Origin of the sequence: Amycolatopsis minnesotensis (assembly GCF_039529815.1) — a bacterium.
GTDB lineage: Bacteria > Actinomycetota > Actinomycetes > Mycobacteriales > Pseudonocardiaceae > Amycolatopsis > Amycolatopsis minnesotensis.
In genome coordinates this window covers 56641-112082 of sequence record NZ_BAAANN010000013.1, presented here as the reverse complement: position 1 = coordinate 112082, position 55442 = coordinate 56641, and the positions used below count along the sequence as shown (strand labels likewise).

Here is a 55442-nt window from a genome sequence, read left to right as displayed (position 1 = left end):
GACTGATGCTGGTCGTGCGCGGCGCGATCGTCGCGTGGACCGGTGTGCAGTGGGCACTCAACGCCGCTATGGCCGCCAACCCGATTACTTTGGTGGTCGTCGCGATCGGCGCCCTCGTCGCGGCATTCGTATGGCTGTGGAATTCCAGCGCCGGTTTCCGCGACTTCTGGATCAGCATATGGGACAAAATCACCGGCGCGATCTCATGGGCCTGGGAAAAAATCATCAAGCCCGTGCTCGACTGGTTCGGCAACCGAATTGACGACATCAAATTCGGTTTCGAAAACATGGGAGCAGTCACCGAAAACATCTTCAACAAGATCGTCAACTTCATCAAGAAGCCGATTCAGGTAGTGATCGATGTTATCTGGAACAACGGCTTGCGGAAGGTGTACAACGCTGCCGCGGACCTCATTCCCGGCATGGATGAGCTGCCGGAACTCAAGCTTGCCCGAGGTGGGGTGATCCCCGGGTACGCGCCAGGCAAAGACACCGTGCCCGCGCTGCTGTCCCCCGGGGAAGCCGTGCTCGTGCCGGAGCTGGTGCGCGCGATCGGCCCGAGCACGATCCTCGCCGCCAATGCCGCAGCCATGAGCGGCCGTGGTTTCTCCCGGGGCGGACTGGTGGGCCGGTTCGCCGATGGTGGGATCGTCGGCACCCCAGCGGGTCCTGGCGCCGCAGCGGCGACGACCGCCGCCACACCGGACCCATCGGCGTCCACAGTGGCCACCGAGGCGTTGACCGTCGCCTCGGCGGCGCTCGCCGACACCGTGAACACGGTCCTGGTGCCCGCGCTGGTGATCCTCGAACAGCACACTGGGGTCCTGCTGCCGGCGGCGCACACGCAGCTCGGGGTGAGCCTGGCCGCCCTGCAACTGAACACGATGACCGTGTGGACGGCCATCACCGGCCACATTGGCGTGAGCGCCAACACGATCACCGCACGGCAGTGGCAGCTTCAGGCCGACCTCGCCGCCTCGTGGGCGTTCGTCGCGGGTTCGGTGTGGGCGTCGGTGAACTCCCAGAACGGCGCGCTGGGCGCGCTGGGCAACGGCCTCGCCGCGCTGCGCGCCGCCGTCGCGTTCACTGCTGGGTGGGTGCGGGACCGGTTCGCCGAGATGCAGGGCTACGCCGGGAACCCCGTGCGGTGGATTCTGCAATGGCCGCTGAACGCGGGCCTGGTGGCCGCCTGGAACAAGCTGAACGCGGATTTCTCCCTCAACCACGCGGTCGCTCCCGTGGTGATCCCCTTCGCCTCCGGTGGGCCTGTGCCCGGCGCGGGCAACACGGACAAGGTTCCCGCGCTGCTGACTCCCGGGGAGTACGTGCTTCCCAAGCGGGTCGTGCAGACGTGGGGCGTCGGGAACATCCGTGCCGCGCACCTGGCGGCGCTGGGCGGGTCCTTCCCCGGGCTCGAAGGTCTGCTCGGGGCTGACATCCAGCGGGCGCAGGTCGTGCCCGGCTACCAGTCCGGCGGGCTGGTGACGGACACGGGGTCGGCGATGGACGCCGCGATCGGCCGGGTTGTCGCGTTTGGCCGGTCGATGCAGGGGCGTCCCTACGTGTGGGGTGGTTCCTCGACGGCCGGGACGGACTGCTCGGGCTGGCAAGCCATGCTCAAGCGGGCCGCGTTGGATCAGCAGCCCTACGCCCGGCGGGAATGGGCGACCGCGAGCGTGAACCCGGGCAGCCCGCCGCCGGGGTTCGTCGACGGGATCAACGGCACGTTCGCGATCGGGGTGTCCCACGGTCACACCGCCGGGACCGTCGCCGGGATCAACGCCGAGTCCGGCGGCGCACACGGCTATGTCGCTTTCGGACCGCCGTCGACCGGGGCGGACGACTCGCAGTTCCCCATGAAGTTCCACATCGCCGAACTCGGCGGCCAGTTCGTCTCTGGTGGTGGCGGGTTCGATCCGGCGGCCCTTGTGGACAGCGCGCTCGCTGACACCTACCGCATGGTCGAGGACGCGACCCGGTTCTTCCCCGGCAACATCGCCGCCCGGCACGGTCAGGGCATTACCCGCCAGGCCGTCGACGGCGCGAAGCGCTATGCCATCGGCAAGTTGTCCGAGCTGTACGCCAGCACCGCAGGCGCCGCCGGGTCACCGGAGGTCGTGGCCGCCGTGCGGGCCGTGGCGACCCGCTACGGCTGGGGCTCCGGGCCGCAATGGGACGCGCTGTCATGGCTGATCTCGCACGAGTCCGGTTGGAACCCGGGCGCGAAGAACCCGCACTCCAGCGCCCGCGGGCTGTTCCAGCAGATGGAGTCCGTGCACGGCGCGGTCGCGCCGAACGCAGCCGGGCAGGCCGAGTGGGGCTTGGGCTACATCGCCAGCCGCTACCGGGACCCGCTGGGAGCCAAGGGGTTCTGGGAGGGCCACCACTGGTACGACCAGGGTGGCTGGCTCCAGCCCGGGTTCACCCCGGTCTACAACGGCACCGGCAAGCCCGAGCTGGTGTTGCCGCACGACACCGCGCAGTCGGTGATCGGCGCCCTGCACGGGGATTCCGAGCCCGTACGGCTCGTGGGGGAGCTGTCCATTTCCGGCGACGGTCTGACCGCGTTCGTGGACGGCCGGATCGACCGAAGCGACCACGCCACCGGAACCGCCATCGCGCGCGGTGTCCGGATCTAGGAGGGCGCATCAGTGAGCTACGAATACCGATCCACAGTGGACTACTTCTTCGGGACGCTGCTCAACGCGGCGGCCATCAGCGACACCGACCTGTCGGCGGCCGCGTTCACCGCACTCGACGCCGACTTCAGCTCGGGCACGCCCGGGAAGTACCTGCCGCTGGAACTGCACGACCCGTCACAGGGCATTTTCGAGGTCGTGTGGGTGGTTGGGCACGCCGCCGGGTCCCAGACCGTCACCGTGATCCGGGGCCGGGAGGGCACCCCGCCACGCGCGTGGAACGCCGGAACCCAGGTGGTGTGCGCCCCGACGGCCGGGCGGGACGCGCTCGCGGCGCTCGCCTCGACCGCGCTGCCCGCCGATGCGCACATCGGTCACCGTGTCGCGCGCACGAACAAGGCCGATGTCGTAGAACGCGGCGCGGGGGTGTGGGGGCCGAGCACGGGTGTGGCCGTCGCCTCGGACGTGGGGCCTCGGCGCAACGGCGGGTCCGCTCCGGACGGGTCGGTGATCCTGATGCGGGGCGGGCACCGCACGGGCACCACGGGCGCCAACGGCATCATCACCATTTCCCACCCCGTGGCGTTTCCCAACGCGACGATTGCCACCACGGTCTCCATCGTCAGTACCGGGGTTCCGGCGGTCATCACGATCGCGGCCGAGACCGCGAGCACGATTTCGGTGGCGTTCTACGCGATCAGCACCGGCGCGAACGTCGGTTCCGGGGTCGCGGTGTCGTTCCAGTACCTCTCGATCGGGTACTGATGTCCTGGGCGCGCGCCACCTACACCCGCACCCCGTTCGCCGCCGGGGCCGGTACCGAGTCGGCTGGCCTGCCGGGGCAGCAGGAGTTGCCGCCCCCGATCCCGGGCGGCACCGCGAAGTGGACCTACACGCCGAACCCGCCGCTGGGGTGGGCGCGACGGAGCTGGGCCGGGGGCGCTTACCCGCTGACCTACCCCGGCGGGGGTGTGTCGATCCGGCCCGTGCCGGAGTCGGGCGTCATGCAGGTGACTGCCTGGTGGCCCGACGCGACAGTCCTCCAGGTCATCCGGGAGCACCCCGACGGGACACTGTGGCCGGTCCGTGGCGGGAACCCGCTTTTCGTCACCAAGCCGACCCGCCGCAACTATGCGCTCAACCCGAGCCTCGAGGCCGGGCTGCACGGCTACGTTGCCGACGCCGGAAACCCCAGCCTTGCGCGGGTGACCGGGGGCTCGGCGGCCCGGGGTCAGGCGTATCTGGCCGCGACCGTCGCGGCGGCCGGGCCGGTCGGTATCACCGTGCCCACGTCGTTGCCGTCCACTCCGGACGTCACGATCGGCGTGGATCTGCGGTTTTCCGCCCGCCCCAGCGCCGTCACGGTCCAGATCACCTGGACCGACATCGCCGGGGTACCGCTGCCCGCCTCGACGGCCACGCTAACCACTGACCAGATCAACCAGAGCGTCGACCAGTTCGCCCGCCAAGTCGTCAAGCTGTCCACTCCGGCCAGCGCGGTCACCCCCACCATGAAGGTGATCGCCTCGGGGATGCCCGCGGGCGGGGTCATGGCCCTCGACGGGATCACCGTCGAGCGCTACAGCACCTCCGGGTCCTTCTTCGACGGCGCGACCTACGGCGGAACCTGGCTCGGCCCGGCCGGTTTGTCGGCGTCCATTTTGGCTCCGCTGCTCACCTTCTCCGACGGCGAAGCCCCCCTCGACATCCCGCTGCGGTACCGGGTGGTGAACCCGGCCTCCACCGGCGGCACGATGACCAGCCAGCTCGCCACCCTGCTCAGCGGCGGCCGGACCTGGCTGACCCACCCGTCGCGCTCGGACCGCCCCCTCGTGGTCCAGGTCGGCGCGGTCCCGAAACGCACCCGGGAAGCCCCGCGCGGCGTGTTCTACCCGCTCGGCGCCACACACCCGATCATCGTGTCCTCATCCCAGCGCCGCGCCCCGACCGGGGAACTGTCCCTCGGCGCGCTGTCGTTCGCCGAGCGGGACGAGCTGCTGGCCATCTTCGCCGACCTCCAGCCCGTCTACCTACGGCCGCCCGCGGAGTTCGGGTACGGCACCGGCATGTGGCTGGCCCTCGGCGACCTCGACGAGGACCCCGGCGACCGGCGCGCCTACCAGGGCACCCGGATCCTGACCGCCCCGTTCCACGAGGTGGCGGCCCCCAGCGAACTCGCGGTGTAGGGGGCGGCATGTGGCCTCTGTCCACTCGGGCTCAAGTCGCCCTCGCCCAGTCGCACTCGATGAGAGCCCGCGCCGTCGTGACCAGCGCCGCATACGGAGTGCTGGAAGTGCCGATCTCCGGCGGTTCGGTCGAGATCGACGCCACCAGCAAAGCCCGCCGCTCGGCGACCCTGCAAGCCGATCCGCGCTGGTGGCCCCGCTCCCCGAAGGACCTGCTCTCGCCGTACGGCTCGGTGTGCCAGGTGGACTACGGCATCGTCCTTCCCGGCGGGGGCACCGAGTGGGTGCCGCTCATGATCGGCTATCTCGACGAAACCTCCCGCGAACGGCCGGTCACCAGCTCCGGGCACATCGCGGTCAAGCTCGTCGACGCGGCTGTGCACGTGGCCGAAGACCGACTCGACGTCCCGGCCCAGACCATCACCAACGCGACCACGGTCTCCGAGATCGCGCGCCTGGTCAGGGAAACCCTGGGTGGCTGGGTCGAGCTGCGCGACCTGACCGGTTCCAGCGCGATCGCCGCGGTCATCGTCATCGAGCGCGAGCGCTGGGACGCGGTGGAGAAACTCGCCGACTCCTTGGGCGGCGAAGCGTTCTTCGACCCTGTGGGCCGCCTGGTCGTGCGGCCACAACCGACACTGAACCAGAACCCGGTCTGGACCGTGCGCACCGGCAACGGCGGAAACCTGCTATCGGTCAAGGACAAGCTCTCCCGGGAGCAGGTCTACAACCGCGTCGTCGCCAGTGGCCAGCGCACCGACGGCGTGCCCGCCGTGTACGCGACCGCGACCGACACGACGAGCCCGGCCTACTACGGCGGCCCGTTCGGCAAGAAGCCCCGCTTCTACACCTCCGAGTTGCTGACCACGGTCGCGCAGTGCCAGACGACCGCGGACTCCCTTCTCCAGCGGGTGCGCGGAATCGCCACACAGGTCGAGGTCGAGCTGCTGGTCAACCCGGCCCTGGACGCCGGGGACGTCATCACCGTCGCGGACCCCGAGGCGGGGGAGACCCGCCACATCATCGACAAGCTGTCGATCCCGCTGGCCCCGGACGCAACGCAGTCCATCACCACCCGCTCGGACGAGATGCCGGCGGAAACCTGAAAGCGAGGCGGGGGAGTGCGCATCGCCGAGGCCATTGCCCGCGTCGTGGACCAGGCGCTCGCCGCGCGCAGGAAAGTCGGCACCGTCACCGGAGTCTCCGGGAACCGGGTCATCGTGTCCGTCCAAGGTGGATCACTGACACTGCCGCGCCTGGCCAGCTACACCCCGACCACCGGGGACATCGTGCACATCGACGCCAGCGTGCCCGGGGCATGGCTGGTGCTCGGCAGATCCGCATAGGAAGGAGCCACCGTGGCTCAGACCCTCGCCGACAGCGCCGAACTCGCTACCTTCCCCCCGTTCACCCGGCGCGTGCAGGCCGCCGTGTCCATCGCGGCCAAGGACGTCGGCGCCGAGGTCGACGACCCCACCAACCCCAGCCGAACGCAACTCCGGCGCGCGCTGGCGACCAACGTGTTCGCCAACCCCAACGACTACGGCCTCCGCTTCGCCTGGGCCGTCGCCACCAACCCCGTAATCACGCTGTCCAGCAGCGACGGCGATATCCAGTTCACGGTGAACAGCGTGTGGGACACCATCGCGGGCGCACCCCCGCGCCCGGAATAGCTGCCCGCCGAACCCCGGGGCGACTGGCGCTTGTGTCCGTCCACGATGGCCGAGCCTGCTTGCTCACAGGGTGAACGGAGGCGCGGCCGTGTACCTGACAGCCGAGCCCCCAGCCTCGACCGGTCCACCGTGGCTGGTAATCACCCTGGCGTGCTCGGCCGGGCTGGCCACGCTGATCACTGCGGTCATGCCGATGATCACGGAGAAGGTCAAGCAGCGCGCAGCCAAGCCACCCGAACCAGCCAGCCCCACCCCACCCACGCCCGTGGAACGCGCGGACCGAGCCCTCGACCTCGTCGAACAAGCCATGACGGACCTGCGGGTACAGCTGACCGCCTGCCAACGCGAAACCGTGCGCCTGCGCCGACTCCTGGACCGACGCGACCGGCCACCGTCCACACGCGATCGGGGGTTCGCATGAGCGACGACGACCCCGCCAGCATCCCAGACTCGCTCAGCGAGATCCGGCGCGGAATGCACGCCGCCGTCGAAGAAGCCCCGCGCCAAGCCCGAGAAGTCGCCCGGCACGAGATCCGCCGCTGGTGGGTATGGGCGATCCTTGGAGTGTTCCTCGTGGCATTGGTCGTCGGGTCTGCCGCCGGCATTGGCGTCCTCCAGCTCTACGGGCGGCAGGCATCCACGGACGCGGCCGTGGACGAGCTGCGCCGCCAGGCCGAAACGTCCAAGACCAGCGGGGATGCCGCGAACGGCGAGCTGCTGCGCCGAGGCCAGGCCCCTGTGCCGATCCCGCAACCAGGCACGGGGGACGACTCCCAAGTGCTCGTCGCCTCGGCCGCCGCGCGCGTTCTGGCATCCATGCCCACCACCCGGCCCAGCGCCGAGCAGCTCGGCCAGGCCGTCGCCGCCTACATCACCCGGAACCCGGTCGGGCCGACACCACAGCAGATCTCCACTGGCATCGCCGCCTACCTGGCCACCAGCCCGCCACCGTCCGGACAGGCCGGACCCACCGGCCCCAGTGGACAACCCGGGACACCAGGCGGACCAGGGCAACCAGGACAGGCGGGTCAGCCCGGCGAGCCCGGTCCGGAAGGCGCCGCCGGGCAACCAGGGCCGCCCGGCCCCGCAGGACCCCCGGGTGAAACGCCCACGGCCCAGCAGATCCAGGACGCCTTCGCCGCCTACCTCAAGGACAACCCGGCCGCCCTCTGCCCCCAGGGCGGCGTCTTCACCCAACTGCGGGTCCTCACCGCAGACGGCGGCACGGCCGACACCTGGCAGTGCGTCCTCACCACCTCGCCGCCCAGCCCGCCGTCCACCAGCTCGGCGCCACCGGGCAACTGACCCACCGGAGGAATCCATGACCTGGCGCGTAGCCCGTGCCCTCGACACCCTGCTCAGCCAGCTCAACGCCCGAGCTCCAGCACGCTCGAAAGCCTCGGACGGATCGATCGGCGACGCCGCACACGCCACACGCGACAGCGATCACAATCCTTGGTATGGGCCGGGAATCGTCACCGCACGGGACTTCACCCACGACCCCGCGCACGGGCTTGACGGCCACTGGCTCGCCGACGCCCTGGTCAAGTCCCGCGACCCGCGCATCAAGTACGTCATCTGGAACCACAGGATCATCGACAGCCGAGCCCAGTACGGCGCGTGGCAGTGGAAGCCCTACTCCGGCATCAACCCCCACACCAAGCATGTCCACCTCAGCGTCATGGCCAACCCCAGCGCCGACGACCCCCGCACCTGGAACCTCGGCGCCAACCCGACGGAGGACGAGTTGAGCAAGACCGCAACCGAACAGGTCAACGAGATCTACAACAGCCTCTCGAAGACCTTCACGCAGGCCGGAGTGGAATACGGCGACCTCATGGTCCGCCTCGCCCGCCTGTTCCCGCCCATCGACGAGAAGGCCATCGCTGTGCGCAAGGGACACAGCGCGGGGACGCTGACCAACGCCTCGCACTCGGCTTGGGAAGGCGCGATGTTCGACCTGCTGCCCCGGGTCCAGGCCATAGAGAAGGCGCAGTCCGAACAGGACAAGAAGCTCGACAAGATCCTCAGCGCCCTCGACGGTCCATCCACGACGACCTGACATCGCACCGAAACCCGCGTGGACACGCGAAATCCCCCAGGTTCCTGGCACATACAGCCGGGAATCTGGGGGCGATTTCTCGTACGCGGCTAGCGGTCTCTACGCACGGATTCAGGACCTGCCTGGATTTCAAGCACCGTGGCGGCCGCAATCAAATTGTAGTTGTGATTGCCGTCTTCCCTGATTGCCACATCGCGAAGAAACTCGGCGATCTCCGGAACGGCCTTCAACGCTTCCGGCGACAGTCGTGGGGCAGCCTCTTTCGCTTCGGGCAACGACGGTAGAGGTTTGACAGGCTTGCGCGGCCCACTTGACAGCCGAATGCACTTCTTGCAGGTAACTTCGTCCTCGTCGGTGTCCCTGTATGCGGAAGACTTTCCGCGCTCAAAGTCCTCCATCAGATAAGCTCGCGGCTTATCCTCTAGACACAGCGGCGTACGTAAACCCTCGTACTCGCTCTGCAATGCACAGTCGGGCGCATGCACTCTCCCGCCGTCATGTTTAATAAGGTTCGGAAATATTTTCATTGATTGGCGGGCCTTCCGCGTCGGCAGTTGCCGCAATCAACATCCTTGTCCGTGGCCCTGTAAATCTCGCGTTTCCCCACAAGGGACCGTGCCACCTGGATGTCTTGTTCTGGTGCGCAGTCGGGCACCAGGATAGATGGGTGCCTTTTCCATAAGGCCACTCTTGGGGCGTGAACCTTACCGCGGCTGTCCTTTCTCGTCAGCTCGACATTGGGTGCGTTATCTGGCTGTTTCATTTCCTGCAATGTCTTTCTGGGGTTTGTCACTAGAACCCCTTGGCCTTACACTTCTTACACGTGACGGGCTGGTCCGTGAAGCCGTAGGTGGACCGTTCTTCTGTTCCACCGAATTTTGCCTCCGCCTCCATGGCCATCCCCGCGCATCCCGGTACAGGCTTCTTGTGCTTGGCGAAGAACTCTTCGTTCGATCCGTGGACCGTTGAATTGCGTTTCGGCTTCTTGTTTCTTCTCGTGTCTCGCAGGAAGACGTTACGTTCGCTCACCACGCGCTCCCAGCAGCCAGCACGGCGTGCTGCACGGCATCGGAACTGGGCAACCGCAGCGGACGCTTCGGCGGCTGCCTCCACTCCGCTTTCACAGACCGGTTGACTCGCGTGGGCGGCAGAGGCACCCAGCTCGCCCCGAAGTGCCATCGGCCCAGCGATGATGGCAGCTCCGGTGCCAGCTCGGGTTTCGGCCGGTCGGTCAGGATGATGTACCGGGCGTTCGACAACGAGATGATCGGCCCGACCAGACACGAGGAAAGGTTCCCCGTGATCATGGCCGCGAACAGTTCGCTCGATACCTCTATCGCATCGACTCCGTGTCCGCAGCTCAACAGCACTCCGTAGGGTGCGTGGGACCACCAGGCTTCCACTTCGGTTGTGGTCGTGATGGGCTTTCGCCACCAATTGGGGACGAACGGTGCCAGCCCCGGCAGGTCAGGGAACTCCACGTTGGTCTTGCTCGCAGAGGCTTGGGGAAACTGCCGGTAGGTTCCCGGCGTGATTGTCCATCCACGTTGGACAGCCGCACGCGCGGCCTTCCACAGGGAATCATCGTCGATGGTGCTGGTAATTCGCGCGCTCATCGCGACCCCATGTACAACTGAGCGATGATGAGCAGCGTCAGGAAAATGACGCCGAGAATAATGTTGGCTATCAGCATTCGTCGGCGCAGGGGTTGCAGAACTGATTTCAGGCAGACCTGGCAAAATTTTCGGTGTCGACTTTTCTCCAGCAATCGAACGTCGCAGACGGCTGCGCCGCATATCGCTGTGGGCGTGTCAGGATTGCCGCGATACCAGGCATGGGCACGTTCCTTGGGGGAGGATGCGGGAACTCGCCAAACAATCCTCATGGTTTCACCGATGGTCCTTTCGGAGCGTTATTTTTAGATCGTTAAGGAGGCGCCACACCTGCATGTATTCAACGTTCGCAGCGTTCGCGATCTGTTGAATTGAGTAGCCTTCGCTGTACCACCGAGGCCATTGCGCGTGAACGCATAGCCCGGGCGTAACCTCCGGGGTATTCTCAGGGCTTTTCATGCCACTCGCCTTCGATGACCATTTTCGGGGCGCCTCCCAGGAATGCCCGAGTGGACACGCCGCCAGGAGGGCGACGTGGAACACCGAGATCGGCAAGCGTTCGTAACACCGTCGAGTAATGCACTTCCACTTTCTCGGCGATCTCGTTAATCGTCGCGCCCTGCTTGTACCACTCGGCCCATGCTTTGCGTCCGTCTGTGACCCGTGATTTCGAGATGTACCGTGAGGTCATGCGCTCAGCCCCGCCCATGCGCGTACCGCTGCGGCAGCATCGGACAGGCGAAAAACGGTACGGATGTGGTCGCCGCTGAAAGGGGGGTACACGGTGCTGCCCTCCTTGCGGAGGTGCACCACGCGCGCCCCGGCGAAGTACGCCCCGTACACGTCAGCGTCAAGCCGGTCGCCGATGTGCACAACGCGGTCGATGTGGACACCACGGCGATCGGCGATCATCCGCCACAACCAGGGCTCGGGCTTCGCCCCGCCGAGCCGGTAGCTCGTGTACACCTCTTCCAACTGGTGCCCGTGCGCCGCGCGCACAGCGGCGACCCGCTCCGGCCCGCCCGTCACGGCCATATTGGACAGTGTCACCACGGGGGCGATCGTCGCCAACTCGTCGAGCGTCGCCGACGCGTCCTCGTACGGGACGTACCCCCGATCCCAGTCGGTCGGGAAGTTCCCGTACGGGATGAGCAGTCGCTGGCACATCTGGCAAACGAGGTCGTCTGTGAGTTCAGGTTCCCGGTGCAGGAGAGCTCGCACCGCTTCGGCCGTCCGGTGCGGAGCTACCTCCCTGAACGGCGACACCTCGCGAAGTCGGTCCGTTGTGGACCGACCCGTGAACTCGCCAAGAGTGTTTCCGATGTCAATCGTGATCAGTTGAACTGTGTGTTCTGGTGTCATCGATCGTTCTCTTCTTTCAAGTCGCTCAGCACTGTTTGCAGTTCTGGAATCTGATTCGCGGGAAAGTACAGGTGTGCGGCCGACACATCGAACCCGCCGTCGTTGCTGAGTCCAATTCGTGCAAGCATTCGCCATGAACCCCGGCGCCACGGGCAGACAAGCCGATCGCGAAAAGGTGTCCTCTTCAGATCGTCCAGAAGATCACGGGCAGACAGCAGCGGCATCTTGATCCATGCCAGCCCGCGGTGATACTCGACGTCACCCGGAATGACAAACGCTGGCGGCGTGGCTTGCTCAATGTAGTGACCGATGTCCTGGCAAGACATCATCGTCGTGTGCCCCAGACCCCAAATTCTCTCGACGACGTGCCCGAGCTGCTTGTCAACGTCGATCGTTCCGCTTCCGTCTGGGGAATCCAGAGATACGGTGGAGTGTATTTGTGGGGTGATTTCGGCGATCACCTGTTTCTCCTTTGCGTTTTAATCAATCAATGTCCGGATCGGCTGGCGGCCACCACGTCGCCGCAGGCATCTGCGCGAATAGCCAGTCATGCAGAGGACGGTGGCGTGGTGTGGCGAACTGGCTGAGATCGAGGTCAACTGTCTGCTCTGATGGCGATTCCGGTGGTATGACGGGTAGTTGGGTGGTGTGCTCGGACCGGCGGAACCAGTCGTCCACTGCCACTGGCTCCTTCAAGCGGGGCTCGATCGGGTCGAGCTGGCTGGCTATGCACGTGAAGCCCCCGCCGCGAAACATTTGTGGCACAGCGAAAAACCGCTCCCCTTGGGGACCTTCTCGCGTGGCAGGCACATGACTCCGCAATTGCTCATCCCAATCCACATTCGACTCCAGCGCAGAATGCGCAGCATTCGCAGTGGGACCTTGTGCATCACCACCTCACGACGGATGAGAAAGGGGAGAAGTTCAGGACATTGCTCGAAGGTCGGGGCGTGGCGGCCAGACCCGTCGGACATTCAGGCCACGCCCAGGATCTCAAGGAGCTGGCGCCGCTCGAATCCACAGAGCACGGCAAGCGTGTTCTGCGCGTGCAGCGGCAGATCGAGCACATGTCTGGAGAATGGTGGAAACGTCGCCAGTCGCAGCTTCGCCCAGCGGGCAAGGTTTGAATGTTCGGACACGGCGAGCTTGTCCAGGTCCACGGTGACCGTCTCATCTGCGTGCGGCCCGAAGACGCTGTCATACACCTGATCGACTAGCGGGCCAGGCTGGATGCCGAGGGCGTGGCAGTACTCCGCAAACTGGCTGACACTCATCGCCCTCGTACCAAGCTCGTGCGTCGCGAGGGCTTGTACCGTTCGGACACTGCCCAACCGGCGTCGAAATTCCTTACGGGTCCACTCGCGACATCCCCGAACCGAACGCACCGCCCCACCGATGGCGTACGCGAAGCGATCGAGCGTTTCTCCTGACACCCGAACGGAAGTCCGTTCCTCAGAAGGAACTTCCTCGTGTGCGGCAGGGGTATCAGATGCGAAATCGTGCGCGTCAGTCACGCTGCCACTCCAGGACTTCCCGGATGACCTCCGTGATCGAACCAGGTGTGGCGCTCGCCGTGGGAGGGGGAGCAGCTTCCCCGGATGCCTCCTCGAAGGTCGTGGGCGCCGGTTCGTAGGGATAGCGGAACGCGAGCGAGAGCGCGTCCTGATCGAGCATCAGGTAAACGAAGTCGGTGTTGTGACCGACACACCGGGCGAAGGTGACCGACTGCGGCGCGTTCTCAGGGCCGCCGGTATTCACGAGCTGGAAGCCCGCTTCGACGAGGCTTTCCATAGCCTCGGCCTCGGCGTCGTAGTTGTTCTCTGGCGCAACGTCCGGCGACGTACCGGGCAGGGCGCCCTTGCCGTCCTCGGTCTTCGGGATCGAGCGGTGTGATTCCGCCGGCATCGGCTCGTCGGTGGCCATCATGAAGCCCTCCTTGCGTGGTCGGTACTGCGATGGAAGAAAGAAGCGGGTCCGGCGGGAGACGTGGGAACGCCGGTGCCGCGGTGCTCGCCCCCGCTGAACCGGCACCTGCACGAGCTGCTGGACGTCGCGTCGCTCGTCGGCGCGGGACCGGCGAACCATCCGCAGGCAAGTTCGGCAGGGCGACCCGGGTTCGGCGATGGCGGGCGACCACTCGACCTCGTGCCCGCACAGGGCGACCACCGGAACCTCGAGCTCACGGGCGGCCTGGTGCGCCTCGTCCGTGACCTCGTGCTGGAGGTGGTCACCTCCGCACGTGAACGGTGAAGTCCATAAGCGACCTGGTTCGGCCATCGTGGACACCTCAAGTAGGAGTGGAAGACGGTGGAAGTGGCCGCTCGGGGGACAGCCACCTCCACCGCCGCTCTTGGCGACGGCAGGCGGACGAAGGAACCTGGACGTGCACGTCCTGGCGGGGGCCTGGACAGGAGGTGCACCTCGTCGGGCTCAACCTCGCCCGTCCGCCGCTCATATCCCCGAGAAGGCGTCCGCGCCGGATGGCAACGCCCTCGGGATGGCTTGAAGGCTCAGGCGAGGGTGAACAGCGATCTATCGACGTCGGGGTCTCTGATGCCGTTTTTGCAGGTCAGCAGGACACTCACCACTTCGCGAACAGCTTCCATAGCTGCTACCCCAATACGCTAAGGTCTCCACATCTAGGAGTCGGTTATTAACAGTGTGTACATATGCACCCTGATTAGTCAAGACTTGATAATCAAGCTGTACGCGTCCGTGTTATTGAGCGGCCAAGGGGCGATACCCTCTCTGTTGAAGGGAGGTGTCGGCCTGGCCGTAGTCATCGCCCGACAAGCCAGGAAGAGGCCGAATCGATGTCCGCAACCGTTCGCACCGCTAAGAAATTGCTGCTCGGCCGCGAGATCGCGCACATGATCGACACGGCGGGCGTCTCGCAAGCTGAGGCCGCCAGGCTGATCGAGACCAGCCAGCCACGCATTGCCAGCCTCATCAGCGGTGCCAGCAACATCAGTCCTGGAGACCTGATCTTGCTGGCGAAGCAGCTCGGGTTCGAGGACGAGAGCTACCAGGAAGCCCTTCGCGAACTTCGCCGCGACAACCACAAACGTGGGTTCTGGTCGACTGGCCACAACCGCGCGTACGGCGACGACCTTCGCTTGCTCGTGGACTTGGAGAAGCTGGCGGACCAGATCCAATCGTTCCAGATGGAAGTCGTGCCTGGACTCCTCCAGACAGAGGCTTACGCACGGGCGCAGCAGGGAGACCTGCCAATCGACGATGAGGGCTTGGGCGCCGAGGACTTCGTGCAGGCGCGGTTGGCCCGACAGGAGATTGTCGACAAGGCGGACGCTCCCACGATCCAGGTCGTCCTGAGCGAATCTTGCCTCCGGCGAATGTGGGGCGACGCGGACGTGATGCGTGATCAGATCGACCACCTGATCAAGCTTTCGAACCGCAAACACCTGATGATCCAGGTGTTCCCGTTCAAGACAAGGCCCGGCCGACGGTCGCCGATCGGCAATCGATTCGTGCTCCTGCGGGTTCCATCGCCCGGCGCGGCCGGTCCCCTCGAACTTGCGTATACCGAGGGCGAGGGTGAGGACCGTTACCTGGACGATCGCAAGGCACTCGCCGCTTACGAAGCAGCTTGGGCTCGGTTGTCCAACGCCGCGCTTCGCTTCGATGAGAGCCGTGCGTTCATGAAGGACGTCTTGAGCGAGTACAAGGAAATGCAGTAAAACCCCGATTCCCCAAGGGAGAGCACGAGATGACCACCAGCCCACCGAGGTTCGCCGACCACGAATTCCGGAAGGCGACCCGCAGCGAGCCGAAGAAGGAGTGCGTGCGTGTGGCCCGTCGTGACGGCTGGGTCGAGGTGCGCGACGACAAACTCCAGGGCAGCCCCGCGTACGCGACCCGAGCGCTCCAACTGACCGCGGCTGACTTCGACGCCTACCAGAGGGCTGTTCGGGAGGGGCGACAGGTTGGGCATCGTCTCGAAACCGTGCGCCGTGACTCAGATGGGATGTACATCTTCCGTCATCTCGACGAGCCGTCGATCGAGCTGGAGTTCACCTTCGACGAGGTGAACGCCTTCTTGGACGGCGTGGTCAAGGGCGAGTTCGACTTGAGTGCGTACATGGCCGCGTAGGCGCTGCACGAGCGAAGCCCCCAAGATCCAGCACCGGATCTTGGGGGCTTCGTCGTTCCCCACGGGAGTGCCGTCTGAGACACGCCAGTGCGGGTGATCTTAGGGCTGATCTTTGCGCGCTGGCAGCGGTAGTTCACCGTAATGGACGTGGTGATTGCTCCATGACGGTTACATCTGGTTTACGGCTGGCCGCAACGTCATAAGGTTGGTTGGTTCGGGACAGCGCTCGACAAGAAGGGGCGACGAACCTGATGTCATGGCCTGATCGACCACACGCGATCACGGAACCGCTGGCGCCGGTCGCGCACCGCTTCGTGGTGAACCTGGTGGAGCCGCCCACCAGTTCGGCGGCGCCCAGTTCGGCTCGCCCGTTCATCCTGCGGGGCCTGAAGGCACGAAAGATCACGCTGGTCCCGAGCGCCGATCACACGGCCAAGGGGCCGACGCTGATACAGAGGAACTGCAACGAGGACGGCCACCTGATCGACGATTCGTACACGGTGCCCGACACGTGACCGACCCGTTGGTCCTCATCCTCGGCGACGTCGCGGAGTGGTCGGCGGCCGAAGTGTCCAGTGAACTCGACGCTCGCGGTATCCGGTGGGCTGCGCTGGACACGATCGACTTTCCGCTCCGCATGAGCATGGACGTTCGCCTTGACCAGGATGTCGGGCGGTGGGCTGGGGACCTGGAGACCAGCGATTCCCGAGTTCGCTTGGACGAGGTGACCGCGGTCTACTACTGCAAGCCGCGTGACTTCGAGATGCCGTCCGGCCTTTCCGGACCCGAGCTTCGGTTCAGCCGAGCCCAGGCGCGAACCGGCTTGGGCGGGGTGCTCGCCAGCTTGCCCGTTCGGTGGGTGTCCCACCCATCAGCGTTGGCCGATGCCGAGTACAAGCCCCGGCAGCTCACCCGCCTGCGCGCGGCCGGTCTGGTGGTACCGCCCACCCTGGTCACCAACCGGGCCGAGGCCGTACGTGAGTTCGCCGCCACGTACGGGCCGCTGGTCATCAAGCCGTTGGCCGAGCCGATCGTCTGGGAAGGCGACGGGGAGACGGTGGTCTACACGCGGCTGCTGACCAGCACCGACCTGGACGATCTGGACGGTATCGAGACAACTGCGCACCTCGCCCAGCAGTGGCAGGACAAGGCGTACGAGCCTCGGGTCATCGCGGTCGGGGACCAGGTGTTCGCCGTCGCGATCCACGCGGAGAGCCCGCAGGCTCGGATCGACTGGCGAACGGACTATGACTCGCACCGGTACGAGGTAATCGATCTTCCTGACCAGGTGCGGGAAGGTGTCTTCCGCTACCTTCGCCTGGCGGGCTTGGAGTCCAGCGTCTTCGACTTCGTAGTTCGGCCCGATGGCGCGTGGGTCGCGCTGGAGGCGAACACGACGGGTTCATGGGGCTGGCTCGCCGACGCCTGTGACCTGCCGATCGCCGCCGCGTTCGCCGACACACTGACCAAGGAGTGATCTCCAGTGGACCTCGTCGCCGTCGCAGGCTGGGAGGCGCGTGCCAGCGCCCTCACTGACCGTCTGATCGAACTTGGCGTGCTGGTCGATCCAGGTTGGATCAAGGCGTTCAAGGACGTGCCGCGCCACGTGTTCGTCCCGGAGGTGCTGCGCGGCGGCGGGGTCATTTCCGCGAGTGATCCAGAATGGCTGGACCTCGTGTACTCCGACGAGACACTGCGGACGCAGACCATCGCGGCAGGGGAAGGAATCGGTCGGCACGAGATCCCCACGTCGTCATCGAGCCGCCCGCGGGTGATGGCCGCGATGCTCGCTCGGCTCGGCGCGCGCCCGGGACACCGTGTCTTGGAAATCGGCACCGGCACCGGATACAACACCGGCCTCCTGGGCCACTTCCTCGGCCCCGACCATGTGGCCTCCATCGACATCGACCCCGGCCTGATCGAGACCGCCCGACACTACCTCGCCGCCATCGGACAGCATCCGCATCTCACCGCGGGCGATGGTGCCGAAGGCTGGCCGGAACACGGCCCATACGACCGCATCATCGCGACCTGCGCCGTGACGTCGATTCCACCCGCCTGGATCGACCAGCTCGCCGACGGCGGGACGATCGTTGCCCCGTTCGATGCTGGGGAGGCCGGGCCGCTGCTGGTGCTGACGAAAACCAAGCCGGGCGAGGTTACGGGCAGGATCGACCCGTACCCCGCCCACTTCATGCCCTTGCGGCAGCGAGCGGACAGTCCACTCGGGCCGGGGCAGACCACGGGATTCACGGAACCGGGAATCCCCGCCTACGGCACGACAACCCTGAACCCGAAGGATGTCGTCGACGTGGAAGGCACTGACCTTGCCCTGTTTCTCTGGCTGCACGCTCCCGGCCTCCGGCTGGCCAGCGCACCCGGCCGGGTCTTCGTCCATACGGACACCGCGCTCGCGCAGGCCGATCTCGAACCTGTCGAACCCGGCCGGTGGCCAGTCCAGCAGCGCGGGACGATGCGGCTGTGGGACACCGTGGAGCACGCCTATCGATCCTGGCTTGACCTCGGTCGCCCGGACCCAAGCCGCTTCGGTGTCTCCGCTCCGCGCGACGAGGACCAGTTCGTTTGGCTCGATAATCCGGACAGCCTCTACTCGTGGCCTCTCCCTGTCCCGTCGCCGTTGTAAGGTGTTCACGTAGGTCACAGCTCTGTCCGTGCTACCTCCCCATCTGCGCGGACAGCAGGAACCCCCGGCAGTTCTTGCCGGGGGTTCCGTCGCTTCGGGGCGTCCAGTTAGGCCGCTGTCGATCTCGTGCGCCGCCAGGCCCGGAGATCGTCGTAGTGGTCGAGCAGCAGGTGCTCCGGCACCAGCTCGGCCACGTAGACCCGGCGGCAGAACACGCAGGAGGCGCGGGCGCCGAGCCGGAAAGCCACCTGCTCGACCTGGCCCCGGGGCGAGCGGCCCCGCCGTCGCGCGGCCTGCTCGGTGTGCACCCGCACCAGTAGGTTGTCCACGATGGCCGCCAGCTCCCGCAGCTCGTCGTCCGGCAGCTCGGCCACGCTGTCCTCGAGGGCGACGAGTTCGGCCACTCCGGACACGTTCACGAGCGGGGCTTCGGGGGCACGTACACGGGGACGGTCGGCCACAGTCCTACCTCCATCTTGGCTCGGCGGGCACACGAGGCGCACGCCCGGACGACCGCGGGCATCTCGCCCGCGGAGAGTTCGCCGTCCGGATGCCCGGTCGCGGCGGCGAGAACGAACTGCACCTGATGCTGCGGGATGCCCAGTGCGATCAGGCCGGCGGAAACGAACGCGGCGTCTCCGACGAGAACGAGGCCGGTATTCGTGCCCTTCATGCACGCCACGCAGGACCCCGTGTAGTTCCCCTGGATGTTCGGCGGGGGCGGGAAGTCGCTCATGGACGTTGCCCTTTAGGCAGGCGGTAGTACCGCTCACCGATCGTCGAGTTACCGCGCTCGGTGAGCCGGAACCCATGGCGTCCGAGCCAGTAGCTATGCCTGCCCACCTTCGTCCACGGTGGCTCGTCTTCGGGGCAGGCCGAGGCTGCCAGGACCAGGCCGTGGAAATCGGCCCACTCGACGAGCAGGCGCATCGTGCGCTCGCCGAGCCCCCGGCCGCGCTGGTCGCGGTGAATGCGGATCATGTCGAGGACCAGGTGACCGGCCGCCTCGCGATGGAGGTGGAGGTCTTCCAGCTCGGGAACATTCTCGCGCACCAGCCGGACGAACTCACCGACGTGGGCGCCAATCACCTCGTAGGGGTCCTCGTCAACCAGAAGGGACAACGACCGGCCGTTGTCCCACTTCATCCAGAGTTGTCCGCCGTTGCCGCCGACGACGGTTCCTTTAGCGCCGACCGGCAGGGGGCCCGGGTCCCGTTCGAGCACGCCCGTGACGCGAACACGGGTGCCGTAGGGGATAGGGCAGTGCAGGGATGTCCGGCGGAGGAACGTGTGAGTCGTGTCGTCCACTGTGGATCACCGCCCCGTCTGCAGGAGGTCATGCCCGGCAGCGAACGAGTCGGCGGGCTCCACGCGCCACTCCTGGCGTGATTGGTCATGGACAACGAAGTCACCTGCGAAGGCGTTGTGCTCGCCGTCCACTGTGTCCACAGCCATCGACCTACTGCCCGAGTGGCTTTGCCCGGTCCAGGGAACCTCGCCGCCTTCGCTTTCGATCCAGGCACGGACACGCTGGAAGTTGTCCTCGGTAAGCTGCACGGCCCGAACGCTCCGCGGTCGCGTGGCCCAGTCTGTGGCGACATCGGCGACGGCCTGCGGATCGGCCAGGGTCTTGAAGAAGTCGAACACTTCCGGCCAGTTGGCTTCGTCGATGGTCTCCCTCGGCAGCCTGGTCCTCAGCCACGCCCCGGCTTCCGCACGGAACTCGGCCTCGCTGTTGAGGTTGAATGTGGTCCCTATTCGGACATGCGGACCGTGCAACGGTGTCGTGCGGAGTTCGTAAAAGACGTCGTGGGTGGCGTAGGGCGTGAAGTCGAAAGTCACCGGCTATTCCTTTTCGGTTGGTGTGGCGGAATTTTCAAGGGAACCGAGGGACGGCGTCCAGTTCTCGTCGTTGACCTTGACCTTGAGGCCGCTGTCGAACGCGAACCGGACGCGGCGGACGCAGTCGGTCTGCAAGGTGCCGAGCAGGACGTGCAGCTCATCACCTTCGACGACGACCGTGCGCGACATCGGGTCAAGCTCCAGGTCGATCCCTCGCCGCAGCAACGTTCGGACTGCGGCGGCCCGATTGGATCCCTGGGCCATTGCCCACGTTTCGATTACGGCCTTGAGGTCGTCGCCGATCTCCTGTCGGATCTCACCGCCGATGGGTGGGCGCCCCTTTCCACGCTTGGCCTGTCGCGGTGGTGTGGACTGGTCCTGATTGGACATCGCGTCTCCCGTGTCTTTCTTTGGGGCGGGGGCGATGTGGACACGGCTGCTCATGCGTCCACGGCTTTCGCCGACAATCGCCGAACAACTTCGGGCAACGAATCTGCGTACACATCGGACACCTGCTCGATGACGTTCCATTCGTAGCTGGGGAGCTGGAGATATCCGACCTCGACCTCGTACAGGTCCGAGCCGTTCAACTTCACGATGATCTTGCGGAGCTTGACGGGGCTGTTCGGGCCGAAGCGGAACATCACGCCGTCGTCCATGTACACGAGATCGCGGGCACCGAGTTCCATGAGCAGAGGTCGGCCGAGTTGCTGCCAAATGACATCGGTGTCAGCATCCGCAAGCTGCTTCTCGCCGATCGATTGTGGTTTGTCGTTCACGATTTCTGTTCCTTCCTGGACCTGTCCGGGTCATCTACTGTCCTGTGTGGACACCGCGCGCCTACCTCCGTGGAGGTAGGCGACGGAATCAACGCTGAGACAGCGCGGTCCTCTGCTCCTTCCTTTGCAGCGGCCAGACGGTGGCGCTTGCTCGTTTCGACACGCCTGGGATGCCAAGTACCGCTTCAACGGCGCGGGCAAGGTGAGCGGCACAGCAGTACAGGCCGTCCGTGCCATCGTTGAAGTAGGCCGTGAAGTACGCGGCTTCCTTAAGGCACCTGGATTCCACGCCCCGGTACCGGGTCATGACTTGGCACACCTGATGGTCAGCCACGCCGCCACCCTCTCTTGCCCTTCTTGAGGTCAGCGCGAATGAACGCGTCAAGGAAGGCCGCACCGGATGGTGTGCACTGCTGCTGCTCGAAGTTCACGTGCCATCGGGTGAGCGCTTCTCGCAACAACATCGTGGCGATGCCCTGCCGCAGCATGTCGGGCCGTACGAAGATGTTGATGTTCCCTGCCTTCTCGTACGGTGGGAAGTCCTTCGGGTACCGGTTCAGGATGCCGACCACCACACCTTTTTTGTCGCGGTACAGCAGACAGTCCACATAGGACCCGGGACTGACGTCACCCCGGAAGTAGCTGACACCACAAGGTCCGTCGGCCGGGTACTGTCCCGCCTGCGAAGGCCAAGAGAACGCGACGGTCTCCCGGAGTATCCGTGCGAGCCCGCCTTCGCTGTTCACAGCGCACCTCCGTCCAGAGCCACGCGCCCCATGCGCCAGGACGGACGACAAGACAGTCGTTCGTCGGCATGGGGGCATTCCATATCGTCCAGCACGAGGTTCCAGGTGTTGCTGTCCTCGTCGTGTGCCAGCGACGGCCGCCCTTCCAGTTCCGCAACGTGTAGCTCGCACCAGAAGCTGTAGGCTCCGTCCTGGACCGGTGCGATGTTGTCCGCGAAGGACCTGAACAAGTCCGCGAACGTTTTTCTTGGTACAGAAAGGAATTCGAGTCGCTGGTCGGCGTTGGTGGCGTCGTCTTCGAACTTTCCTCGGACGCTGCAACGTCCGTCGTCGCGATCGATGATGGAACCGGTGAGGCTCATCGTGCCAGCTTCGAAGGCGTACAGCTCGGGTTGGACCACATTGGACTGCTCAGGCATCAGAACCCCCGTTCCGGAACTCGCGAACGGCGTCGGTTCGCTTGAGCGCGGCCACGAGACCTCGGATATACGTTGCCGCCAGTTCGGAGAGCGACGTGTCGTTGCCCTCACTGTCAGGCGGGCCGAGGAACACGGCCGTTCCGGTGTAGACCTCATGCACGACGTGGTTGACGCCCGATACGACGATGGTGGCGTACTCGTTCGGCATGGCGAGTTGCTGCTCGACCTTGCCCTCCTCGTCCAGGTACATCGTGCCTACGTGTGCACCGTGACCAAGAAGGACAGCTTGCACGGCGTCACAGTTGATCGCTCCATACAGCGCCTTCAGGAGGTCATGCCCAGTCGGGGGGAACAACTTCTCTTCGATCTCGCCATCCGGGGTGAGGACGAGCCCACGGACCTCGGTCACAGCTCGACCTCCGTGGACTTCCAAGCCCAGCCGAGCCCAAGGGCGTACAGGCCGTCTTCATCGGGCTGCACGACCTTCGACGGCCGGAACGGGCTGTCGGTGAACACGAGAACGTAGCCCTCCTGCGACCACTCGCAGATCGACAAGCCGCCCGTGTCGTCGGCAACCTTGTTCGTCCACGCCACAACTTGCTCGGCGACGGGCTTAGTGAATCGCGGTTCGAGAGGCAGGCAATCGTCTTCCGATTCGACAAGATAAGCCTCGAAACGAGGATCTTTATCCGGCCCGTCAATTTCAATATGCACGTTCGAGCGCACGCCAAATGACGTGTCCTGAGTGGAATTCATGTGGTGTCCGGGTCCTATTCGTAGTATGGGTTACAAGATCCTCACAGCAGCACCCAGCGACCAGTCCACAAGGTCAGGTTGGACGGCCCGCAGGGTGCGGGCCGGTGCGCCAGGCCAAGCGAGCGAGCCGCCGGAGGCGGGGCTGAGAGGCTGTCCGGGTCCTCGTACCCCTTAAGGGGTACCCCAAAATCGTACGCAGCCGGTACCGGGCCAGACAATAACGAGGACCCGATAATCCTATGGTCGGACGTATGCTCTGACCTGCTGATCTGCCCCGAACTTAGAACAGCCCCCGACGCGAACGCCGGGGGCTGTCCTGTCGGTAACCCATACTTATGACCCGGACATGGACCACCTGAAAGGAACCGACAGGTGCACTCTAGTGCACCCGTCTGTCAATGCGAAGTCCGAGTCCCCCGTATGGCCTCCCGATAGATGATCGCTCAACTACCCGCCGGGGTTCGATCGCTGGCTGACAACTAGTCCAATGACCAGTCCATAGGCCAATGCATACGCTTGTTGTCGGAGTGCAAGCCCGACGGATCGCCTACTGCTCAACCCGTCGGGCCGCACCACGGCGGCTACGAGAATCGGTCAGGACCCTCCTCATCGTGATCCTGTCCGGGTCAGGGTTACCTTGATCCTGACCGATGCCCCACCATCACTCGTAACCACCTCTTTTGCCCCCTCGTCGCTGGTCTTCCAGCGAGGGGCAGTCTCGATTGCCCACTATCTCAGCGGGCACCGTCCACATAGGCCGTGCGAGTTTCTGCTTGCTCAGTGATCCCGCCGGCAGGTGTCGCATTGGTGCTCCCGAACGCGCCGTGGGTCGTAGCAGACCGAACCGCAACGCGGGCATGTCCAGCCGTCGAGTTTCGTGCCCAGGTGAACGATCGCACCGACCGGTAGGTCGTCGACCACGACACCGTCCAGGCGGGCCACTTCCACCCGCTCGCCTGCTGCGGGTGTCGCGAGCCAGACGGTTTCTCCGGTGTCGAGTATCCCGTCGAAACTGCATTCGCAGGCAATCTCAGAGCCGTCGTCCAGCACGATGCACACCCCGTGCGGTTTCCGGAGCCGGGTAGCCAGCGTAAGGCACGCGTGAGCCCACAACGACCAGGACGGCTCGGCCAAGACGGGGGCCATCACGCGGCAGCCGCCTTCCGGGTCCTTCCTTGCCCCTTGGCCTTAGTGGACACCGGCGCGGCGCCGCGCCGGGCGGCCCGCTCGTTCCGGCGAACCGAAGCGGCCTTGCCTTCCAGGTCTTCGCGAATCTGCACTTCCCGGGCGTAGCGGCGACTGATCCGGATTCCCTTGGCCAGGTAGCCCTTCGCTTCGGTGTAGTCCCCCCGAGGGTCTAGCTCGACGTAGCTGACGACGCGGCCCCGGCGAAGGACGATGCTGAACCGCGAACGCTTCTTCGCCTTGCACCGCGGGCACACGAACAACTTCTCGTGCGTGGCCGCAGGGTCGTTGTACGCCTCCAGCAGCGGCACCTCGTCCTCGTCCGGGAAGTTGTGATTGCCCCGGCGGCACTTGGCGAACTTCGGATTGTTCCTGAGGTACTCGTCGACGTCGGTTATCTCGTCATTGTCGTTGACAGACATGGTGTCCAATCACGTTCCACAGATGTCTCATTTCGTGTGGCGGCGCGGTTTGCTCGCGCGCCTGCCGGGATCCGGTGTCTCGCGGGCGAGCTGTTCCCACGACGGACTGTCCATTGCGGACCAGACTTCATCGAACCAGCGGTCGTACGCCTCATGGGGAACCATGCCGCGTTCGCCGAGTTCGGGCCAGCCGTGCTCGCGCGCCCACCTGCGTACCGCGAGGCGTGCGGCGGCGAAGCCTTCTCCAGTGGACCGGCTGAACGGCCGCTCAGGGTCCATCCACCAGGTTTGGCCCCGCACGGGAACCGGAATGATCGTTTCCAGCGGACCTTTGCCACGACCATCGATTAGCACGTGGGCTGGCTCGTCGTCATCATCGCGCACCCGACGAGCGGCCTTCGTCCAGAAGGAGACCATCCTGTCGAACAGTTCGGCGTCCTCTTCGGATAGCCACCGGGTGTAGGTCTTCTTGCCGAGCGCGAACGTCCGCTTCTTCAAGCCGGTCGTCCACTCCTTAAAGTCGCTGTCGAAGCGTGCGGCGTTGTCGTCGGACAAGTCGATCAGGAACTTCCGGGACCCCACCTCGAACGCCCGGCTTCCGGTCGCCTCCTGGGAATTGTCCAGGTCATCGACCGTGCTGATGATGGTTTGAATCTTCTGCGCCATGCGGGCCTCCCCTCCCTAAGTGGCGTCGTCGTCCTTCCCTCGCTCGCGGTGCAACCGCATCTGGACGACCTTCTGGCTTTCCTCTTCGGCCTCCTTCACCGCGTCGGCCACGGTGAACGAGTCGGACAAAGCCATGTGCGCTTTGTACTCCCGCCGGATCTCGGCGGAGATGCGGCCGCGTGCGCTGACCGGGAGGTCATGTTCACGTGCCCACTCCCGCACCGTCGCGGCGTCTTCCTCAGGCCCGTTGCGTGCCGTGTTGCCGCCAGGACGGCGTTTCGGCGTCCTTCGGTGGCGGGCGAGCACGTGGTGCACATCGTCCTCACCACGGGCCGAGTCAAGATCGACGTGGTACAGCGTGGCGGGTCTACCGTCGGTTGTCCTCCGGTGGTTGTCGCAAGGGCCACCCTCACCCTCGACAACCACGATCAGAGCTACTTTCCCCATGTAGCTAACACTTCCTGTCCGGGTCATCTGACATAGGCGCACGGCCTGTGTCTGTCCACCCCCTGTTCGGGGGAGTCACAGGGGATTACACAACAGTGCTTTTCGATCAGCAACCGGTTCACGAACGCACCACTGATCGAAGGACAAGAGTGGTCAACAAATGCGGAGAGTAATAAAAACGCAGGGGCCAGGTGATTCTTGGCCCCTGCGCTTCCCCGGGTGGGGCAGTTTATACCTCGGATGGACTAGGGACAATTACCTGCATTGTCTCGTTGATCACCACCCGATCGGCGGCATGGTCTTACGTGGCGTCCTCAAGCTCATCGGGTGTCCTGAAACGGAGGTCAATTGTGTCAGGGTGGAACCCGCGGCCTCGGCGCCCGCTCACGTGCACGGTGACTTCCATGAGCGTGTCCACGGCGAAGCGCTTGACGCTCATCGGTTGTGTTGCCCACATTGCGTCCACGTCGTCGATGCCAACCAGGCTCGTCAGCGGCGACTCCACAATGGCTGTAGTCAGGAGTCGGTTGATCTTCATCAATCGATCCTGAGCCATCTTTGTCCCGCTCAGCATCTGGTCCCGGGTGATCAGTCCAAGCGCCCTGTCTTCGGCCAGGCCGTCGAGATTGACGCGGATGGCAGCTGCTTCGGACTGAAGGGCCACCGTGTCCACGTCTGGTTGCGACGGTCGCGGAATGAAGCTTTCCACGAAGTCAGGATCTCGCGCTATTCGGTTGATCAGGGTGGCCTGCACGTAGGTGTCAAGGTTCACCGCATTGCGTCCGATGTGGTTTTGCTCACTGCATATGTATCGGCGGGCGTACTCTCCGGATTTCAGGGGGACGCCGCTTTGTCCGATTTGACACTTCGTCCCATCGGCGTGGATGCCACACAGATAGATGCCCGAGCCCAACCACTGCGGCGGGGCGCCGCCGCAGATGCGCGACCTATCGGCAAGGAGGCGTGCGATGGCTCGGAAGGTTGCCTCGTCCACGATCGGCGTGCCAGGCAGCCTGCCCACTTCCTCGCCCCTGTAGGTGGAGATGCCAGCGTTGCGCGGGCGACGCAGGACGTTTCTCAGAATCGTGCCAGTCCAGCGACAGCCACTAACAGGCGTCACGTTGCCCTCTTGCAACTCGGCCGCCAAGGATCGCAGGCTCCATAGCTTGCCGGTTCCCCGGTTGAGCTGGAGTAACCGCTCCGAGTAGTGCCGGACGACGTCGGCTTCGGCTGGGATCTGGGTCACACCGTCGGCCTCGAAGCCGAACGGGCGCCCTCCGCCCTTCCACTGGCCGTTTCGTGCCAGGCGCTCCATGCCCTGGGTGACGCGGCGGCTGGTCGCGCGCGAGTGGGCGTTGGCGACCATCACCATGGTTCGCGCCATCTGGATCTCGGCGTCCGTGCCTCCGTCTGTGAACGTCAGGGAGCCCGACAACGAGCGGGCGTTGACCTTCTGCTCCTCAGCGATGTCGATGAAGTCTTCGAGGTCCCGAGGATCCCGCATCGTCCGGTCCAGGTCTTCGGCCAAGATGCCGTTTGCATGCCCGGCCTTCAGGAGTCGCAGGGTCTCTTGGAAACCGGGGCGCACCACCCGCATTGCAGTGGTGCCGTCCGGAAGGGTGACTTTGCGGCGCTTGAACGCCGAGGCGTTCCGGGCCTTCCCGTTCTTCCGGTTGATGTCGTTCTCGATGATGACCTTGACGACCTCCCAGCCGAGTCGATCCGCAAGGTCGCGCAGCTTCTTCTCTCGGCTACTGAAGGTCTTGCCGTCTCCGTTCTCGTTGAGATCATCGTCTCGAAGTTCCGATAACCGCAGGTAGATGATGGCTTGTACTGGTGAAATGACTGTCCGGGTCATGCCCCGGACAGTCACAGAACCAATGTGTCATAAACAAGTTTCCGGCTTTCCCGGTGGCGCCACGTACTGCGCCACGAAGCACGGCGTGGTCGGGCTGTCCGAGGCGGTGCACCTCGAACTGCACGGCAGCGGTGTCGACGTGTCGTGCGTGATGCCCGCGATCGTGCGGACGGAGCTGGCCAGCGGTCTCGGCGAGACGAAGATGATCAAGTCGGTGCGCCCGGAGGACGTCGCCGAGGCCATCGTCGCCGTGCTGAAGCGGCCCCGGTTCGACGTGTACGTGCCGCGGTCGCTGGACGCGACGGGACGGATCACGAGGTTGCTGCCGCGGCGGTTCGGCGAGTGGCTGATCAGGGCCCTCGGCGCGGACCAGGTGCTCGCGTCCGCGGCGCATTCCGGTGCTCGCGCCGAGTACGAGGCGAGGGCGGCGGGCAGCGCGCCCGGTGCGAAGGAGGATTAGGGCTTCGCCTACACCGTGGCGAAGGTCATTCTCGCTCGGTGAGAGCCGGGAAGTCCGTTGTCAGCGCTGGCCCGCCGTGCTGAACCGGGCTGATCCAGTCGTTTTCCCCACCACGAGGCGGAAACAGCGTCGTTCTCGCAGTCGAGTTCGGACACTCCGAAGTGGACCGCTTGCCGGGTGCTTGCCGGAGTGGCCGGTTGAGCGGGCGCCCCGCGCCGGGAGAAGATGCGCGGAACGACTTTCGCAGGAGGAACGCATGGCTTCACCCCCGGCTCGGCTCGCTGCCGCGGCGTCGAACGTGGTCGGCAAGGTGCTGCACGGCGGTGTCGCCGATCTCCGCCCGGTGCCGAGGGTGCTCGTGGACCAGGGTCCGAACCGGTCGCTGTACCGGCTCACCACCGGTAACGGGAAGCCGGCGCCGCAAGGGCCGCCGGTGCTGCTCGTGCCGCCGCTCGCGGCACCCGCGCTGTGCTTCGACCTCCGTCGCGGCTGCAGCCTCGCCGAACACCTCGTGGACGGTGACACCCGCACGTACCTCGTCGACTACGGCAACGTCGCCTTCTCCGACCGCAGGCTCGGCGTCGAGCACTGGATCGACGAAGTGCTGCCGCGCGCGATCCGGAAGGTCAGCGAGGATTCCGGTGGCCAGGGCGTGCACGTCGTCGCTTGGTGCCTCGGCGGCATCTTCTCGCTGCTCACCGCCGCCGACCAGCCGGAGCTGCCGATCGATTCGATCGTCACCATCGCCTCGCCGTTCGACTTCACCGCGATCCCGCTCATCGCCCCGTTCCGCCCGCTGGTGGACCTGACCGGCGGGCACCTGCTGACCCCGATCTACCGGGTGCTCGGCGGCGCGCCGTCCGCGATCGTGAGCAGGGTGTTCCGGGCGACCGGGCTGAACAAGGAGATCACCAAGCCGATCGCGATACTGAAGAACCTCGACGACCGCGACTTCCTCGCCCAGATCGAAGCGGTCGATCACTTCATGGACAACATGATCGCCTACCCCGGCCGCACCTTCGGCCAGCTCTACCACCGGTTCTTCCGGTCGAACGACCTCGCCGAGGGCACCGTGGACCTCAACGGCCGCATCATTTCGCTCACCGGTGTCAAGGCGCCGACGCTGGTGATCGCGGGCCAGAACGACACGATCGCGCCGCGCGCCGCCGTCGAACGCGTGGTGGAGCTGCTCGAAAACGCACCGTCGGTCGACTTCCGCACCGCGCCGGGCGGCCACCTCGGTGTGCTGACCGGCCGGAAGGCGCGGGGCACGACCTGGCGGTACATCGACGAGTTCCTCGCGGCGCAGGTCACCGCTTGAGGTCGGCCGTGCGGAACTGGCGCCACGACAGGAACGTGGTCACCGCGAGGATCGCTCCGCTGGTGACGAAGATGGTGCGCACGCCGAAGGCCGCGCCCGCGGTGCCCGCGAACGCCATGGACAGCACGGAAACCAGGCCGGGCACGATCGACATCAGCCCGATGAACCGGCCCATCAGCGCGTTGTCCACCGATGTCTGCGTGAGTGCGCCGATCCCGGTCTGCACCGCGACGGTCAGCAGCCCGAACACGAAGTAGACCGCGAGCAGTTCGACCACGGTCGTGGCGACCGCGATCGACGCGATCAGGATCGCGAGCACCGCCATGCCGGTGATGATCAGGGCGCGGGGTTTGACCCGTTTCGCCGCGATCGCGAGAACCGTGCCGCCGAGGATGGTGCCCACGGTGTCGCCTGCCTGGACGGGGCCGATCCAGCTGGTGGAGATGTGCAGGGTGTCGACGACGTACGGGGTCAGCAGCACGGCCATCGGGCTCAGCGCGAAGGTGAGCGCGCTGAACACCAGCAGCAGCGCGCGAAGGGTGGGCGAGGCGCGGACGGCACGCAGGCCTTCGGCGACCGCGGCGAACGTCGAAGGGTGTTCGGCGTCCGGTTCGGGCGCGGTCCGCCGGATCGTCAGGATGAGCGCGGCGGAGCAGGCGAACGTCGCGGCGTCGATCGCGAACGACAGCCAGTAGGTGTGCCACACGCCGACGAGAACTCCGGCGAGCGTGGTGCCGGCCAGTTCGCCGACGACGGTGGTCGTCTGGATCAGCGAGTTGGCGCGCACCTGCTCGGCCGCGGGCACGACGACCTGCATCAGCGCGGCGCGCGCGGGGTTGAAGAAGGTGCCGACGGCGGCCTGCAGGAACGCGATCAGGTAGATCGTGACCAGCGACGGGCCCGCGAGCGCGAGCGCGGCGAGCAGTACGGCCCTCGCGACGTCGCTCGCGATCATCACCCGCCGCCGGTCCCATCTGTCCACGAACGAACCGGAGAGCAGGCCGATCACGATCGCGGGCACCGCGAGCGCGACGGTGAGCCCGCCGACCGCGGCGACGGAATGGGTCCGTTCGGTGATCAGCAGGATCAGGGTCAGCGTGGTCAGCGCGTCGCCGAGGGTGGAAACGGACTGCGCTGTCCACAGTGCGACGAAGCGGGGGTTCCGGCCGATCGCCGGAATCCGGGCAGCAAGGGACGCCACGGGTTTTCCTCCGTGCTTTGACCGGTCGCCGGCGGCTCCGGGACGGTTCGGGGTGCGGAAAGGGGCGCTACTCGGTGATGCCGTGCAGCACGAGGTCGGCCAGCCCGTCGGTGGTCACGCTCGCCGGGCCGGTGTGCCACCCGTCGCCGCGGCCGAGCGCCAGGACGATCGCGAGCACCAGGGTGGCGGCTTCGGTGGCCGGGATCCGTGGCCGGTCGTGCGCCAGCGCGGCCGTCACGGCGTCGTGCATGCGCTGGTACGACGACGTGCGGCTGGCCGACAGGCGGGTCCGTTCCTCATCGGAGAGCGACTCGGCCGTTCGCGGTCGCACGGGCCCGGCCACGGTGACGGCGTTGACCACCGCGCCCGTCCGTTCCCCGTGTGCGCGGAGCGCCTCGATCACCGCGAGGACGCGCTCGCGCAACGAAGCGGACGGTTCGATCGACGTGAGTTCGTCGACCAGGTGCTGCGGGTCGGTCGCCTCGGCGAGGCAGGCGGCGAGGACCTCGTTCTTGTCCGCGAACGCGCGGAAGATCGTCGGCTCGCTGATCCCCGCGGCACGGGCGATCTGCAGCGTGGTGACCGACGGGCCGAGTTCGACCAGCAGGGGGATCGCGGCCTGGACGATCATCGCCCGGCGTTCTTCGATGCTCTTCCGCGGTGCGCGCCGACGCGGCGCAGGTTCGGAGTCCATGCCGTCGACTATACGTAGTGAGTACTCACTACGCAAGGCGAAGGTTTTGCGACGCTCTACGCTCGAAGCAGCGGCGGCGCGTGGAACCGGCCGATCCCGGCCACGGAGTCCCGGTCCACCCAGTACCGCCGCCGCTCGGTGAGCACGACGTCGATGCCCATCGTGTCGATGCCGTCGATCCGGGCCAGGTCGCCGTCGATGAACGTGGCCAGCGCGGTCCGGTCGGGGAGAAGCCCCATGCACAGCACGGAGGTGTCGCCCGCGACGTGCGCGATCAGCCGCGTCTGCGGCAGCTCGGCCAGCGAGCGCATGACGCTCGTGGTGCGACCCGGTGGCACGCGGAAGCGCAGCACGAACGTGGTGAGGAACCCGAGCCATTCCGAGACGACCTCGAACCGCGGCTTGACCCATCCTTCGTCGAGCATGCGCCGCACCAGCCGGTGCGCGGTCGACGTGGCGAGCCCGGCGGTCCTGGCGATTCCCGCGGCGGACGCGCGCCCGTCCTGCTGCAGCATGGACATCACGGTCCGCTCGGCCTCGCTCAGCGCTTTGTCCGGTGGCACGGCCGCCGCGACGTCCTCGGTCGCCGGGCCCGCGATGGCCAGCAGGTTGCGCCGTTCGCGGTCGGTCAGCAGCCTCGGGTCCCAGCCGGCACCCCGGCGCAGGGTGCGCAGCGACGGCAGGGTGATCACCCGCTGGACGCCGGGCAGCGCGTACACCCTGTCCAGCACTTCACTGGTCGCTTGCTCGGACGGCGCGTGCACGGTGGCGTAGACCGGGTAGTCGCCGGAGACCTGCGCGAGGTACTGCAGGTGCGGCAGTGCGCCGAGCCGGTCGAGCACGGCGAGCGGGGTCTTGCCGCTGATGTCGACGAACAGGTGCACCGGCATCGCGGTGGAGTGCATGCCCCAGCCGATCTGCCCGATGACGCGGCACACCCCGGCCTCGGAGAGCCGGTCGAACCGCCGTTTGAGCGTGCTGGCGTCGGCGGCCAGTATCGCCGCGAGGTCGTCCCAGGTGACGCGCGGCGCCAGGTGCAGGGCGCCGACGAGGCGCCGGTCCAGCTCGTCCAGTGTCGGACCCATTACCCTCCGCTCGAATGCAGGATCATCCCGATCCTATGTGAAAGCTCTGGCAAATCTCCCAACCAGATGTCACAGTGTGCGGAAACTTGTCTCAGTGCGGTAGGGAGCGGCCATGCGCGACGGTGACCGCGGGGAGGAGTCGCTCCGGATGAACAGTGCGGACGCGGTCGAACCTCGGTCGAAGGTCATGCGGGCGGCGTTCCGCGTCTTCGCGGTGATCGAACGGGTCGGCAACAAGCTGCCCAACCCGTTCTGGTTGTTCTGGCTGCTGGCGCTGGCCGTGGTGGCGCTGAGCGCGGTGCTGTCGGCCACCGGGCTCAGTGCCGTGCAGCCCGCGACCGGCAAGCCCATCGCGGTGCGGAACCTCCTCAGCGCCGACGGCTTCAAGGTCGTCGTCGACGGCGCGGTGCAGAACTTCGCGAACTTCCCGCCGCTGGCCACCATCATCACCGTGATGCTCGGGATCTCCGTCGCCGAGCGGAGCGGGCTGATCAGCACGCTCCTGCGGCGCATGGTCACGCGCGTGCCGGGCCGGTACCTGACCTTCGTGCTGTCCATGACCGCGATGGTCGGGCACATCGCGGGCGACGCCGCGTACGTCACGCTCATCCCGCTCGGCGCGCTGGTCTACCGCGCGGCGGGCCGCAGCCCGGTGCTCGGGTGCATCGTCGCCTTCGTCTCGATCTCCGCCGGCTACGACGCGTCGCCTTCGCTGACGACCACCGACGCGCTGCTGTCCTCCATTTCGACCGCGGCGGCCCACACGATCGACCCGCACTACGCGGTGACACCGGTGTCGAACTACTTCTTCGGCCTCGCGTCCTCGGTGCTCGTGGCGCTGGTCATCACGATCGTCGTCGAGACGGTCATGGCGAGGCGGCCGGACCTCGCGGCCGACGAAACCGACCAGCCGGACCCGGCGGACTTGAGCGAGGTCGAGGTCACCGCCCGCGAACGGCGCGCGCTGCGCGTTGTCGGGCTCGTCGCGCTCGCGTTCATCGCGGTGCTCGTGGTGGCGCTGATCCCGGCGTCGTCACCGCTGCGCGGCCCGAACGGCGGCGTCGTCAACTCGCCGCTGTTCACCGGGATGGCGCTCGTGCTCGGGCTGTTCTTCGCCGTGCTCGGCACCGTCTACGGCAAGCTCACCGGCACGTTCGGCAGCGCCCGCGACGTGATCGCGGCGATGGTCGAAGGCGTCCGGTCGATGGCGCCGATCTTGGTGCTGTTCTTCGCGATCTCGCAGTTCCTCGCCTACTTCAAGTGGACGAACATCGGCGAGATCATCGCGGTGAGCGGCGCGAAGGCCCTGCGCGACCTCGGTCTGCACGGCTGGCTGGTGCTGGTCGGCATCGCCGTCGTGGTGACCGTGATGAACCTGGTCATCACGAGCGGCTCGGCGCTGTGGTCGCTCGCCGCGCCGATCTTCATCCCGATGCTGATGCTGCTGGGGATCAACCCCGAGGTCACACAGGCGATCTACCGCGTTGCCGACTCGGTGACCAACTGCATCACGCCGATGAGCCCGTACTTCGTGATGGCGCTCGGGTTCATGCAGCGCTACCGGAAGTCCGCGGGCATCGGCACGCTCGCGTCGTTCACGCTGCCGCTGACCGCCGTCATCTGGGTCGTCTGGGTGGCGTTCTTCGTCCTCTGGTACCTGCTGGGCCTGCCGTTCGGCCCCGGCGCCTGATCCTCTTCCACGCGAAAACCGAGCACAGAAAGCAGATCATGACCGAACTCGCTTCCCGCGCCACCGACGTCTCGGCCGAGATCGTCGCCGACATCCTCGACCTGGTGGGCTGCGAGACGAGCAGTTACGACCTCGACGGCCTGAAGGACGGGCTCGACCTGGTGCAGGACATCGCCGCGCGCAGGCTCGGCGCGGCGGAGGATGCCCAGCGCCACCCCGGCGGTGAATACGGTGACATCGCGACGCTGACCTTCCCCGGCACCGGCCCCGGCCGTGTCGCGATCATCGGCCACTACGACACGGTCTGGCCGAAGGGCACGCTCGCGAACTGGGAGGCACCGGAGGCCGAGGGGCGCGAGCGGCTCAGCGGGCCCGGCATCTTCGATATGAAAACCGGTCTGGTGCAGGGAATCTGGGCGCTGAGGGTCGCCCGTGAACTCGGGCCGGTGCCCACGGTGACGTTCGTGTTCAACGGTGACGAGGAGATCGGTTCGCTCGCGTCACGGCCGGTGATCGAGCGGGTCGCGGCGGGCGTGGACGCCACGCTGGTGCTGGAGCCGAGCGCGGACGGCGCGGTCAAGACCGGCCGCAAGGGCACCGGGATCTTCGCGGCCACGGCCACCGGGATCGAGTCGCACGCCGGGCTGGCACCGGAGGACGGGGCCAACGCGATCCACGCACTCGCCGAATGGGTCACCGCGGCCGCCGCCGTCGCCGACCCGGCGAAGGGGACCACCATCAGCACCGGGCTGTTCTCCGGCGGCACCGGTACCAACGTGGTGGCGGGCAAGGCCTCCGCCGGGATCGACATCCGCGTGCTCACCGAAGCCGAGCAGCGCAGGGTCGATGCCGAGTTCGACGCCATCGAGGTCAGCGATTCGCGGGTGCGGATCGAGGTCGAGCACGACTGGAACCGGCCCCCGATGAGCCTGAACGCGGTGTCGGCGCCGCTGCTGGACGTCGCGCGTTCGGTGTCGGCCGAACTCGGGCACGAACTGCGCGACGTGACGGTCGGCGGTGCGAGCGACGCGAACTTCGTCGCCGGGCTCGGCCTCCCGGTCCTTTGCGGCCTCGGCGCGGTGGGCGGTGGCGCGCACGCGCGGGGCGAGTTCATGTACCCGGACGCGGTGCCCGGTCAGACGGCGCTGGTGGCGGGGATGCTCGGCCGCCTCGCGAACCGTCCTTTTTAGAATGCCGTGATCGCTGGCACGTTCGATCCCGTGGTTTGCGCAAGCGGGCAGTTCGGCACAGGGTGCGAGGCCGGTTCGCCGCACCACGGGAAGGCACGGTGGTTTTCCCGGTTGCGTGAGGTATCGGGAAGACGGGCGTGGCCGCAACTACGCGTAGGTCTCACGCGGTCACATCATCACTGTGACCTTCGGGGAATCGACAGGCCGCGTAAAGACGGCGTCAACGAGCCTTGCCCGAGAGGTTCTCCCGGTCGTACAGTTTGTTCACAAAATAGTGAACAAACTGTACGGGGGCGAGCGGTGACGACGGGAAAGGTGGACTTCACGGGCGTGCAGTCCACGATGCTGGTGACGTTGTTCCTCAAGGCGTTGGACGCCGAGGAGACCGAGCCCGTCCTGGGTGACCGGTTCGCGGCCGAGGCGGTGGACCGCATCGACTACGACTGGGCGAAGCTCGACAAGCCGACCATCACGCGCAACCGGTTCGGCCTCGCGCTGCGCACCAGGCAGATCGACGACTGGACCGCCGACTTCCTGCGCCGCAACCCGGACGCGACCGTGCTGCACCTGGCCTGCGGGCTGGACGCGCGGGCGTTCCGCCTCGACCTGCCCGACGGGGTGCGCTGGTTCGATGTCGACCTGCCCGACGTGATCGCCCTGCGCCGCGAGCTGTACGAGGACGCCGATGGCTACCGGATGATCGGGGCGTCGGTGACCGGCGAGGACTGGCTGGCGGAGATTCCGGCCGGCAAGCCGGTCTTCGTCATCGCCGAAGGCCTGCTGATGTACCTGCACGAGGCCGAGGTGTGGCAGCTGCTGGGGCGGCTGACCGAGCACTTCGGCACCGGCGAACTGGTCTTCGACGGCGTGCTCCCGTGGGTCGCCAAGCTGACGCAGGTGCTGAAGAAGTACCTGAACCGGTGGTACGACTACCCTGCCTACTGGACGCCCATCCGCGACGGCTCGGACATCGCGCGCTGGAACCCGCGGCTGCTGTACCGCGACCATGTCGCGCTGGTCGCTCAGTACGACCGGATCCCCGATCGGAAGCTCCAGCGGGCGTACCGGCTGATGAGCCGTTTCGGCCCGGTCAGGAACTACCTGCGCGTCTTCCGGGCCGACTTCTGACCGCTACCGCAGCAGCCCCGCGGTGAAACCGCGCTCGACGAGCGTGGTGATGACGCGATCCACGTCGCCGATGCTCGCGATGTACTCGTCCAGTGGAAGCGGTCGGGACGAACAGCGCACGTCGACCTCGGGCCAGAGCTTCTTGCACGTCGCTGTTGGTGCGGCCGCGAGATCAGGACGGCGGATTCGGCCTCGATCCCGCGGGAGTCCAGGAGCTGTCGAGTGAAGGCGCCGGTGTCGCCGCTGTTCTGGCCCCGGGTTCGACCAGGCTCCCGTCGTCCGGGACGCCCAGCTCGAGCGCGTGCTCGGATCGTGGTAGTCCCGAAGCGCCTGGACATCCGCGCGAAGCCCGCTGCAGATCCCCTGGAAACCCGTGCTTCGGGCGAGGAACGCGATCCGCCCGGCCGAGAAGTCCGAAGTGGACAGGTCGACCGGGCGGATAACGGCGCTGTGCGAGCTACTTCAGCTCGGCCGAGGACTTGCCGAGCACCCGGCGCGCCACGATGAGCTGCTGGATCTGCTGCGTGCCTTCGAAGATGTCCAGGATCTTCGCGTCCCGGCTCCACTTCTCCAGCAGGGATTCCTCGGTGTAGCCGAACGTCCCGGCCAGCTCCACGCAGCGCAGGGTGATTTCGACGACCGAGCGGCCCGCCTTCGCCTTGGCCATCGAGGCCTGCAGCGAGTTGGGCTTCCGGTTGTCCGCCATCCACGCCGACTCCAGGGTCAGCAGGTAGGCGGATTCGTACTCGGCTTCCAGTTGGAGGTATGCCGCGGCGGCCGCGTGCTGGGTGTTCGCCGGCCGGTCGTAGTCGACGGTGACGCCCGCCTCCGACAGGATGCGGGCGGTCTCCTCCAGCGCCGCGCGCGCGACGCCGATGGCCATCGCGGCGACCAGCGGGCGGGTGTTGTCGAAGGTCTGCATGACCCCCGCGAAACCCTTTTGCGTGTCGATCTCCGACGTGCCGAGCAGGTTTTCCTTGGGGACCCGGCAGTTCTCGAACCGCAGCACGGCCGTGTCGGAGGCGCGGATGCCGAGCTTGTGCTCGATCCGGACGACCTCGAAGCCCGGCGTGCCCTTCTCGACCACGAACGACTTGATCGCGGCGCGGCCCTTCGACTTGTCGAGGCTCGCCCACACCACGACGGCGTCGGCGCGCTCGCCCGAGGTCACGAAGATCTTCTCGCCGTTGAGCACGTAGTCGTCACCGTCGAGCTTCGCGGTCGCGGTGATCGCCGCCGAGTCCGAGCCGCAGTCCGGCTCGGTGATCGCCATCGCGGCCCAGGTCTTCTCGAACCGCTTGAGCTGCTCGTCGTTCGCCACCGACGCGATCGCGGCGTTGCCGAGGCCCTGGCGCGGCATCGACAGCAGCAGGCCGACGTCGCCCCAGCACATCTCGATCGTGCCGAGCACGACGTTGAGGTTGGCGCCGTTGCGGTTGCCCGCCTTCTTGCCGGTCTTGTCGCTGTCGCCCTTCTCGTCGCGGCGCACACCCGCGGCGCCGGCGCCGCCTTCACCGGAGGAGTTCAGGCCGTCGAGCAGCGCGGCGAACATGTCCAGCTCGCTCGGGTAGGTGTGCTCCGCGCGGTCGTACTTGCGCGAGATGGGCCGGAACACCTCGGCCGCGGCCTGGTACGCCTGGTTGATCAGGGCGCCGGCCTTCTTGGGGACTTCCAGGTTGATCATGACTGCCTTTCCGGCTTCCCGAAGGAAGAGCCGAGGATCAGAGGAGGACGGCGCCTTCCATCACGCCGATGGCGCGCAGGTCGCGGTACCAGCGTTCGACGGGGTGCTCCTTGACGAAGCCGTGCCCGCCGAGCAGTTGCACGCCCGCGCTGCCGATCTGCATGCCCTTGTCCGTGGCCAGCTTGCGGGCGAGCGCGGCTTCCCGCGCGTACGGCTTGCCCTGCTCCGCCCTCGCGGCCGCTCGCAGCGTCACCAGCCGGAGGCCCTCCAACTCGATCGCGATGTCGGCGACGCTGAACGCGACCGCCTGCCGGTGGCTGATCGGCTCGCCGAACGCCTTGCGCTCGTTGACGTACGGCACCACGTAGTCGAGAACGGCCTTCCCGGTGCCCGCGGCCAGCGCCGCCCAGCCCAGCCGGGACAGCCGCACGACCTCGGTGAACACGTCGGCCTTCCCGCCGCCGAGCAGCGCGCTCGCGGGCAGGTTCACCTTGTCCAGCACGAGCTTGCCCGTCGCCGCGCCGCGCAGGCCCATCGCGGGCTCCGCCTCGATCGAAACCCCGGCGGTGGACGACTCGACGATGAACAGCGCGGGCCCGCGGCCGTCGAGATCGGCCGAGACGACGAACAGCTCCGCCTGCGCGGCACGCGGCACGAGCGCCTTCACACCGTCGAGCTGGTAGCCCTTCGGGGTGCGGCGGGCCTTCGTCTTCGGCTTGAACGGGTCGAACAGGGGAGCGCGCTCGACGAGTGCGAGCGCCGCGGCGGGCACGTTCTCACCGACGAACTCCGGCAGGTAGTCGCCCTGCTGCTGCTCGTCGCCCCACAGCACCAGCGCGGTGCTCACCGCGGACGGCGCGAGCACCGCGACCGCGAGCCCGAGGTCTCCGTGCGCGAGCGCTTCGGCGACCAGCGCACCGGTGACGACCGAGCGCTCCGAGCCGACGCCGCCGAGGTCCTCCGGGATGCCGACGAGCGTGATGCCGAGCTCGGCGGCCCTGGTCAGCAGGCCTTCCGGGGCTTCGAGCTTCGCGTCGGCGTCGGCCGCGGCGGGGCGCAGCTGCTCGGCGGCGAACTCGGTCACCGTCTCGACGATGAGCTGCTGGTCCTCGGTGGGCGTGAGGTCGAACAGCCCGGTGTTCTTCGCGGGCGCGAGCCGCGCGGGCTTGCCGAGGCGCTGGGCGGAGCCGAACGTCCTGCTCGCCGCGCCCGCGACCTTGAACCCGTTCCTGGTACTCGCGGTGACCAGGTTCTGGACCGGCTTGCGCAGCCCGAGCCGGTCGATGGCCCTGCTTCCGGCGATTCGGGTGAGCGCGGAGAGCCCGAGGCCCATGGCGTCCCGTTTCTTCTGCGGCGTACTCACCGTCGCGTCCTCCCTCGGCCGGAGGGCCCGGCCTCGTTAACCTACTCGCGAGTAGGTTAACGCCTGGAGACGCCGTTCGCCAGTCACCCCTCCGATGTGGTGGCCAGCGTCTCCCGCCGCACCGGACGAACCGGATCAGCGCTGGAGTCACCCAGCCGTCGCATCGGGTTGTTCTCGGTCATCCGCGCCCGGTGCCGCGCGGCCGCGTCCGCGGGCAGGAACCGCTTCATGATGCCGGTGTCGATCGGGCCGGGGCTGATCGCGTTGACGCGGGACGAACTTCTGCACGGTGAAGTAGGCGCCCTTGGCGGTGATCGCGACGTTCCTGCCTGAACAGTCGGTCATGCGTCCAGTCAAGAACGCGGCGCGGCGCGGCGTCCAAGAGCTGTTCCGCACCTCGCCATGCGGTCCGCGCATGACGGGTAGCGTTGCTGTGCGTGGACCTCGATTTGCGGCTGGTGCGGTATTTCACGGTCGTCGCGGATGAGCTGAACTTCGGCCGCGCCGCCACCGCCCTGCACCTCGCCCAGCCCTCGCTGAGCCGTCAGATCCAGCGCCTGGAGGACCAGCTGGGAGTGCGCCTGTTCGACCGCACCCCGCAGGGCAGCCGCCTCACCGAAGCCGGGCTGGCGTTCCTCCCGCGGGCGCGGGCGCTGCTCGACGCCGCCCGCGAAGCCGGGCTCGCCGCGCGTTCGGCCGCGCCACCGCACGCGATCGCGATCGGCTACGTCGGGGACCTGATCATCACCCCGGCGGTGCGGGAGCTGCGCCGCCGGTATCCCGGCGCCAAGGTCGGCACCCGCCATCTGACCTGGCGGGACACGCACGTGCTGCCCGAACGCCGGGTGGACGCGCTCGTCGCACGGCTGCCCTTGCCGTTCCCGACGGACCACCTGCGCGTGAGCGTCCTCTACGAAGAGCCGCGGGTGCTCGTCATACCGGCCTCGCATCGCTTGGCCGGCAAGGACTCCGTCGCGCTCGACGACATCGGCGACGAGGAGTTCGTGCCCTGCGCCAGTTCCCCCACGATGTGGGGCGGCCCGCACGCGGTGGGCTTCGAAGACAGCTTCGAGGACAAGCTCGAATTCGTCGCGGAGGGCCGCGCCCTCGCCATCCTGCCCGCCGGTGACCGGCGCAGCACCCTGCGCGCGGACCTCACCGCGATTCCCCTGGACGGCATGGACCCGTGCCAGGTCGTGCTCCTCACCCGCCTCGGCGACCCCAATCCGCTGGCGACCGCCTTCCACGACATCGCGGCGGCCTGCCTCAGCGGGAGCTGATCCCGAGCACCGCGTGCAGCAGCGCGGTGAGTTCCTCTTCGAGATGCGGCCGCACGGACACGCGCCGGGTGCGGCTCAGGTCGTTGGCGATGGTGAGCGCCGCGTGCACGATGATCTTCACCTCGCGCGCGGGCAGTTCCGGGCGCGCCGCGGCCAGCAGCGCGATCCACTGCCCGACGTAGTCGCGCTGCACACGGAGCAGTTCGGTCTTGTCGCGGTCGGGCATGCTGACGCGGGCCCCCGAACTGCTGGTGAACGACACCAGCAGTTCGGGGGTGCGCAGCAGGGTGTGCACGTAGGACGCGGCGAGCCTGCGCAGCGCGTCCCGCTCGTCCGACGCCTTCAGCGCGCGCTCGGCGGCCACCGCGAGCCGGTCGGCCGCGCGGTGCCCGATCGCCACCATCAGCGCCGCCTTGCTGGGGAAGTGCCGGTAGACGCTCGGGCCCGCGATCCCCGACGCCGCGCCGATGTCCTCCATGCTCACCGCGTGGAAGCCGCGTTCGGCGAACAGTTCGGTCGCCGCGGCGAGCACCTGTTCGCGGCGCGACGGCGTGCCGAGCCCGGGCGGTTCCGGCGACGCGGGCACGGGGGACTCGGGGAGCGTGGCGTCGAGCACTGCCGAGGCGAGCTCGGTCAGCAGCTTCACGAACCGCTTCTTCGCCACCGACGTGCGGTGCACCGACACGCTGCCGAACACGCTCAGCGTCGCCCAGCACAACAGCTCGGCATCCGCCTCCGGCAGCTCGGGACGCCGCCTGAGCAGCGCTTTCGTCCACGCGCCGAGCGTCGCGCCCGAGCGTCGGCGGATCTCACGCCGCTCGTCGGCCGGGAGGTGGCGGCCCTCCCAGCGCCACAGCGCGGCGATCTCCCGCCGCTCGACGGCCTGGGCGGCGAGCAAGGTCAGCAGCCGGTCGAGCTGGTCACCGGTGGGGACGCCGTCGGCGAGCGCTTCGGCCGTCGCGGCGTTCATGTCGTCGATCCCGGACAGCACTACGTAGGCGAGGATCGCCTGCTTGTCGGCGAAGTGGCGGTAGATCGCGGGCCCGGTGACCCCGGCCGCGGCGGCGATGTCGTTGATGCCGACGCCGTGGTAGCCGCGGGCGCGGAACAGGCCCGCGGCGAGGGAGGCGAGCTGGGCCTTCCGGTCGCGCGGGCGGCGCTGAGGCGGTGTCACGGGGTCCATAGGTGAACATACATTAGCTTGAGTGGACTCGCTCGCATACCGTTGACAGCCTGGGGGAAGTCAGGCATATGTTAGTGGTAATTAGCGTTACCGACCGGTAGACGTCTGCCGACGCGATGTTGCCAAGCGCTTGTTGGAGGAGACCCGAAGTGAGTAGTGAGGCGTTCATCTACGAGGCGCTCCGTACGCCCCGTGGCAAGAACAAGGGTGGGTCCCTGCACGGGACCAAGCCGGTCGACCTGGTGGCAGGCCTGATCGACGAGCTGAAGGTCCGCCATCCGGACCTCGACCCCGCCGCGATCGACGACATCGTCCTCGGCGTGGTGTCCCCGGTCGGTGAGCAGGGTGCCGACATCGCCAGGACCGCGGCGCTCGTCGCCGGTCTGCCGGAAAGCGTCGCGGGCGTGCAGCTGAACCGCTTCTGCGCCTCCGGCCTCGAGGCGACGAACCTCGCCGCGCAGAAGGTCCGCTCCGGCTGGGACCAGTTGGTCATCGCGGGCGGTGTCGAGTCGATGTCGCGCGTGCCGATGGGCTCCGACGGCGGCGCGCTGTTCATGGACCCCGCCACCGCGTACGACAACTACATCGTCCCGCAGGGCATCGGCGCCGACCTGATCGCGACGATGGAAGGCTTTTCGCGCGAGGACGTCGACGCCTTCGCCGTCCGCTCGCAGGAGAAGGCCGAGGCGGCCTGGTCCGGCGGCTACTTCACGAAGTCGGTCGTGCCGGTCAAGGACATCAACGGCGTGACCATCCTCGACCACGACGAACACCGCCGCCCCGGTACCACCGTCGAGGGCCTGGGGAAGCTGAAGCCCGCGTTCACCACCATCGGTGAGATGGGCGGCTTCGACGCGGTGGCGCTGCAGAAGTACCACCAGGTCGAGAAGATCGACCACGTGCACACCGGCGGCAACTCCTCCGGGATCGTCGACGGCGCGGCCGTGGTGCTGCTGGGCAGCGAGCAGGTCGGCAAGACCTACGGGCTGACCCCGCGCGCCAGGATCGTGGCGACCGCGGTCACCGGCTCGGAGCCGACGATCATGCTCACCGGCCCGACCCCCGCCACCGAGAAGGTCCTTGCCACCGCCGGGCTCACCCCGGACGACATCGACCTGTGGGAGCTCAACGAGGCGTTCGCGTCCGTCGTGCTCAAGTGGATCAAGGACCTGAAGCTGCCCGAGGAGAAGGTCAACGTCAACGGTGGCGCGATCGCGATGGGCCACCCCCTCGGCGCGACCGGCGCGATGCTGGTCGGCACCGTGGTGGACGAGCTGGAGCGCCGCCAGGCGCGCCGCGCGCTGGTGACCCTGTGCATCGGCGGCGGTATGGGTGTCGCGACGATCATCGAGCGGGTGTGAGGAAGAAATGACCGAGAGCAAGACCATCCGCTGGGAGCAGGACTCTGACGGCATCGTCGTGCTGACCCTCGACGACCCGAACCAGTCGGCGAACACGATGAACGCCGACTACGCCGAGTCGATGCGCGCGACCGTCGACCGGCTCGAGGCCGAGAAGGACTCGATCACCGGTGTCGTGCTCACCTCGGCGAAGAAGACCTTCTTCGCCGGCGGTGACCTGAACGACCTGATCAAGGCGCAGCCGGAGCAGGCGGCCGAGTTCACCGCGAAGCTCACCGAGATCAAGGGTGACCTGCGCCGCCTGGAGACCTTCGGCAAGCCCGTGGTGTCCGCGATCAACGGCGCCGCGCTCGGCGGCGGCCTCGAGATCGCGCTCGCTACGCACCACCGGATCGTCGCGGACGTGAAGGGCAGCCAGATCGGGCTGCCCGAGGTGACGCTCGGCCTGCTGCCCGGCGGCGGTGGTATCGCGCGCACCGTGCGGCTGCTCGGCATCCAGACCGCGCTGCTGAACGTGCTGCTGCAGGGCACCCGGCACCGCCCGCGCAAGGCGCTCGAAATCGGCCTGGTGCACGAGGTCGTCGACACCGTCGACGAACTGCTGCCGAAGGCGAAGGAATGGATCAAGGCCAATCCCGAGGCGTACACGCAGCCGTGGGACGAAAAGGGCCACAAGATCCCGGGCGGCACCCCGTCGAACCCGAAGTTCGCGGCGAACCTGCCCGCGTTCCCGGCGAACCTGCGCAAGCAGATCAAGGGCGCGAACATGCCTGCCCCGAGGGCGATCCTGTCCGCCGCGATCGAGGGCGCGCAGGTCGACTTCGACACCGCGCTGCTGATCGAGACGCGGTACATGGTGAGCCTGGCGACCGGCCAGGTGTCGAAGAACATGACCAAGGCGTTCTTCTTCGACCTGCAGCACATCAACTCCGGCGGCTCGCGCCCGGACGGTTTCGAAAAGTTCAGCGCCACCAAGGTCGGCGTGCTCGGCGCGGGGATGATGGGCGCCGCGATCGCGTACGTCTCGGCGAAGGCCGGGATCGACGTCGTGCTCAAGGACGTCTCGCAGGAGGCGGCCGAGAAGGGCAAGGGCTACGCGGCGAAGATCGAGCAGAAGGCGCTCTCCCGCGGCAAGACCACGCAGGAGAAGTCGGACGCGCTGCTGGCGCGGATCAAGCCGACCGCCAGCGCGGAGGACTTCGCGGGCGTCGACTTCGTGATCGAGGCCGTGTTCGAGAGCACCGAGCTGAAGCACAAGGTGTTCGGGGAGATCCAGGACATCGTCAACGCCGACGCGGTGCTCGGTTCGAACACCTCCACGCTGCCGATCACCGGGCTCGCCGAGGGCGTCCGGCGGCAGGAGGACTTCATCGGGATCCACTTCTTCTCGCCGGTGGACAAGATGCCGCTGGTGGAGATCATCCGCGGGGAGAAGACCTCCGACGCGACGCTCGCGAAGGTCTTCGACTACACCCTGCAGATCAAGAAGACCCCGATCGTGGTCAACGACAGCCGCGGCTTCTTCACCTCGCGCGTCATCGGCACGTTCATCAACGAGGCCGTTGCCGCGCTGGGCGAGGGCGTCGAGCCGGCGTCGATCGAGCAGGCCGGTCTGCAGGCCGGCTACCCGGCACCGCCGCTGCAGCTGATGGACGAGCTGACGCTGACGCTGCCGAGGAAGATCCGCAAGGAATCCCGCGAGGCCATCGAGGCGGCGGGCGGCACCTGGACGGAGCACCCCGCGGAGTCCGTCATCGACAAGATGATCGACTCCTACGACCGCAAGGGCCGGTCCACCGGGGCCGGTTTCTACGAGTACGACGACGAGGGCAAGCGCGCCGGTCTGTGGCCGGGCCTGCGCGAGGCGTTCAACTCGGGCAGCGGCGAGGTGCCGTTCGAAGACCTCAAGGAGCGCATGCTCTTCGCCGAGGCGCTGGAAACCGTGAAGTGCTTCGACGAGGGCGTGCTGAACACGGTCGAGGACGCGAACATCGGGTCGATCTTCGGCATCGGCTTCCCGGCGTGGACCGGTGGTGTCATCCAGTACATCAACCAGTACCAGGGCGGGCTGAAGGGTTTCGTGGCGCGTTCGCAGGAACTCGCGAAGCGCTACGGCGACCACTTCGAGCCGCCGAAGTCCCTGATCGCCAAGGCGGAGGCGGGCGAAACCTACTGATCTGACGCCGGCTTGAAGGCCACCGCGGACTCTTCCGCGGTGGCCTTCAGGCTTGGTAGCGCAGGAGGATCACGCCGTTGGAGAAGGTCTCGGTGTCGATGAGCTTGAGCTGCTTCTGCGCGTCGGAATCGCCGAACAGCGGCCTGCCCCTGCCGATCAGGACCGGGTGCACGTAGACGTGGTACTCGTCGATCAGGTCGTGCCGGCGGAAGGTCTCGGCCAGGTCGGCCCCGCCGAGCGCGAGGTCCCCGCCCGGTTTCTCCTTGAGCGCCGTGATCTCGTCGACGACGACCTCGCGTTTGATCGTGGTGTTCCATTCGGCCCGTTCGAGGGTCCGGGAGAACACCGTCTTCGGCTTGTCGCGCCAGATCGCGGCGAACTCCGCCGTCGGCCCCGAGATCGCCGGGTTCCGGTCCGCGGTCGGCCAGTAGGCGACCATGTTCTCGTAGGTCCGGCGCCCGTCGAGGAAACCGCTCATCGGGCGGAGCTTTTCGTTGAGATGGGTGTGCAGCTCGTCGTCGATGAGGTGCCAGTCGATTTCCCGGTTCGGTCCCTCGAAGTACCCTTCGAGCGAGACGGACATGGACTGGATGATCTTTCGCATCGTCTCTCCTCGCCGCGTTCGAGGCCCCATCCGGACCATACACTCGCGTCGCGCCGGTATGAAGCACTTGCACCACTGGGGGTAACCGCATGATCACGTCGCCGACCTTCGTGCTCGTCCCCGGGGCGGGCGCGACCTCGTTCCTGTGGAACCCCGTGGTCACCGAGCTCGCCCTGCGCGGCCACCGCGCGCTGCCGGTCGAACTGCCAGGTCACGGCTTCGACACCGTCTTCCCGGCCGGGTACGACTGCCCGCAGGACACCGCGGCGCTCGCATCGGCGCCGTCACCGGTGGCGGAACTGCTGCTTCAGGACTACGTCGAGCACACCCTCGCGATCGTCCGCAGGGCCGCCGAGCACGGGCCGGTGGTCCTGGTCGGGCACAGCATGGGCGGCAGCACGGTCACCGGTGTCGCCAACGCCGCGCCCGAACTGCTGGCGCACATCGTGTACGTGTGCGCCTACTGCTGCGTCGAACTGCCGAGCGTCGCCGCGTACGCGCCGCGGCCCGCGGCCGACGACATCCTTTCGATCGCCAGGAAAACGGTGTGGATCGGCGATCCCCGCAAGACCGGGACCGCGCGCACCAATCCCAGGGACGGTGGCGTGGTGACCATCCAGCACGAGCTGCTGATGGCCGAACTCGACCCGGTGCTGGCGCCCGCCGTGCTGAACTACGCGCTGCAACCCGACGAATCGATGCGCGTCATGCTCGCCGACGCGTCGGTCGATCGCGAGAGCTGGCCGAAGATTCCGCGCACGTATATCCGCACCACGGCGGATCGGGTGCTGCCGACTTCGGTGCAGGACCGGATGATCGCGGAGGCCGATGCGCTTTCTTCGGGGGTGTCCTTCGCGGTGCACAGTCTTGAGGCCAGTCATTTCGTGCCGTTGACGCGGCCTGTTGCCGTTGCGGAGATTCTCGCTGGGCTCGGGTAGCTGTCGTCTGCCCGAATTGTCGGTGGTCTTCGGTAAGCTGGAAAATGGGGGCTGTTTTTTGGGTTTTGCTCGCGTGTTTGGGGGCGCGGTGAAGGTTTACGGCACGCCTTCGGCGCGCCGTTGGCAATAGCCGCTCCTCGGTGCGGGCTGCGTCGTTGGTCACCAGCGGCGATTGCCAACGGAACGAAAACCCTTGGTCGCCTTGGTGTGCCGTCCCCGACGCATTGTTGGTCCCGGATTTTTGTTGGCTTGCGGTGTTGTTGTGGGCGCGTTGTGGCAGGTAGTCATCTTTGTTGTACCTGATGGGGTGAATGGTTGATTGGTAGAATTGTGGCGTGGATGTATTGGAGATTTCTTCAGGTCGCGTTATTGCTGGTGCTGCGGAGCATTGGAAGAAGTGGTCCAGGTACGGGGATGCGATGTTGTTGCGGCAAATCGCGCAGATGAGTGGGGTGTGGTCGCGAAGATCGGTGCTGGCGTGGGTGGCGTTGTCGTGCAACTGCACCCAAGCCGGGGCGGAGAAGAAAGCGGCGCTCGCTGACGCGGTGACCTCCTACCTGCCCCGCACCCTGGAGGCGTTGGAGAACGGGCTCATCGATGAGGGCATGGCATCGAAAGTTTTCGAGGCTACCGCGTGTGCGTCCCGGGAGGTCGCGGCTGAGGTGGACTCGCGGTTGACGTTCGAGAACAAGAATCCGGGCTCGTTACGACGGATGGCCAACTCGCTGCTGATGCGGGTCGACCCCGAGGGGTATGAGGCGCGGCGGCGGGCCAAGACGGCGGCGCGGATGGTGGAGATCCGGCACGGGGATCACGGGTCCTCGACGTTGTTCGCGGAGTTGCCCTCGGATCGGGCGCAGGCGATCTATGCCCTGTGTGACCGGTACGCGTTGGACAAGAAGCGCCAAGGCGACGTGCGCACCACGGACCAGCTCAGAGCCGATGGCCTCGTGGAACTGTGCCTGGGCGGGGAGTGCGGCGGTAAGCCGACGGCGCAGCTCTTCGTCTACATCGACCTGCCGACCCTGATGGGCCTGCGGAACAACCCCGCCGAACTGGCCGGATGCGGCGAGATCTCACCCGAGATGGCCCGCGAGATCGCCTTCGATCCGAACTCGGTGTGGAACCGGATCGTGTCCGAGCCGATGACCGGGCTACCGGTCGACATGGGCCGCAAAAGCTACCGGCCCTCGGCCGGGATGCGCAGGTATGTGCAGGTCTTGCACCGCACCTGCTACCTGCCGGGCTGTTTCCGGCCCGCGCAGTACAGCGACCTCGACCACATCCAACCCTGGAGCGAAGGCGGCGGCACCGACAAAGTCAACTTCCGCCCCTTCTGCCGCATGCATCACGGCCTGTGCGACGAACCCGGCTGGGAATTCCACACCGACGACGACGGCACCATCACCGTCACCACCCCCGACGGCCGCACCTACACCGAAAAACCGACCGGATTCTGCTGAGCGGTCACTTCCCGGAGGTCGGCGTCGCATGTTGCCCTCGTCAGCGGACTTGTGGACGATGTCCGCGTGATCGTGGAACACGAAGGAACCCGCCCGCGCATCCATCCGTCGGCGTTCGTGGCGCCGAACGCGGTCGTCTGCGGCGACGTCACCATCGGGGAGGACGCCCGCGTGCTGTTCGGCGCGGTACTCACCGCGGAGGGCGGCGCGATCGAGATCGGCGCGAGCACGATCGTCATGGAAAACGCGGTCATCCGAGGGCGTGCGGGAAACGCCACCACCGTCGGCAGGCACGTGCTGATCGGCCCGCACAGTCACGTCAACGGGGCTTCGATCGAGGACGAGGTGTTCGTGGCGACCGGGGCCGCGCTGTTCCCCGGCGCGCGGATCGGCGCCGGTTCCGAAGTGCGCATCAACGCGGTCGTGCACGTCAACACGCACGTCGAGCCGCGGACCACGGTGCCCATCGGCTGGATCGCCGTCGGGAATCCGGCACAGCTTTTCTCCCCCGACCAGCACGAGGAACTCTGGCGGGTCCAACGCGAGTCCGACTTCCCCGGCACCCTGTTCGGGCTCGCCCGCGAAGAGGCCACGATGGAGCGCATCACCGCCCAGTACGTCGAGCGGTTCGGAAAGCACCGCGCGGATCGCCGCGTCGGCTAGAGCAGCGGCGGGACGATCGCGTCGATGAGGTGCGGTCCCGGCTCGGCGAGCGCGCGGGCGAACCGCTCGGCCAGTTCCTCGGCGGTCGTCGCCCTGCTCGCCGGGACGCCCATGCCCTCGGCGATCTTGGCGAAGTCCAGGTCCGGCCTCGACAGGTCGAGCAGTTCGTTCGCCTTCTTGCCATCGGTCTGCGCGCCGACGCGCTGCAGTTCCATCCGCAGGATCGCGTAGGCGCTGTTGTTCAGCAGCACGGTCGTGACGTTCAGGTTTTCCCTCGCCTGCGTCCACAGCGCCGAGATCGTGTAGAGCGCGCTGCCGTCGGACTGCAGGTTGATCACCGGCCGGTCCGGCGCGGCGATCGCGGCGCCGGTCGCGACCGGCGGGCCGTAGCCGATGGCGCCGCCGGTCAGGGTGAGGACGTCGTGGCGCGGCGCGCCCGCGGTCGCGGTGGGCAGCATCAGCCCGGACGTGTTCGCCTCGTCGGCGATGATCGCGCCATCGGGCAGCAGCGCGCCGATCACGTCGACCCAGTTCTGCGGGGTCAGCGGCCCGCTCGGCACCTCGGGGCGGGACGGCTCGGCAAGCACGGGCTCGGTGTCCGCCGCCACCAGTTCGGCGAGATCGGTCAACGCGCCCGCGGCGTCGTCGTCCACGTCCGCGAGCGTGTGCACGGTCGCGCCCTCGGGGACCAGATCGCTGGCCCTGCCGGGGTAGGCGAAGAACGACACCGGTGCCCGCGTCCCCGCGAGCACCACGTGCTGGACCCCTTGGAGCTGGTACTCCACGTGTTCGGCGAGATAGCCGAGGCGTTCGACGGCAGGCAGTCCCGCGCCGCGTTCGATCCTGGTGGGGAAGGTCTCGGCGAACACCTTCGCCCCGGTCGCTTCCGCGAGCCTCGAAGCCGCGCGCAGTCCCGCCTCCCGGCAGGCTTCGCCGCCGATCAGCAGCGCGATCGAGTCGCCGGACCGCAGCACGTCGGCGACCCGTTCGACTCCGGCGCGCGTGACGGGATGCGCCGGCCGGGGAGGGATCGGCGCGCACGCTTCGCCGCCTTCGCCCCACGAGACGTCGGCGGGCAGGATCAGCGTGGCGATCCTGCCCGGCGCGTCCTGCGCCGCGGCCACCGCGGCGGCCGCGTCCGCGCCGACGTCGGCGGTGCTCTCCGAGCGCCGGACCCAGCCGCGCAGCGGGCTCACCAGCGCGTCGATATCGGATTCCAGTGGCGCGTCGTACTTCTTGTGATAGGTCGCGTGGTCGCCGACGATGTTCACGACCGGCGTGTGCGCGCGGCGCGCGTTGTGCAGGTTCGCCATCCCGTTGCCGAGACCGGGCCCGAGGTGCAGGAGCGTCGCGGCCGGTTTGCCCGCGATGCGCGCGTACCCGTCGGCCGCGCCCGTCACCACGCCCTCGAACAGCCCGAGCACGCCCCGCATCCCGGTGACGTCGTCGAGCGCCGCCACGAAATGCATTTCGGAGGTGCCGGGGTTGGAGAAGCACACCTCGACCCCGGCATCCACGAGCGTGCGGATGAGGGAGTGCGCGCCGTTCATACTGCTCACTTTCCAGTGGTGTCGTCGAAGAGGACGCCGGGGTTGAGGATGCCGGACGGGTCGAACGCCAGCTTGACGCGCCGCATCAACGCGATCTTCGCCGGGTCCTCCAGCGCGAGGTAGTGCGCGGTCTTCGCGTGGCCGAGCCCGTGTTCGCCGGAGATCGCCCCGCCGAGCGACATCGCTTCCGCGAAGATGCCGTGCAGCAGCGACTCGCGTTTTTCCGCGTCCTTGCAGAAGATCGCCAGGTGGACGTTTCCGTCGCCGGCGTGTCCGCAGCCGAGCGCGCCCGCCCCGGCCGCCGCCGTCAGCTCCCGCACGGTCGCGAGGAACCCCGGCATCGTGGCACGGGGCACCACGACGTCGATCACGTCGTCGGCGCCGACGGCCTTCGCCGTCCAGAACGCCTTTTCCCTCGCTTCGATGAGCTGACGCGCCGATCCGCCATCGAGGACGTAGACGTCCATCGCGCCGAGTTCGCCGAGCAGCCCGCCCAGTTTTTCGACGTCGCCGTCGAGCCTGCCCTGTTCCCGTTCTTCCAGCGCCACCACCAGATACGCCTGCGCGGAGTCGCGCACCGCGCCGGGGATGCCGAGCGACAGCTTCTCGGCGTGCACGATGGCGGCCATCGTCAGCGTGTCGATGTATTCGAGGATGTGCGGGGTCAGCCCGCTCGAAAGGATTTCCGGCACCGCGCGCATGATCACGTCGAGATCGGTGAACGGCGCGAGCACCGTGGCGCCGTGGGGGAGCCGGGGGCGCAGCTTGACGATGATCTCGGTGGCCAGTGCGAGCGTGCCCTCCGACCCGATGATGAGCTGGGTCAGGTCGTAACCGGTGGAGGACTTCGCGTTCTTGCCGCCGGTGCGCAGGATTTCGCCCGTCGGCAGCACGGCTTCGAGACCGAGCACGTTGTTCCTGGTGACGCCGTACTTGACCGCGCGCATGCCGCCCGCGTTCGTGCCGACGTTCCCGCCGACGCTCGCGCTCAGCTCGCCCGGGTACACCGTGTAGCTCAGCCCCGCCGCCGCGGCCTTCTCGTCCAGTTCGGCCAGCGTGACGCCGGGCTGCACCACCGCGACGTGGTTGCCGGTGTCGATCTCGAGCACCGCGTTCATCCGCTCGAACGACACGAGCAGCCCGTTTTCCTGCGGCCTCGCCGCACCGGAAAGGCCGCTGCCCGAGCCGCGCGCGGTGACCGGGATACCGCGCGCGCTCGCGATGCGGAGCAGTGCCGACACTTCTTCAGCCGTCGCGGGTTTGGCGACGTACGCGGGTTTGCGGCCGGTCAGTGTCAGCGCTTCGTCGTGGGCGTAGTCCTCGCTGATCGCGTCGCCGGTCAGCAGGTGCGGCGTGCCGACCGCCTCCGTCAGTTCCGCCTTGGCCTCGCCGTCGACCGCTGTGCCTGACATCTCGCAGCCACCCGACCCTTCGCACTCCGCTGCCCCGGCCCGGCCCGGCCCGGCCCGGCCCGGTCGCCGTTGCCTGGCAGCGTAGTACGGACGAGACGCGTGGTGTTACGAAACTCCTCCGCCTTCGGCGTCGCGCATCGCCGCGGCCCAGCCGCCCTGGATCATGGTCTGGAACAGCCAGCGCCCGTCGGTCTTGACCAGGACGTCGGCGTAGGAAACGGTCTGCGTCTGCCCGTCCCAGGTCATGCTCGCGTTCGTGATCACGACGGCGAGGCTGTCGGTGAGGAAGACGGGCGTGCGGGTGGAGTCCATACTCACCTCACCTGAGCCCATCGCGGCCTTCATGCCCTCGAGGTACTGCTGCCGTGTCCACTGCCCGGCGAAGGCGCCGCGTTCGTCGCCGTCGGTCACCAGGTTGAGCGGGAAGTACGCCAGGTCCGCCATGCCGTCGAGGTCGACCTTCTCGGCCAGTTCGTCGTACCGCCGGAACCAGTCCTCGATGCCCGCCCTGTCCTCGTCCGTGGCGGCGTAACCGATGCTGCCGATTCCGTCGAGAGCGCCGATGCGCTGCTGTGCCATGCGAAAGATCCCTTCGACTCTGTACGCCGTACACTGTACAGAGTTTCGGGTGTGTGTCCAGGCAGGGCCGGCCCGCCACGGCTGCCGGCCCTGCCTGAGGTCGCGCTTCAGCCGATCAGATCAGCCAGCCCAGCACGTGCGCCAGGTGAGCCAGTGCGCCGGACACGATGTCGTGGCAGTGGTGCGGCCAGTGCGAGACAGAGGTCTGCATTGAGGGGCTCCTTGAAGAGGAAGTCGAACAGTTCCGCTTTCGAAAGCGAGATCGACATTCGCACCCGTTTTCGTTGCTGTCAAAGAGCTTCCGGCATTGCGGCCGCTCCCGAACCCCGGGTGAACAAAGCCCCTCAGGTTAAACATGTAACTCTTTCGATTTTCGCCCGGGGGTGTGCACTGGCGGGTGGTAATCGTGCCTGCGGCGGTCACCGGGGGTGAAGGTGGGCTTGATGCGACATCCGAGGGCGACACCGCCACGAAAGAGTAAAAGCGTTGCCACGATTGGTGATCGCGCGGGTATCACCTGAAAAGGTGACGGCCACGCCCTGATTTAGGACGTGGCCGTCGGTAATGTCCGGGTCGGGTGACGCGGTTACTCGGCGCGAGCGAAGGACAGCGTCTCGCCCTCGACGCCGCGCAGCCACAGGTCCTGCGCGGCGGCCGCCATTTCGGCGAGCCCCTCCTCGATCGTGGCGAACACGTTGCCCGGCACCCAGCCCGCGTCGCCGTTGATCAGCAGGTTGTTGCGGCCGTAGAAGATCGCGAGGTCGGTGGCGCCCTGATCGCTGTGCGCCTCGCTCCCGTCGTCGTAGCCGTAGGCCGGGTTGCCGATCTCCCACGCCTCGAAGCCGAAGTACACGACGTCACCGGGGATCGGCGTGATGGTCGGGTTTTCACGGCCCGGCTTGGGTTCCGCGAACGGCGGCACCAGCGTGTACACCTCGTTGCGGGCGTACTTCGCGTGGTACGCGGACGCGCTCTGCGGCAACGCGTCCCACACCGCCTTGCAGGTGCGCGGCGCCTCGTCGTCGAGCAGGCGCGCCCGGCAGGAAACGCCGCGCTTGTCGAGCGAAATCGTGATGTATCGGGCCAACTCGAGCTTCTCCTTAGTACTTACCTCTGGGTTCCGGCGGCGACGGCCTCGGCCCAGATCTCCAACGCGTCGTCGATCTGCTGCGCGGTCACCACGAGCGGCGGGATCATCCTGACCACGTTCATGTGCGCGCCGCAGGTGAGCAGCAGCAGCCCGCGCTCGGCGGCGGCCTTCTGCACGGCCTGCGCGGTGGCGGTGTCGGCCTCGCCATCCGGGGTCACGAACTCGGAGCCGACGAGCAGGCCGAGCCCGCGCACGTCCCCGATCTGCGGGGTCTTCTCGCCGACCAGGCGCGCGCCGTCGAGCAGTTGCTTCCCGCGCTCGGCCGCGTTTTCCACCAGCCCCTCTTCCTGGATGACGGCCAGCGTCGCCGCGGCGGCGGCGCAGGACACCGCGTTGCCGCCGTAGGTGCCGCCCTGCGAGCCGGGCCACGCCTTGCTCATCAGCTCGGTGGAGGCGGCGATACCGGACAGCGGGAAACCGCTCGCCAGGCCCTTGGCGATCACGACGACGTCGGGGCGCACGTCGAAGTGGTCGTGACCCCAGAACTTGCCGGTGCGGCCGAACCCGGTCTGCACCTCGTCGATCACCAGCAGGATGCCGTGCTTGTCCGCGCGTTCGCGGAGGCCGGCGAAGAACTCGGTGTTCGCGGGCACGTACCCGCCCTCGCCGAGCACCGGCTCGATCACGAACGCGGCCGTCTCGTTGGGCGCGCTCACGGTGGCGAACAGGTAGTCCAGCTCGCGCAGCGCGAACCGGGTGGCGGTCTCCACGTCCCAGCCGTAGCGGTAGGCGTTCGGGAACGGCGCCACGTGCACGCCTGCCATCAGCGGCGAGATGCCCGCGCTGAACCGGGTGCCGGACGTGGTCATGGTCGCGGTGGCGACGGTGCGGCCGTGGAAGCCGCCGTGGAAGACGACGACGTTCGGGCGGCCGGTGGCCTGCCGCGCCAGCCGCAGCGCCGCCTCGACGCCTTCACTGCCGGAGTTGGCGAAGAACAGCGAGTCGAGCCCCTCGGGGAGCACCTCGCCGAGCTTCTCGGTGAGCTCGAGCAGTGGCTTGTGCATGACCGTCGTGTACTGGCCGTGGATCAGCTTGCCGATCTGCTCCTGCGCCGCGGCGACGACCTTCGGGTGGCAGTGGCCGGTGCTGGTGACGCCGATCCCGGCGGTGAAGTCGAGGTTGCGCTTCCCGGTGGTGTCGTACAGGTACACACCTTCGCCATGGTCGACGACGACGGGGGTGGCCTGCTTGAGCAGCGGCGACAGCTGAGCCATGGCAGCGTTTCTCCTATCGGGCGTGCAAGGGTTGTCGATTGTTGACAATATGCATAGCATGGCCCTCGGAGCCGGCGCAATCAAGCATGAACACAAGGAGTGGCACGGATGAGTGCAGTCACTGAGTCCGGTGTCGTCGAGGCAGCGTCGAAGGAGCTGTTCATCGGCGGCAAGTGGACCGCGGCGAGCGGCGGGAAGACGTTCCCCGTCTACGACCCGTCCACCGGGAAGGTCCTGTGCGAGGTCGCGGACGCCTCGCCGGAGGACGGCAAGGCCGCGCTGGACGCCGCGGTCACCGCACAGGCGTCCTTCGCCGCCACCTCGCCCCGCGAGCGCAGCGAGATCCTGCGCCGCGCCTACGAACTGCTCCTCGCGCGCAACGAAGAGCTCGCCCTGCTGATGACGCTGGAGATGGGCAAGCCGCTCGCCGAGGCCCGCGGCGAGGTCGCGTACGCGGCCGAGTTCTTCCGCTGGTTCTCGGAAGAGGCCGTCCGCATCGACGGGGGCTACGCGGTCGCGCCGAACGGCGCCGGGCGGTTCCTGGTCACCAAGCAGCCGGTCGGGCCGACCATCCTGATCACGCCGTGGAACTTCCCGATGGCGATGGGCGGCCGCAAGATCGGCCCCGCGATCGCCGCGGGCT

General features: G+C 67.2%; 62 protein-coding genes and 2 pseudogenes (2 of these 64 only partly in view). 27 read left to right on the top strand and 37 right to left on the bottom strand.

The window, feature by feature from the left end; genetic code table 11:
- The 9 genes from ABD256_RS18010 to ABD256_RS17970 form a co-directional block, all read left to right on the top strand.
- Positions 1-2639, top strand: partial view of an aggregation-promoting factor C-terminal-like domain-containing protein gene (locus tag ABD256_RS18010; protein ID WP_344419530.1) — the 3' portion only. 1570 nt of this gene lie to the left of the window's left edge; 2639 of the gene's 4209 nt are visible here — the last part of the coding sequence; the start codon falls outside the window, past its left edge; its stop codon occupies positions 2637-2639.
- 12 nt (positions 2640-2651) lie between these two features.
- A complete protein-coding gene (locus tag ABD256_RS18005) occupies positions 2652-3404 on the top strand; it encodes a gp53-like domain-containing protein (protein WP_344419527.1) in 753 nt (250 codons plus the stop codon).
- The gene (locus ABD256_RS18000; protein WP_344419524.1) at positions 3404-4825 is read left to right on the top strand and encodes a hypothetical protein; all 1422 of its coding nucleotides are present in this window, start codon (positions 3404-3406) and stop codon (positions 4823-4825) included. The genes ABD256_RS18005 and ABD256_RS18000 overlap by 1 nt, the downstream gene beginning before the upstream one ends.
- A gap of 77 nt (positions 4826-4902) precedes the next feature.
- Complete coding sequence (locus ABD256_RS17995; RefSeq protein ID WP_344419521.1) at positions 4903-5931, top strand: DUF5047 domain-containing protein; 1029 nt, start codon at positions 4903-4905, stop codon at positions 5929-5931.
- A gap of 15 nt (positions 5932-5946) precedes the next feature.
- Positions 5947-6171 (top strand): hypothetical protein, encoded by a 225-nt coding sequence (locus ABD256_RS17990; RefSeq protein WP_344419518.1) that lies wholly within the window; start codon positions 5947-5949, stop codon positions 6169-6171.
- A 12-nt stretch (positions 6172-6183) separates the two neighbouring features.
- The gene (locus ABD256_RS17985) at positions 6184-6498 is read left to right on the top strand and encodes a hypothetical protein (protein ID WP_344419515.1); all 315 of its coding nucleotides are present in this window, start codon (positions 6184-6186) and stop codon (positions 6496-6498) included.
- A gap of 88 nt (positions 6499-6586) precedes the next feature.
- Positions 6587-6919, top strand: a complete 333-nt coding sequence (locus ABD256_RS17980; RefSeq protein ID WP_344419512.1) for a hypothetical protein — start codon at positions 6587-6589, stop codon at positions 6917-6919.
- Positions 6916-7803 carry a hypothetical protein gene (locus ABD256_RS17975; protein WP_344419509.1) on the top strand — a complete coding sequence of 296 codons (888 nt, stop codon included), beginning with the start codon at positions 6916-6918 and terminating at the stop codon, positions 7801-7803. The genes ABD256_RS17980 and ABD256_RS17975 overlap by 4 nt, the downstream gene beginning before the upstream one ends.
- A gap of 16 nt (positions 7804-7819) precedes the next feature.
- Positions 7820-8560 (top strand): hypothetical protein, encoded by a 741-nt coding sequence (locus ABD256_RS17970; protein WP_344419507.1) that lies wholly within the window; start codon positions 7820-7822, stop codon positions 8558-8560.
- Between the two features lie 89 nt (positions 8561-8649).
- Here the strand turns inward: ABD256_RS17970 and ABD256_RS17965 are convergent, their stop codons facing one another.
- From ABD256_RS17965 to ABD256_RS17925, 9 genes are all read right to left on the bottom strand, one after another.
- Entirely contained in the window at positions 8650-9123 is a 474-nt protein-coding gene (locus ABD256_RS17965; RefSeq protein ID WP_344419504.1) for a hypothetical protein, read from the bottom strand.
- A 229-nt stretch (positions 9124-9352) separates the two neighbouring features.
- On the bottom strand, positions 9353-9589 hold the full coding sequence (locus tag ABD256_RS17960; protein WP_344419501.1) for a hypothetical protein: 237 nt from the start codon (positions 9587-9589) through the stop codon (positions 9353-9355).
- Positions 9586-10176, bottom strand: coding sequence for a bifunctional DNA primase/polymerase (locus tag ABD256_RS17955; RefSeq protein ID WP_344419498.1), 591 nt, complete (start codon positions 10174-10176; stop codon positions 9586-9588). Before ABD256_RS17955 ends, ABD256_RS17960 begins: the two co-directional genes overlap by 4 nt.
- Before the next feature lie 442 nt (positions 10177-10618).
- On the bottom strand, positions 10619-10864 hold the full coding sequence (locus ABD256_RS17950) for a hypothetical protein (RefSeq protein ID WP_344419496.1): 246 nt from the start codon (positions 10862-10864) through the stop codon (positions 10619-10621).
- A complete protein-coding gene (locus ABD256_RS17945) occupies positions 10861-11340 on the bottom strand; it encodes an HAD family hydrolase (RefSeq protein WP_344419494.1) in 480 nt (159 codons plus the stop codon). The genes ABD256_RS17950 and ABD256_RS17945 overlap by 4 nt, the downstream gene beginning before the upstream one ends.
- A 191-nt stretch (positions 11341-11531) precedes the next feature.
- On the bottom strand, positions 11532-11996 hold the full coding sequence (locus ABD256_RS17940) for a hypothetical protein (RefSeq protein ID WP_344419492.1): 465 nt from the start codon (positions 11994-11996) through the stop codon (positions 11532-11534).
- A 22-nt stretch (positions 11997-12018) separates the two neighbouring features.
- The gene (locus ABD256_RS17935; protein ID WP_344419490.1) at positions 12019-12213 is read right to left on the bottom strand and encodes a hypothetical protein; all 195 of its coding nucleotides are present in this window, start codon (positions 12211-12213) and stop codon (positions 12019-12021) included.
- A 296-nt stretch (positions 12214-12509) separates the two neighbouring features.
- A complete protein-coding gene (locus ABD256_RS17930; protein WP_344419488.1) occupies positions 12510-13049 on the bottom strand; it encodes a hypothetical protein in 540 nt (179 codons plus the stop codon).
- Positions 13042-13461, bottom strand: coding sequence for a hypothetical protein (locus tag ABD256_RS17925; RefSeq protein WP_344419486.1), 420 nt, complete (start codon positions 13459-13461; stop codon positions 13042-13044). The genes ABD256_RS17930 and ABD256_RS17925 overlap by 8 nt, the downstream gene beginning before the upstream one ends.
- 60 nt (positions 13462-13521) lie before the next feature.
- On the opposite strand from ABD256_RS17925, the gene ABD256_RS17920 reads away from it, so the two are divergent.
- From ABD256_RS17920 to ABD256_RS17895, 6 genes are all read left to right on the top strand, one after another.
- Positions 13522-13785, top strand: a complete 264-nt coding sequence (locus tag ABD256_RS17920) for a hypothetical protein (protein ID WP_344419483.1) — start codon at positions 13522-13524, stop codon at positions 13783-13785.
- Positions 13786-14348: 563 nt separating this feature from the next.
- Positions 14349-15233 carry a helix-turn-helix domain-containing protein gene (locus ABD256_RS17915; protein ID WP_344419481.1) on the top strand — a complete coding sequence of 295 codons (885 nt, stop codon included), beginning with the start codon at positions 14349-14351 and terminating at the stop codon, positions 15231-15233.
- Positions 15234-15262: 29 nt separating this feature from the next.
- Positions 15263-15646 (top strand): DUF397 domain-containing protein, encoded by a 384-nt coding sequence (locus ABD256_RS17910; RefSeq protein ID WP_344419478.1) that lies wholly within the window; start codon positions 15263-15265, stop codon positions 15644-15646.
- Between the two features lie 209 nt (positions 15647-15855).
- Positions 15856-16161 carry a hypothetical protein gene (locus ABD256_RS17905; protein ID WP_344419476.1) on the top strand — a complete coding sequence of 102 codons (306 nt, stop codon included), beginning with the start codon at positions 15856-15858 and terminating at the stop codon, positions 16159-16161.
- A complete protein-coding gene (locus ABD256_RS17900; RefSeq protein WP_344419473.1) occupies positions 16158-17123 on the top strand; it encodes an MvdC/MvdD family ATP grasp protein in 966 nt (321 codons plus the stop codon). Before ABD256_RS17905 ends, ABD256_RS17900 begins: the two co-directional genes overlap by 4 nt.
- Positions 17124-17129: 6 nt before the next feature.
- Positions 17130-18290, top strand: coding sequence for a methyltransferase domain-containing protein (locus ABD256_RS17895; protein ID WP_344419470.1), 1161 nt, complete (start codon positions 17130-17132; stop codon positions 18288-18290).
- 107 nt (positions 18291-18397) lie between these two features.
- Here the strand turns inward: ABD256_RS17895 and ABD256_RS17890 are convergent, their stop codons facing one another.
- The 15 genes and pseudogenes from ABD256_RS17890 to ABD256_RS17825 form a co-directional block, all read right to left on the bottom strand.
- Entirely contained in the window at positions 18398-18694 is a 297-nt protein-coding gene (locus ABD256_RS17890) for a hypothetical protein (protein ID WP_344419468.1), read from the bottom strand.
- Positions 18695-18705: 11 nt separating this feature from the next.
- On the bottom strand, positions 18706-19026 hold the full coding sequence (locus ABD256_RS17885) for a hypothetical protein (protein WP_344419465.1): 321 nt from the start codon (positions 19024-19026) through the stop codon (positions 18706-18708).
- Positions 19023-19598 (bottom strand): GNAT family N-acetyltransferase, encoded by a 576-nt coding sequence (locus ABD256_RS17880; RefSeq protein ID WP_344419462.1) that lies wholly within the window; start codon positions 19596-19598, stop codon positions 19023-19025. The genes ABD256_RS17885 and ABD256_RS17880 overlap by 4 nt, the downstream gene beginning before the upstream one ends.
- A gap of 6 nt (positions 19599-19604) precedes the next feature.
- Entirely contained in the window at positions 19605-20132 is a 528-nt protein-coding gene (locus tag ABD256_RS17875) for a hypothetical protein (RefSeq protein ID WP_344419459.1), read from the bottom strand.
- A gap of 3 nt (positions 20133-20135) precedes the next feature.
- Positions 20136-20522, bottom strand: a complete 387-nt coding sequence (locus ABD256_RS17870) for a hypothetical protein (protein WP_344419456.1) — start codon at positions 20520-20522, stop codon at positions 20136-20138.
- A 50-nt stretch (positions 20523-20572) separates the two neighbouring features.
- The gene (locus ABD256_RS17865) at positions 20573-20911 is read right to left on the bottom strand and encodes a hypothetical protein (RefSeq protein WP_344419453.1); all 339 of its coding nucleotides are present in this window, start codon (positions 20909-20911) and stop codon (positions 20573-20575) included.
- A gap of 326 nt (positions 20912-21237) precedes the next feature.
- Positions 21238-21657 (bottom strand): GNAT family N-acetyltransferase, encoded by a 420-nt coding sequence (locus ABD256_RS17860; RefSeq protein WP_344419450.1) that lies wholly within the window; start codon positions 21655-21657, stop codon positions 21238-21240.
- A complete protein-coding gene (locus ABD256_RS17855) occupies positions 21654-22076 on the bottom strand; it encodes a hypothetical protein (protein ID WP_344419447.1) in 423 nt (140 codons plus the stop codon). Before ABD256_RS17855 ends, ABD256_RS17860 begins: the two co-directional genes overlap by 4 nt.
- Positions 22069-22485: a DUF3846 domain-containing protein gene (locus ABD256_RS17850; protein ID WP_344419444.1), complete on the bottom strand. Its 417-nt coding sequence runs from the start codon at positions 22483-22485 to the stop codon at positions 22069-22071. The genes ABD256_RS17855 and ABD256_RS17850 overlap by 8 nt, the downstream gene beginning before the upstream one ends.
- Entirely contained in the window at positions 22482-22832 is a 351-nt protein-coding gene (locus ABD256_RS17845; protein WP_344419442.1) for a hypothetical protein, read from the bottom strand. The genes ABD256_RS17850 and ABD256_RS17845 overlap by 4 nt, the downstream gene beginning before the upstream one ends.
- A 777-nt stretch (positions 22833-23609) precedes the next feature.
- Positions 23610-23882, bottom strand: coding sequence for a hypothetical protein (locus ABD256_RS17840; RefSeq protein WP_344419440.1), 273 nt, complete (start codon positions 23880-23882; stop codon positions 23610-23612).
- Between the two features lie 95 nt (positions 23883-23977).
- Complete coding sequence (locus ABD256_RS17835; protein ID WP_344419437.1) at positions 23978-24448, bottom strand: hypothetical protein; 471 nt, start codon at positions 24446-24448, stop codon at positions 23978-23980.
- Positions 24449-24466: 18 nt separating this feature from the next.
- A complete protein-coding gene (locus ABD256_RS17830) occupies positions 24467-25105 on the bottom strand; it encodes an Lsr2 dimerization domain-containing protein (protein WP_344419435.1) in 639 nt (212 codons plus the stop codon).
- Positions 25106-25255: 150 nt separating this feature from the next.
- Positions 25256-25552 (bottom strand): annotated as a pseudogene (locus tag ABD256_RS44415) (Lsr2 family DNA-binding protein); the annotation flags it as partial.
- Between the two features lie 301 nt (positions 25553-25853).
- On the bottom strand, positions 25854-27410 hold the full coding sequence (locus ABD256_RS17825; protein WP_344419433.1) for a recombinase family protein: 1557 nt from the start codon (positions 27408-27410) through the stop codon (positions 25854-25856).
- A gap of 40 nt (positions 27411-27450) precedes the next feature.
- On the opposite strand from ABD256_RS17825, the pseudogene ABD256_RS17820 reads away from it, so the two are divergent.
- Both ABD256_RS17820 and ABD256_RS17815 read left to right on the top strand, forming a co-directional pair.
- Positions 27451-27870, top strand: a pseudogene (locus ABD256_RS17820) (SDR family NAD(P)-dependent oxidoreductase); the annotation flags it as partial.
- Between the two features lie 256 nt (positions 27871-28126).
- A complete protein-coding gene (locus tag ABD256_RS17815) occupies positions 28127-29191 on the top strand; it encodes an alpha/beta fold hydrolase (protein ID WP_344419431.1) in 1065 nt (354 codons plus the stop codon).
- Here ABD256_RS17815 and ABD256_RS17810 read toward each other — a convergent pair.
- From ABD256_RS17810 to ABD256_RS17800, 3 genes are all read right to left on the bottom strand, one after another.
- Positions 29181-30392 (bottom strand): MFS transporter, encoded by a 1212-nt coding sequence (locus ABD256_RS17810; RefSeq protein ID WP_344419429.1) that lies wholly within the window; start codon positions 30390-30392, stop codon positions 29181-29183. The two genes, ABD256_RS17815 and ABD256_RS17810, sit on opposite strands and share 11 nt — an antisense overlap.
- 67 nt (positions 30393-30459) lie before the next feature.
- Positions 30460-31086 (bottom strand): TetR/AcrR family transcriptional regulator, encoded by a 627-nt coding sequence (locus tag ABD256_RS17805; protein ID WP_344419428.1) that lies wholly within the window; start codon positions 31084-31086, stop codon positions 30460-30462.
- A gap of 56 nt (positions 31087-31142) precedes the next feature.
- Positions 31143-32171: an Lrp/AsnC family transcriptional regulator gene (locus ABD256_RS17800; RefSeq protein WP_344419426.1), complete on the bottom strand. Its 1029-nt coding sequence runs from the start codon at positions 32169-32171 to the stop codon at positions 31143-31145.
- A 112-nt stretch (positions 32172-32283) separates the two neighbouring features.
- Here ABD256_RS17800 and ABD256_RS17795 point away from each other — a divergent pair, with 112 nt between their 5' ends.
- The 3 genes from ABD256_RS17795 (at position 32284) to ABD256_RS17785 (ending at position 36179) form a co-directional block, all read left to right on the top strand.
- Positions 32284-33861 (top strand): AbgT family transporter, encoded by a 1578-nt coding sequence (locus ABD256_RS17795; protein ID WP_344419423.1) that lies wholly within the window; start codon positions 32284-32286, stop codon positions 33859-33861.
- A 38-nt stretch (positions 33862-33899) separates the two neighbouring features.
- Entirely contained in the window at positions 33900-35051 is a 1152-nt protein-coding gene (locus ABD256_RS17790; protein ID WP_344419420.1) for a M20/M25/M40 family metallo-hydrolase, read from the top strand.
- A 300-nt stretch (positions 35052-35351) separates the two neighbouring features.
- A complete protein-coding gene (locus tag ABD256_RS17785) occupies positions 35352-36179 on the top strand; it encodes a class I SAM-dependent methyltransferase (protein WP_344419417.1) in 828 nt (275 codons plus the stop codon).
- Positions 36180-36636: 457 nt separating this feature from the next.
- Here ABD256_RS17785 and ABD256_RS17780 read toward each other — a convergent pair whose 3' ends face one another.
- The 3 genes from ABD256_RS17780 to ABD256_RS17770 all read right to left on the bottom strand — a co-directional run bounded on the left by ABD256_RS17780 (position 36637) and on the right by ABD256_RS17770 (position 39456).
- Positions 36637-37863 carry an acyl-CoA dehydrogenase family protein gene (locus ABD256_RS17780; RefSeq protein ID WP_344419414.1) on the bottom strand — a complete coding sequence of 409 codons (1227 nt, stop codon included), beginning with the start codon at positions 37861-37863 and terminating at the stop codon, positions 36637-36639.
- Positions 37864-37900: 37 nt separating this feature from the next.
- On the bottom strand, positions 37901-39196 hold the full coding sequence (locus ABD256_RS17775) for an acyl-CoA dehydrogenase family protein (RefSeq protein WP_344419924.1): 1296 nt from the start codon (positions 39194-39196) through the stop codon (positions 37901-37903).
- Between the two features lie 113 nt (positions 39197-39309).
- Entirely contained in the window at positions 39310-39456 is a 147-nt protein-coding gene (locus ABD256_RS17770; RefSeq protein ID WP_344419411.1) for a hypothetical protein, read from the bottom strand.
- Between the two features lie 207 nt (positions 39457-39663).
- Here ABD256_RS17770 and ABD256_RS17765 point away from each other — a divergent pair, with 207 nt between their 5' ends.
- Entirely contained in the window at positions 39664-40506 is an 843-nt protein-coding gene (locus ABD256_RS17765) for a LysR family transcriptional regulator (protein WP_344419408.1), read from the top strand.
- Here ABD256_RS17765 and ABD256_RS17760 read toward each other — a convergent pair.
- Positions 40493-41689 (bottom strand): TetR/AcrR family transcriptional regulator, encoded by a 1197-nt coding sequence (locus tag ABD256_RS17760; protein WP_344419405.1) that lies wholly within the window; start codon positions 41687-41689, stop codon positions 40493-40495. The genes ABD256_RS17765 and ABD256_RS17760 overlap by 14 nt on opposite strands.
- A 149-nt stretch (positions 41690-41838) precedes the next feature.
- Between ABD256_RS17760 and ABD256_RS17755 the strand changes: the two genes are divergently transcribed.
- Positions 41839-43050, top strand: a complete 1212-nt coding sequence (locus ABD256_RS17755; RefSeq protein WP_344419402.1) for an acetyl-CoA C-acetyltransferase — start codon at positions 41839-41841, stop codon at positions 43048-43050.
- Positions 43051-43057: 7 nt separating this feature from the next.
- A complete protein-coding gene (locus ABD256_RS17750; RefSeq protein WP_344419399.1) occupies positions 43058-45226 on the top strand; it encodes a 3-hydroxyacyl-CoA dehydrogenase NAD-binding domain-containing protein in 2169 nt (722 codons plus the stop codon).
- Positions 45227-45272: 46 nt separating this feature from the next.
- Here ABD256_RS17750 and ABD256_RS17745 read toward each other — a convergent pair whose 3' ends face one another.
- The gene (locus ABD256_RS17745; protein ID WP_344419396.1) at positions 45273-45830 is read right to left on the bottom strand and encodes a dihydrofolate reductase family protein; all 558 of its coding nucleotides are present in this window, start codon (positions 45828-45830) and stop codon (positions 45273-45275) included.
- Positions 45831-45919: 89 nt separating this feature from the next.
- Between ABD256_RS17745 and ABD256_RS17740 the strand changes: the two genes are divergently transcribed.
- The 3 genes from ABD256_RS17740 to ABD256_RS17730 all read left to right on the top strand — a co-directional run bounded on the left by ABD256_RS17740 (position 45920) and on the right by ABD256_RS17730 (position 48894).
- Positions 45920-46768: an alpha/beta hydrolase gene (locus ABD256_RS17740; RefSeq protein WP_344419393.1), complete on the top strand. Its 849-nt coding sequence runs from the start codon at positions 45920-45922 to the stop codon at positions 46766-46768.
- A gap of 443 nt (positions 46769-47211) precedes the next feature.
- Positions 47212-48231 (top strand): HNH endonuclease signature motif containing protein, encoded by a 1020-nt coding sequence (locus ABD256_RS17735; RefSeq protein WP_344419391.1) that lies wholly within the window; start codon positions 47212-47214, stop codon positions 48229-48231.
- A 66-nt stretch (positions 48232-48297) separates the two neighbouring features.
- A complete protein-coding gene (locus ABD256_RS17730; protein ID WP_344419388.1) occupies positions 48298-48894 on the top strand; it encodes a gamma carbonic anhydrase family protein in 597 nt (198 codons plus the stop codon).
- Here the strand turns inward: ABD256_RS17730 and ABD256_RS17725 are convergent.
- The 5 genes from ABD256_RS17725 to ABD256_RS17705 form a co-directional block, all read right to left on the bottom strand.
- Positions 48891-50444: an acetolactate synthase large subunit gene (locus tag ABD256_RS17725; protein WP_344419386.1), complete on the bottom strand. Its 1554-nt coding sequence runs from the start codon at positions 50442-50444 to the stop codon at positions 48891-48893. The two genes, ABD256_RS17730 and ABD256_RS17725, sit on opposite strands and share 4 nt — an antisense overlap.
- 5 nt (positions 50445-50449) lie before the next feature.
- On the bottom strand, positions 50450-51856 hold the full coding sequence (locus ABD256_RS17720) for an FAD-binding oxidoreductase (RefSeq protein ID WP_344419383.1): 1407 nt from the start codon (positions 51854-51856) through the stop codon (positions 50450-50452).
- 105 nt (positions 51857-51961) lie between these two features.
- Positions 51962-52435, bottom strand: a complete 474-nt coding sequence (locus ABD256_RS17715; protein ID WP_344419380.1) for a nuclear transport factor 2 family protein — start codon at positions 52433-52435, stop codon at positions 51962-51964.
- A gap of 586 nt (positions 52436-53021) precedes the next feature.
- On the bottom strand, positions 53022-53522 hold the full coding sequence (locus ABD256_RS17710) for a DUF3830 family protein (RefSeq protein WP_344419377.1): 501 nt from the start codon (positions 53520-53522) through the stop codon (positions 53022-53024).
- 20 nt (positions 53523-53542) lie between these two features.
- Positions 53543-54799 carry an aspartate aminotransferase family protein gene (locus ABD256_RS17705; protein WP_344419374.1) on the bottom strand — a complete coding sequence of 419 codons (1257 nt, stop codon included), beginning with the start codon at positions 54797-54799 and terminating at the stop codon, positions 53543-53545.
- Positions 54800-54907: 108 nt separating this feature from the next.
- Here ABD256_RS17705 and ABD256_RS17700 point away from each other — a divergent pair, with 108 nt between their 5' ends.
- A protein-coding gene (locus tag ABD256_RS17700) for an NAD-dependent succinate-semialdehyde dehydrogenase (protein WP_344419371.1) crosses the window boundary here: on the top strand, positions 54908-55442 show its 5' portion. 929 nt of this gene lie beyond the right edge of the window; only the first 535 of its 1464 coding nucleotides appear in the window; it begins with the start codon at positions 54908-54910; the stop codon falls past the right edge of the window.

Excerpts from the sequence above, each read along its gene's own strand:
- ABD256_RS17745 (WP_344419396.1), bottom strand. The coding sequence starts at position 45,830 with ATGCGAAAGATCATCCAGTCCATGTCCGTCTCGCTCGAAGGGTACTTC.
- ABD256_RS17775 (WP_344419924.1), bottom strand. The coding sequence starts at position 39,196 with ATGGGCCTCGGGCTCTCCGCGCTCACCCGAATCGCCGGAAGCAGGGCC.
- ABD256_RS17815 (WP_344419431.1), top strand. The coding sequence starts at position 28,127 with ATGGCTTCACCCCCGGCTCGGCTCGCTGCCGCGGCGTCGAACGTGGTC.
- ABD256_RS17705 (WP_344419374.1), bottom strand. The coding sequence starts at position 54,799 with ATGGCTCAGCTGTCGCCGCTGCTCAAGCAGGCCACCCCCGTCGTCGTC.
- ABD256_RS17795 (WP_344419423.1), top strand. The coding sequence starts at position 32,284 with ATGCGCGACGGTGACCGCGGGGAGGAGTCGCTCCGGATGAACAGTGCG.
- ABD256_RS17825 (WP_344419433.1), bottom strand. The coding sequence starts at position 27,410 with ATGACCCGGACAGTCATTTCACCAGTACAAGCCATCATCTACCTGCGG.
- ABD256_RS17715 (WP_344419380.1), bottom strand. The coding sequence starts at position 52,435 with ATGGCACAGCAGCGCATCGGCGCTCTCGACGGAATCGGCAGCATCGGT.
- ABD256_RS17725 (WP_344419386.1), bottom strand. The coding sequence starts at position 50,444 with ATGAACGGCGCGCACTCCCTCATCCGCACGCTCGTGGATGCCGGGGTC.
- ABD256_RS17925 (WP_344419486.1), bottom strand. The coding sequence starts at position 13,461 with ATGATGGCCACCGACGAGCCGATGCCGGCGGAATCACACCGCTCGATC.
- ABD256_RS17970 (WP_344419507.1), top strand. The coding sequence starts at position 7,820 with ATGACCTGGCGCGTAGCCCGTGCCCTCGACACCCTGCTCAGCCAGCTC.
- ABD256_RS17800 (WP_344419426.1), bottom strand. The coding sequence starts at position 32,171 with ATGGGTCCGACACTGGACGAGCTGGACCGGCGCCTCGTCGGCGCCCTG.
- ABD256_RS17910 (WP_344419478.1), top strand. The coding sequence starts at position 15,263 with ATGACCACCAGCCCACCGAGGTTCGCCGACCACGAATTCCGGAAGGCG.
- ABD256_RS17740 (WP_344419393.1), top strand. The coding sequence starts at position 45,920 with ATGATCACGTCGCCGACCTTCGTGCTCGTCCCCGGGGCGGGCGCGACC.
- ABD256_RS17845 (WP_344419442.1), bottom strand. The coding sequence starts at position 22,832 with ATGAATTCCACTCAGGACACGTCATTTGGCGTGCGCTCGAACGTGCAT.
- ABD256_RS17855 (WP_344419447.1), bottom strand. The coding sequence starts at position 22,076 with ATGCCTGAGCAGTCCAATGTGGTCCAACCCGAGCTGTACGCCTTCGAA.
- ABD256_RS17720 (WP_344419383.1), bottom strand. The coding sequence starts at position 51,856 with ATGTCAGGCACAGCGGTCGACGGCGAGGCCAAGGCGGAACTGACGGAG.
- ABD256_RS18000 (WP_344419524.1), top strand. The coding sequence starts at position 3,404 with ATGTCCTGGGCGCGCGCCACCTACACCCGCACCCCGTTCGCCGCCGGG.
- ABD256_RS17915 (WP_344419481.1), top strand. The coding sequence starts at position 14,349 with ATGTCCGCAACCGTTCGCACCGCTAAGAAATTGCTGCTCGGCCGCGAG.
- ABD256_RS17805 (WP_344419428.1), bottom strand. The coding sequence starts at position 31,086 with ATGGACTCCGAACCTGCGCCGCGTCGGCGCGCACCGCGGAAGAGCATC.
- ABD256_RS17770 (WP_344419411.1), bottom strand. The coding sequence starts at position 39,456 with ATGAAGCGGTTCCTGCCCGCGGACGCGGCCGCGCGGCACCGGGCGCGG.
- ABD256_RS17950 (WP_344419496.1), bottom strand. The coding sequence starts at position 10,864 with ATGACCTCACGGTACATCTCGAAATCACGGGTCACAGACGGACGCAAA.
- ABD256_RS17975 (WP_344419509.1), top strand. The coding sequence starts at position 6,916 with ATGAGCGACGACGACCCCGCCAGCATCCCAGACTCGCTCAGCGAGATC.
- ABD256_RS17780 (WP_344419414.1), bottom strand. The coding sequence starts at position 37,863 with ATGATCAACCTGGAAGTCCCCAAGAAGGCCGGCGCCCTGATCAACCAG.
- ABD256_RS17885 (WP_344419465.1), bottom strand. The coding sequence starts at position 19,026 with ATGAGCGACTTCCCGCCCCCGCCGAACATCCAGGGGAACTACACGGGG.
- ABD256_RS17955 (WP_344419498.1), bottom strand. The coding sequence starts at position 10,176 with ATGAGCGCGCGAATTACCAGCACCATCGACGATGATTCCCTGTGGAAG.
- ABD256_RS17760 (WP_344419405.1), bottom strand. The coding sequence starts at position 41,689 with ATGGACCCCGTGACACCGCCTCAGCGCCGCCCGCGCGACCGGAAGGCC.
- ABD256_RS17870 (WP_344419456.1), bottom strand. The coding sequence starts at position 20,522 with ATGTCCAATCAGGACCAGTCCACACCACCGCGACAGGCCAAGCGTGGA.
- ABD256_RS17735 (WP_344419391.1), top strand. The coding sequence starts at position 47,212 with ATGAGTGGGGTGTGGTCGCGAAGATCGGTGCTGGCGTGGGTGGCGTTG.
- ABD256_RS17750 (WP_344419399.1), top strand. The coding sequence starts at position 43,058 with ATGACCGAGAGCAAGACCATCCGCTGGGAGCAGGACTCTGACGGCATC.
- ABD256_RS17945 (WP_344419494.1), bottom strand. The coding sequence starts at position 11,340 with ATGTGCCAGCGACTGCTCATCCCGTACGGGAACTTCCCGACCGACTGG.
- ABD256_RS17830 (WP_344419435.1), bottom strand. The coding sequence starts at position 25,105 with ATGGCGCAGAAGATTCAAACCATCATCAGCACGGTCGATGACCTGGAC.
- ABD256_RS17790 (WP_344419420.1), top strand. The coding sequence starts at position 33,900 with ATGACCGAACTCGCTTCCCGCGCCACCGACGTCTCGGCCGAGATCGTC.